The organism is Sphaerisporangium sp. TRM90804 (genome assembly GCF_029846175.1).
GTDB lineage: Bacteria > Actinomycetota > Actinomycetes > Streptosporangiales > Streptosporangiaceae > Sphaerisporangium.
Window position 1 is genome coordinate 227,726 of the sequence record NZ_JARWAC010000002.1, and the last position, 57,671, is coordinate 285,396.

General features: G+C 73.6%; 49 protein-coding genes and 1 other RNA gene (2 of these 50 running past the window's edge). 25 read left to right on the forward strand and 25 right to left on the reverse strand.

Annotation, left to right across the window (positions count from 1 at the left end):
• Positions 1-3,101: the 5' portion of a BTAD domain-containing putative transcriptional regulator gene (locus tag PYR91_RS02720; RefSeq protein WP_279777143.1), read on the reverse strand. The gene continues 175 nt to the left of window position 1, outside the view; 3,101 of the gene's 3,276 nt are visible here — the first part of the coding sequence; it begins with the start codon at positions 3,099-3,101; its stop codon lies beyond the left edge, outside the window.
• A 92-nt stretch (positions 3,102-3,193) separates the two neighbouring features.
• On the opposite strand from PYR91_RS02720, the gene PYR91_RS02725 reads away from it, so the two are divergent.
• The 5 genes from PYR91_RS02725 (at position 3,194) to PYR91_RS02745 (ending at position 9,846) form a co-directional block, all read left to right on the forward strand.
• Positions 3,194-3,772 carry a YbhB/YbcL family Raf kinase inhibitor-like protein gene (locus PYR91_RS02725; protein ID WP_279777144.1) on the forward strand — a complete coding sequence of 193 codons (579 nt, stop codon included), beginning with the start codon at positions 3,194-3,196 and terminating at the stop codon, positions 3,770-3,772.
• Positions 3,773-3,954: 182 nt separating this feature from the next.
• A complete protein-coding gene (locus PYR91_RS02730; RefSeq protein ID WP_279777145.1) occupies positions 3,955-5,994 on the forward strand; it encodes a hypothetical protein in 2,040 nt (679 codons plus the stop codon).
• A gap of 81 nt (positions 5,995-6,075) precedes the next feature.
• Positions 6,076-8,346, forward strand: a complete 2,271-nt coding sequence (locus tag PYR91_RS02735) for a bifunctional SulP family inorganic anion transporter/carbonic anhydrase (RefSeq protein ID WP_279777146.1) — start codon at positions 6,076-6,078, stop codon at positions 8,344-8,346.
• Between the two features lie 91 nt (positions 8,347-8,437).
• Positions 8,438-9,451: an NAD-dependent epimerase/dehydratase family protein gene (locus PYR91_RS02740; RefSeq protein ID WP_279777147.1), complete on the forward strand. Its 1,014-nt coding sequence runs from the start codon at positions 8,438-8,440 to the stop codon at positions 9,449-9,451.
• 86 nt (positions 9,452-9,537) lie between these two features.
• Complete coding sequence (locus PYR91_RS02745; protein ID WP_279777148.1) at positions 9,538-9,846, forward strand: cell division protein SepF; 309 nt, start codon at positions 9,538-9,540, stop codon at positions 9,844-9,846.
• A gap of 86 nt (positions 9,847-9,932) precedes the next feature.
• Here the strand turns inward: PYR91_RS02745 and PYR91_RS02750 are convergent, their stop codons facing one another.
• The gene (locus PYR91_RS02750; RefSeq protein ID WP_279777149.1) at positions 9,933-10,550 is read right to left on the reverse strand and encodes a hypothetical protein; all 618 of its coding nucleotides are present in this window, start codon (positions 10,548-10,550) and stop codon (positions 9,933-9,935) included.
• A 532-nt stretch (positions 10,551-11,082) separates the two neighbouring features.
• Here PYR91_RS02750 and PYR91_RS02755 point away from each other — a divergent pair.
• Complete coding sequence (locus PYR91_RS02755) at positions 11,083-12,888, forward strand: family 43 glycosylhydrolase (RefSeq protein ID WP_279777150.1); 1,806 nt, start codon at positions 11,083-11,085, stop codon at positions 12,886-12,888.
• Positions 12,889-12,973: 85 nt separating this feature from the next.
• Here the strand turns inward: PYR91_RS02755 and PYR91_RS02760 are convergent, their stop codons facing one another.
• Together PYR91_RS02760 and PYR91_RS02765 are read right to left on the reverse strand one after the other, a co-directional pair.
• Positions 12,974-14,350: a hypothetical protein gene (locus PYR91_RS02760; RefSeq protein ID WP_279777151.1), complete on the reverse strand. Its 1,377-nt coding sequence runs from the start codon at positions 14,348-14,350 to the stop codon at positions 12,974-12,976.
• Positions 14,351-14,695: 345 nt separating this feature from the next.
• Entirely contained in the window at positions 14,696-15,697 is a 1,002-nt protein-coding gene (locus tag PYR91_RS02765; RefSeq protein ID WP_279777152.1) for a sigma-70 family RNA polymerase sigma factor, read from the reverse strand.
• A 194-nt stretch (positions 15,698-15,891) separates the two neighbouring features.
• Here PYR91_RS02765 and PYR91_RS02770 point away from each other — a divergent pair, with 194 nt between their 5' ends.
• The gene (locus tag PYR91_RS02770; RefSeq protein ID WP_279777153.1) at positions 15,892-16,560 is read left to right on the forward strand and encodes a maleylpyruvate isomerase family mycothiol-dependent enzyme; all 669 of its coding nucleotides are present in this window, start codon (positions 15,892-15,894) and stop codon (positions 16,558-16,560) included.
• A 45-nt stretch (positions 16,561-16,605) separates the two neighbouring features.
• On the opposite strand, the gene PYR91_RS02775 is transcribed toward PYR91_RS02770, so the two are convergent.
• The 6 genes from PYR91_RS02775 to PYR91_RS02800 form a co-directional block, all read right to left on the reverse strand.
• Positions 16,606-16,911, reverse strand: a complete 306-nt coding sequence (locus tag PYR91_RS02775) for a hypothetical protein (protein WP_279777154.1) — start codon at positions 16,909-16,911, stop codon at positions 16,606-16,608.
• Positions 16,912-16,913: 2 nt separating this feature from the next.
• On the reverse strand, positions 16,914-17,225 hold the full coding sequence (locus PYR91_RS02780) for a hypothetical protein (protein ID WP_279777155.1): 312 nt from the start codon (positions 17,223-17,225) through the stop codon (positions 16,914-16,916).
• Positions 17,226-17,580: 355 nt separating this feature from the next.
• An RNA gene (gene rnpB / locus PYR91_RS02785) (RNase P RNA component class A) lies at positions 17,581-17,971 on the reverse strand.
• 100 nt (positions 17,972-18,071) lie between these two features.
• Positions 18,072-19,502: a bifunctional RNase H/acid phosphatase gene (locus PYR91_RS02790; protein WP_279777156.1), complete on the reverse strand. Its 1,431-nt coding sequence runs from the start codon at positions 19,500-19,502 to the stop codon at positions 18,072-18,074.
• Positions 19,499-20,239 carry a C4-type zinc ribbon domain-containing protein gene (locus PYR91_RS02795; RefSeq protein ID WP_279777157.1) on the reverse strand — a complete coding sequence of 247 codons (741 nt, stop codon included), beginning with the start codon at positions 20,237-20,239 and terminating at the stop codon, positions 19,499-19,501. Before PYR91_RS02795 ends, PYR91_RS02790 begins: the two co-directional genes overlap by 4 nt.
• Positions 20,240-21,034, reverse strand: coding sequence for a Nif3-like dinuclear metal center hexameric protein (locus PYR91_RS02800; protein WP_279777368.1), 795 nt, complete (start codon positions 21,032-21,034; stop codon positions 20,240-20,242).
• Positions 21,035-21,202: 168 nt separating this feature from the next.
• Between PYR91_RS02800 and PYR91_RS02805 the strand changes: the two genes are divergently transcribed.
• The 4 genes from PYR91_RS02805 to menC all read left to right on the forward strand — a co-directional run bounded on the left by PYR91_RS02805 (position 21,203) and on the right by menC (position 25,825).
• Positions 21,203-22,651 (forward strand): NAD(P)/FAD-dependent oxidoreductase, encoded by a 1,449-nt coding sequence (locus PYR91_RS02805; RefSeq protein ID WP_279777158.1) that lies wholly within the window; start codon positions 21,203-21,205, stop codon positions 22,649-22,651.
• A 170-nt stretch (positions 22,652-22,821) separates the two neighbouring features.
• Positions 22,822-23,886 carry a membrane dipeptidase gene (locus PYR91_RS02810; RefSeq protein ID WP_279777159.1) on the forward strand — a complete coding sequence of 355 codons (1,065 nt, stop codon included), beginning with the start codon at positions 22,822-22,824 and terminating at the stop codon, positions 23,884-23,886.
• Positions 23,883-24,722, forward strand: a complete 840-nt coding sequence (locus PYR91_RS02815; RefSeq protein WP_279777160.1) for a GNAT family N-acetyltransferase — start codon at positions 23,883-23,885, stop codon at positions 24,720-24,722. The genes PYR91_RS02810 and PYR91_RS02815 overlap by 4 nt, the downstream gene beginning before the upstream one ends.
• On the forward strand, positions 24,719-25,825 hold the full coding sequence (menC, locus tag PYR91_RS02820; protein WP_279777161.1) for an o-succinylbenzoate synthase: 1,107 nt from the start codon (positions 24,719-24,721) through the stop codon (positions 25,823-25,825). The genes PYR91_RS02815 and menC overlap by 4 nt, the downstream gene beginning before the upstream one ends.
• A 19-nt stretch (positions 25,826-25,844) precedes the next feature.
• Here the strand turns inward: menC and PYR91_RS02825 are convergent, their stop codons facing one another.
• Positions 25,845-26,909, reverse strand: coding sequence for a hypothetical protein (locus PYR91_RS02825; RefSeq protein WP_279777162.1), 1,065 nt, complete (start codon positions 26,907-26,909; stop codon positions 25,845-25,847).
• Positions 26,910-26,975: 66 nt separating this feature from the next.
• Positions 26,976-28,529, reverse strand: coding sequence for an AMP-binding protein (locus tag PYR91_RS02830; protein WP_279777163.1), 1,554 nt, complete (start codon positions 28,527-28,529; stop codon positions 26,976-26,978).
• Between the two features lie 283 nt (positions 28,530-28,812).
• Between PYR91_RS02830 and PYR91_RS02835 the strand changes: the two genes are divergently transcribed.
• Positions 28,813-30,195, forward strand: a complete 1,383-nt coding sequence (locus tag PYR91_RS02835) for a HAMP domain-containing sensor histidine kinase (protein ID WP_279777164.1) — start codon at positions 28,813-28,815, stop codon at positions 30,193-30,195.
• A 7-nt stretch (positions 30,196-30,202) separates the two neighbouring features.
• Here PYR91_RS02835 and PYR91_RS02840 read toward each other — a convergent pair whose 3' ends face one another.
• Entirely contained in the window at positions 30,203-31,822 is a 1,620-nt protein-coding gene (locus tag PYR91_RS02840; protein ID WP_279777165.1) for a thiamine pyrophosphate-binding protein, read from the reverse strand.
• Positions 31,823-32,035: 213 nt separating this feature from the next.
• Between PYR91_RS02840 and PYR91_RS02845 the strand changes: the two genes are divergently transcribed.
• The 5 genes from PYR91_RS02845 (at position 32,036) to PYR91_RS02865 (ending at position 37,714) form a co-directional block, all read left to right on the forward strand.
• Positions 32,036-33,868 (forward strand): SCO2524 family protein, encoded by a 1,833-nt coding sequence (locus tag PYR91_RS02845; RefSeq protein ID WP_279777166.1) that lies wholly within the window; start codon positions 32,036-32,038, stop codon positions 33,866-33,868.
• Positions 33,869-34,783, forward strand: coding sequence for an SCO2523 family variant P-loop protein (locus PYR91_RS02850; RefSeq protein WP_279777167.1), 915 nt, complete (start codon positions 33,869-33,871; stop codon positions 34,781-34,783). It begins immediately after the preceding gene.
• The gene (locus PYR91_RS02855) at positions 34,780-35,736 is read left to right on the forward strand and encodes an SCO2522 family protein (protein WP_279777168.1); all 957 of its coding nucleotides are present in this window, start codon (positions 34,780-34,782) and stop codon (positions 35,734-35,736) included. Before PYR91_RS02850 ends, PYR91_RS02855 begins: the two co-directional genes overlap by 4 nt.
• A gap of 92 nt (positions 35,737-35,828) precedes the next feature.
• On the forward strand, positions 35,829-36,749 hold the full coding sequence (locus PYR91_RS02860; RefSeq protein WP_279777169.1) for an SCO2521 family protein: 921 nt from the start codon (positions 35,829-35,831) through the stop codon (positions 36,747-36,749).
• Positions 36,746-37,714 (forward strand): hypothetical protein, encoded by a 969-nt coding sequence (locus PYR91_RS02865; protein WP_279777170.1) that lies wholly within the window; start codon positions 36,746-36,748, stop codon positions 37,712-37,714. Before PYR91_RS02860 ends, PYR91_RS02865 begins: the two co-directional genes overlap by 4 nt.
• Before the next feature lie 124 nt (positions 37,715-37,838).
• Here PYR91_RS02865 and PYR91_RS02870 read toward each other — a convergent pair whose 3' ends face one another.
• Entirely contained in the window at positions 37,839-39,032 is a 1,194-nt protein-coding gene (locus PYR91_RS02870) for an FAD-dependent oxidoreductase (RefSeq protein WP_279777171.1), read from the reverse strand.
• A gap of 659 nt (positions 39,033-39,691) precedes the next feature.
• Here PYR91_RS02870 and PYR91_RS02875 point away from each other — a divergent pair.
• Entirely contained in the window at positions 39,692-40,642 is a 951-nt protein-coding gene (locus tag PYR91_RS02875; RefSeq protein ID WP_279777172.1) for a Gfo/Idh/MocA family oxidoreductase, read from the forward strand.
• A gap of 107 nt (positions 40,643-40,749) precedes the next feature.
• Here the strand turns inward: PYR91_RS02875 and PYR91_RS02880 are convergent, their stop codons facing one another.
• Genes PYR91_RS02880 through PYR91_RS02895 form a run of 4 tightly spaced genes read right to left on the reverse strand, consistent with a single transcriptional unit; the run spans position 40,750 to position 44,399 of the window.
• A complete protein-coding gene (locus tag PYR91_RS02880) occupies positions 40,750-41,295 on the reverse strand; it encodes a hypothetical protein (protein WP_279777173.1) in 546 nt (181 codons plus the stop codon).
• Positions 41,292-42,071, reverse strand: a complete 780-nt coding sequence (locus tag PYR91_RS02885; protein ID WP_279777369.1) for a carbohydrate ABC transporter permease — start codon at positions 42,069-42,071, stop codon at positions 41,292-41,294. Before PYR91_RS02885 ends, PYR91_RS02880 begins: the two co-directional genes overlap by 4 nt.
• A 47-nt stretch (positions 42,072-42,118) precedes the next feature.
• On the reverse strand, positions 42,119-43,072 hold the full coding sequence (locus PYR91_RS02890) for a sugar ABC transporter permease (RefSeq protein WP_279777174.1): 954 nt from the start codon (positions 43,070-43,072) through the stop codon (positions 42,119-42,121).
• 58 nt (positions 43,073-43,130) lie between these two features.
• On the reverse strand, positions 43,131-44,399 hold the full coding sequence (locus PYR91_RS02895) for an extracellular solute-binding protein (protein ID WP_279777175.1): 1,269 nt from the start codon (positions 44,397-44,399) through the stop codon (positions 43,131-43,133).
• A 383-nt stretch (positions 44,400-44,782) separates the two neighbouring features.
• Between PYR91_RS02895 and ccmA the strand changes: the two genes are divergently transcribed.
• Positions 44,783-45,409: a heme ABC exporter ATP-binding protein CcmA gene (gene ccmA / locus PYR91_RS02900; protein ID WP_279777176.1), complete on the forward strand. Its 627-nt coding sequence runs from the start codon at positions 44,783-44,785 to the stop codon at positions 45,407-45,409.
• A 41-nt stretch (positions 45,410-45,450) separates the two neighbouring features.
• Positions 45,451-46,914, forward strand: coding sequence for a DUF6297 family protein (locus PYR91_RS02905; protein ID WP_279777177.1), 1,464 nt, complete (start codon positions 45,451-45,453; stop codon positions 46,912-46,914).
• A 24-nt stretch (positions 46,915-46,938) separates the two neighbouring features.
• Here PYR91_RS02905 and PYR91_RS02910 read toward each other — a convergent pair whose 3' ends face one another.
• The 4 genes from PYR91_RS02910 to PYR91_RS02925 form a co-directional block, all read right to left on the reverse strand.
• Positions 46,939-47,658, reverse strand: coding sequence for a VOC family protein (locus PYR91_RS02910; RefSeq protein WP_279777178.1), 720 nt, complete (start codon positions 47,656-47,658; stop codon positions 46,939-46,941).
• A 77-nt stretch (positions 47,659-47,735) separates the two neighbouring features.
• Complete coding sequence (locus tag PYR91_RS02915) at positions 47,736-48,290, reverse strand: PadR family transcriptional regulator (RefSeq protein WP_279777179.1); 555 nt, start codon at positions 48,288-48,290, stop codon at positions 47,736-47,738.
• Between the two features lie 64 nt (positions 48,291-48,354).
• Positions 48,355-48,786 (reverse strand): PPOX class F420-dependent oxidoreductase, encoded by a 432-nt coding sequence (locus tag PYR91_RS02920; protein WP_279777180.1) that lies wholly within the window; start codon positions 48,784-48,786, stop codon positions 48,355-48,357.
• A gap of 58 nt (positions 48,787-48,844) precedes the next feature.
• Entirely contained in the window at positions 48,845-49,744 is a 900-nt protein-coding gene (locus PYR91_RS02925; RefSeq protein WP_279777181.1) for an NAD(P)-binding domain-containing protein, read from the reverse strand.
• A gap of 81 nt (positions 49,745-49,825) precedes the next feature.
• On the opposite strand from PYR91_RS02925, the gene PYR91_RS02930 reads away from it, so the two are divergent.
• On the forward strand, positions 49,826-50,233 hold the full coding sequence (locus PYR91_RS02930) for a MerR family transcriptional regulator (RefSeq protein WP_279777370.1): 408 nt from the start codon (positions 49,826-49,828) through the stop codon (positions 50,231-50,233).
• 13 nt (positions 50,234-50,246) lie between these two features.
• Here the strand turns inward: PYR91_RS02930 and PYR91_RS02935 are convergent, their stop codons facing one another.
• The gene (locus PYR91_RS02935; RefSeq protein WP_279777371.1) at positions 50,247-50,876 is read right to left on the reverse strand and encodes a response regulator transcription factor; all 630 of its coding nucleotides are present in this window, start codon (positions 50,874-50,876) and stop codon (positions 50,247-50,249) included.
• On the reverse strand, positions 50,873-52,168 hold the full coding sequence (locus tag PYR91_RS02940; RefSeq protein ID WP_279777182.1) for a sensor histidine kinase: 1,296 nt from the start codon (positions 52,166-52,168) through the stop codon (positions 50,873-50,875). The genes PYR91_RS02935 and PYR91_RS02940 overlap by 4 nt, the downstream gene beginning before the upstream one ends.
• Before the next feature lie 112 nt (positions 52,169-52,280).
• Between PYR91_RS02940 and PYR91_RS02945 the strand changes: the two genes are divergently transcribed.
• The 4 genes from PYR91_RS02945 to PYR91_RS02960 all read left to right on the forward strand — a co-directional run bounded on the left by PYR91_RS02945 (position 52,281) and on the right by PYR91_RS02960 (position 57,287).
• Entirely contained in the window at positions 52,281-53,036 is a 756-nt protein-coding gene (locus PYR91_RS02945; RefSeq protein ID WP_279777183.1) for an ABC transporter ATP-binding protein, read from the forward strand.
• A 156-nt stretch (positions 53,037-53,192) separates the two neighbouring features.
• Positions 53,193-55,664 carry an ABC transporter permease gene (locus PYR91_RS02950; protein WP_279777184.1) on the forward strand — a complete coding sequence of 824 codons (2,472 nt, stop codon included), beginning with the start codon at positions 53,193-53,195 and terminating at the stop codon, positions 55,662-55,664.
• A gap of 260 nt (positions 55,665-55,924) precedes the next feature.
• Complete coding sequence (locus PYR91_RS02955) at positions 55,925-56,752, forward strand: NAD(P)H-binding protein (RefSeq protein ID WP_279777185.1); 828 nt, start codon at positions 55,925-55,927, stop codon at positions 56,750-56,752.
• Positions 56,753-56,963: 211 nt separating this feature from the next.
• The gene (locus PYR91_RS02960; RefSeq protein ID WP_279777372.1) at positions 56,964-57,287 is read left to right on the forward strand and encodes a type II toxin-antitoxin system PemK/MazF family toxin; all 324 of its coding nucleotides are present in this window, start codon (positions 56,964-56,966) and stop codon (positions 57,285-57,287) included.
• A gap of 68 nt (positions 57,288-57,355) precedes the next feature.
• On the opposite strand, the gene PYR91_RS02965 is transcribed toward PYR91_RS02960, so the two are convergent.
• Positions 57,356-57,671 carry the end of a saccharopine dehydrogenase NADP-binding domain-containing protein gene (locus tag PYR91_RS02965; protein WP_279777186.1) on the reverse strand. 740 nt of this gene lie beyond the right edge of the window, so 316 of the gene's 1,056 nt are visible here — the last part of the coding sequence; the start codon falls outside the window, past its right edge; it ends in the stop codon at positions 57,356-57,358.

Genomic DNA, 57,671 nt, shown 5'->3' on the forward strand with positions numbered 1-57,671 from the left:
GCCGCCGCCTCGGCGTCCCCCTCGCGCGCCACGAGACCGGCGAAGGCGATGAGCACTCCCCCGAACACCACGGCGTCGGGGCCGTCTCGGGTGAGCCGCACCGCCTCGGCGTGCGCGGCCCGGGCGGCCCCCAGGTCGCCCTCCTGCTCGGCGAGCAGCCCCACGGACGCGTACACCAGGCCGCGGAAGTAGCCGGGAAAGAGCAGGGGTTCGGCCGACACCAGCCTCAGGGCCTCCTCGTAGTCGCGCCCGGCGGCCCGCATCCTTCCGCGCTCGCGGGCCAGGTCGCCGCGCACGGTCAGCACGCCGGCCTCCCCCACCCGGTCGCCGGTGCCCCGGCAGATCTCCAGCGCCTCGGCGACGACGCCCTCCGCCCGCGCGTGCTCGCCCGAAGCGTTCAACGCCACAGCCAGCCGGGTGCGCAGGTGCGAGGTGTCCTCGACGGCGCCGATCCCGTCGATCATCGAGAGCGCCTCCTCGACGACCGCCACCGTCGCCGCGTTGTCCCCGTGCAGGAAGCTGACCTCTGCCAGCGTGCCCATCGCCGACCCGGTGCCCCAGCGGTCCCCCAGCGCGCGGAAGCGGTCGAGCGACTCGCGTACGTCGGCCTCGCCCTCCGGTACGCGCCCGGAGTTGAAGTGCGCGTGCGACCGGACGAGGTACGCGCACGCCGACACCCACGGGTCGGGGTCGTCCAGCAGCTCGGTCATGTCAGGCAGCGGGCCGGAGGGCGACAGGAACAGCAGCAGCACCGGCTCGGCGAGCGAGACGATGGGATGCCAGGGCCGCGGGACGTGCTCCCTGGCGATGCGGGTGCTGCGCTCCAGCGCCCCCCTGGCCTCCTCCCAGTCATTGGTGCCGCCCGCGGTGAGGATGCCGCGGACCGCCAAGGCCAGGGCCAGCCGCGCGGGATCGTCGCCGGCCGGGAGCGCCACGGCCTCCGCGGCCCGCTGGGCGCCCTCGGCGCGGCGGCCGGCCAGGAACCAGTACCAGCCGAGCGCGCCGACCAGGCGTTGCGCGAGGTCGGCGTCCCCCGTCTCGACCGACCACCGCAGGGCCGTGGTCGTGTTGTCGTGCTCGGCCGAAAGGGCGGCGATCCACTTCACCTGGTCGGCGCGGCGAAGCTCCGGCTCGGCGGCCTCGGCCGCCCCGGTGAAGTACCGGGCGTGCGCCCGGCGCACGCGGTGCTGCTCGCCGGACTCGGCGAGGCGTTCGGCGGCGTACGCGCGGATGGTCTCCAGCATCCGGTAGCGCTCGTTCTCCCAGATCACGAGCGACTTGTCGACCAGCTTGGCCAGGACGTCGAAGACGTCCTCCCTGCGCAGCCCGTCGCCGCGGCACACCGTCTCGACGGCGTCGAGCGTCGCGCCCCCGGCGAAGGCGGCCAGCCTGCGCGCGAGCGTGCGCTCGCGGTCGTCCAGCAGGCTCCAGCTCCACTCCACGACCGCGCGCAGCGTCTGGTGCCGCGGCAGCGCCGTGCGGCTCCCGCCGGTGAGCAGCCGGAAGCGGTCGTCCAGGCGCTCGGCGATCTGGCCCGCCGACAGCGTGCGCAGCCGGGCGGCGGCCAGCTCGATGGCCAGCGGCATGCCGTCGAGCTCCGCGCAGATGCGCGCCACCGCCTCGGCGTCGCCGTCCACGACGTAACCGGGACGCGCGGCGGCGGCGCGGTCGGCGAACAGGCTCCGCGCGTGGTCGGGGTCGAGCGGCTGCACGGGCCACAGCACCTCGCCGGTGATGCCGAGCGGCTCGCGACTCGTGGCCAGGACCCGCACCGAGGGACATTCGGCCAGGATGCGGTCGGCGAGCCGGGCGACGGCGTCCAGGAGGTGCTCGCAGTTGTCCAGGATGACGAGCTGCGAGCGGGCGGCCAGCCCGGCCACCAGGCGGTCGGTGAGGTCGGCGGGCTCCGGCGCCGGCGGGCCCGAGCGCACGGGGCCGCGGCCGGTGTCGCGCATGCCGAGCGCGGCGAGCACCGCCCGGGGCACGTCCTCGGGATCACGCACCGGGGCCAGCTCGACGATCCACACGCCGTCAGGTGTGCGGGCTTCCAGCGCCTCCCCCGACTCGACCGCCAGCCGGGTCTTGCCCGCGCCGCCCGGGCCGAGCAGGGTGACCAGCCGGTGGGCGTCCAGCAGCGACCGCGCGCGCTCGACGTCCCGCTCGCGGCCGACGAAGCTGGTCAGCCGGGCGCGCAGGTTGCCCCTGCGCGTCCCCCGGCCGGCCGGGGCGAGCCCGCCGCCCTCGGGCGGCCCGGCCTCGCGCGCGGGCACGGCCCGCCTGACAGCGGCCGCCGCCGGGACCTCGCCGCCGGGCGGCGCCTCGGCGGGGCGGCCGTCGTCAGGCGGCGCCGTGCGGCGCAGGAGGGAGAGGTGCAAGGCGGCCAGCTCGGGCGAGGGGTCGGTGCCGAGCTCGTCGGCGAAGGCGGCGCGGGCCGCCTGGTAGGCGGCGAGCGCCTCGACCCTGCGGCCCGACTCGAACAAGGCGCGCATGAACTGGCCGTGCAGGCGCTCGCGCAGCGGATGGGCGGCGATCAGCGGCGGCAGCTCGCGTGCGACCTCGGCGTGCCGGCCCAGCAGGAGGTCGGCGTCGATGCGGTTCTCGGCCGCGCCGAGCCGCAGCTCGTCGAGCCGGGCGATCTCCGGCTCCGCGACCTCCTCGCCCCGCAGCTCGGCCAGGGCCGGGCCGCGCCACAGCGCCAGCGCGGTCCGCAAGGTGGCCGCGGCCTCGCCGGCGTCCCCGCGCTCCAGGGCCGCACGGCCGTCGGCGGCGAGGCGGGCGAAACGGTGGGCGTCCACCTGATCGGGGGATATGGCCAGCCGGTAACCGGCGGCCTCGGCGGCGACCAGTTCCCGTCCCAGGGTGCCCCGCAGCCGGGAGACCAGCGCCTGCAGGGCGTTGCCCACCCCGCCCGGCGGGGCGCTGCCCCACACGCCGGCGACGAGGGTGTCCACCGGCACCGCCCGGCCCGGCGTGAGCAGCAGCAATGACAACAGCACGCGCAGCCGCCTGCCGCTGATGTCCAGACGGCGCCCGTCGTGCTCGGCCTCCAACGGGCCCAGCACGGCGAAGCTCACGCTGCTCTGCGACTTCCCCCCGGCCATGTCTTGATTGTGGCTGATCGGGACGGTGAGCGCAGGCGCTCATCGCGCGATGAGGTCGGCGCACCCTCCAGTTCCGCGTAGCATCAGCGGGCATGGGGCAGCGGAGGAAGTCCGTGCCCGTCGTGCGGACGGGACGCGAGGTGCGCACCGTCGTCGCCGCGGTGCTGGCCGTGGCGGCCTCGGCGGGCTGTGGCATCGTGGGCGTCGACTCTCCCACCGACAGGCCGCTGGACGCCTTGAGCGTCTCCAGCCCGCGATTCCGGGACGAGGCGACTCTGCCCGCCGACTACTCCTGCCAGGGGCAGGTCGGCAACCCGCCGTTGCGCTGGTCCGGCGTTCCGCAGCGGGAGACCAAGTCGATCGCCCTGGTGGTCGACGCCAACAACGCCCAAGGAGCGGCGGAGGTGCACTGGGTGCTGTTCAACATCGACCCGCGCACCACCGAGCTCGCCCAGAACAGCGTGCCCAGAGGCGCGATCCAGGGAATGACGTCCAGCGGCAAGGTCGGCTACTCGCCCCCATGCCAGCCCGATGACACGTATCGTTTCAGTGTCTACGCGCTGGATACGAAGCTCGACCTCAAAGAAGGCGCCGATCTCCGCTCCACGATGGAGAAGATCGCGGAGCGCACGATCGCCAGGGGCCGCCTGTCGGCGGCCCACATAGAGTGACATGCTGGGCACTACTCGTAGTCATGAATACCGAACTTCTCGTAGGGTGTGACAACGGTCATAGTGGTCGGACACAATCAGATGCAATCTCCGAGCGCAGGTGAGCAACGGGGGAAGGTCGCGTCGATGGCCGCGCGATCTCACCAGCGCCACTGGAAGGCCATGGCCATGAGGGTGGTGCAATGATCGCGGTCATTTTCGGCCTCGTCGCCGTCGTGCTGCTCGTGCTTGTGGTCGTGGCACTCGGCATGCGATCGATGAACCGTCGTGAGAGCAACCTCCCGCCCGAGCGGCTGCGCAAGATGGCCGAGCAGGCGGAGACCCCCGACCCCAAGCGTCCGGGACAACGCCCCGCCGAGGAGACGTTCTTCGAGAGCTTCCCCGAGGGCTTCGACGCCTTCCAGGAGCCCGAGCGGGCCACCGCGCGCCTGCGTCCCGGCAACGGCAAGCCCGGCAACCGTCCCGCCGGCCGGCCCGGCGGCCGTTCGGCGCCCCGGGGCAAGCAGCCCGCCTCCTCCCGCGGCCGCCGCGGCGTCGACGAGTGGGGCGACGCCGACGACTACGACGACGACTACTGGACCCGCGTGCGCGCCGACGACGGCGCCTTCGGCGGCACCATCGCGGCCCGCGTCGGCGCCAGCCGCCCCGACGTCGCCTCCCCGAGCGCCTACCCCGCCTCGCCCACGCCGCCCAAGCCCCCCGCCCCCAAGGCGAGGGACGAGGCCGCCTCCGAGGCCACCACCGTCCAGGCGCCCCTGCCCAACCGAGCCGCCGGCCTCGCCGAGCCGGCTCGCGAGGCCGCCCCGCCCGCCGCCGAGCGCACCGTGACGTTCCCGGCCCCGGTGCCGCAGACCCCGGCCGCCGCACCGCCGACCGACGTGCTCGGCGCCATGGGCGCCCCCCAGTCGCCGCCGCGTCCCCGCAGGCCCGCACGCCCCGACCCCGCCGACCCGCTGGGCGTCGGCGACGCCGCCGCGCGTCCCAAGCCCAGGCGGCGCGGCGACGCGGGCGGCGACCCCGGGCGCCCCGCGCCCGGCCGCGGGGGCGACCCCCGGCGCGCCGACACGCGGCGCACCTCCCCGCCCAGGGGCGTTCCCTCCGCCGGGCCGTCCGCCACCCGCGCCGACTCCGGCACCCCGCCGAACGGCACGCGGGGCGAGGCCGGGCGCACCGATCCCAGCCGCACCGCCACCGGCCCGTTCGCGGCCGGCCGGCCCGCGGAGCCGCCGTCCAGGGAGACCGCCGACCCGCTGGCGGGCACCCCGCTGTCGTCCTCCACCCGCATACGGCCGGGCGTCCCCCGGTCCGGCGACCCGCTGGCCGCCCCGCGCGGCCCGGCGTCCCGGGCGGACGACCCGCTGTCCACCGCCCCGAGGCCGGCCACGCCCTCCGCGCCCGACCTCCTGTCGAGCGGCCCTCTTCCCGGCGGCCGCGCCGCCCGCGGGCCGGTGTCGCAGAACCCGCTGTCCACCGGGCCGCTGAGCACCTCCGGCCCCGCCGAGACGAACCGCCCGAGCTCCTTCGACCCCGTCCGCCCGTCGTCCGGCTCCTTCGAGTCGCCGCGCGCGGCGGGCACCGGGCCGTCGCAGGGCTCCGGTTCCTACGGCCGCGGCGGCGACCCGCTGGCCCCGGCCTCAGGCGGCCCCGGCGAGCAGTCGTGGCCGGCACGGCCCGCCTACCCGGCGGCCGGCACGTACGACATCCTCGACGGGCCCGGCGCCTCGCCGTCCGGCTCCAACGAGACCTGGAAGTCCTCCGACTACCAGCTCCCGGCGTACGGCGCCCGCCCCGACGGCTACACCGCGCCCGCCGCCCCGGCGGCTCCGTCCGCGCCCTCGTACGAGGTGAGCGCGGGCTGGGCGACCATCGACGACGGCGACTCCGTGACCGGGCCCACCCCGTCCCCCGGGCTCCCGGCCGGCCCGCCGCGCGGCGCGTCCGGCTACGAGCCCCCGGCGCAGCGCGACCGCTCCGGCACGGGCCGGGGCGCCGCCGGTTCCGACCAGGGCTACGGCCCCGAGCCCGGGCGTCCCCCGGCCGCGGAGGGCGAGCCCGGCCAGTGGCCGCAGCCGCCGCAGAACGCCGGCGGAAGCTGGCCGTCCTACGCCGAGCTGTACGGCCAGACCGGCTCCACCGCGGCCGACCCGCGCGGGGAGACGTCCCGCTCACGCGGCGGGCACCGGCGTTCCGCCGAGCCCGATTATCCCGACTATTACCGCTAACCAGCACACCTTCCCCGCTCTTCCGTAAAACGCGGCGGTCAAAGCAGCAAGCGAACGGCCGTCGCGTCGTATGGTCGCCTCATGACGGGGGACACCGACGGTAGTCGTACGAGCACGCAGCGCCTCACTCAGGTCCTTCGGCGCGATCTGCCCGCGTCGCTGGTCGTCTTCCTCGTAGCCGTCCCGCTGTCGCTCGGCATCGCCGTCAGCTCGGGGGCCCCGCTCGTCGCGGGCCTGATCGCCGCCGTGGTCGGCGGGCTGGTGGCCGGGCCGCTGGGCGGGTCGGCCGTCCAGGTCAGCGGGCCCGCGGCGGGCCTGGCGCTGGTGGTCATGGAGCTGGTGCACACCTACGGCTGGCGCGCCACCTGCATGATCACCCTCATGGCGGGCGTTCTGCAGCTCGTGCTGGGCACGCTGCGGGTGGCCAGGGCGGCCCTGGCCGTCTCCCCGGCGGTGGTGCACGGCATGCTGGCCGGGGTGGGCGTGGTGATCGCGCTCGCCCAGCTGCACATCGTGCTCGGCGGCCAGCCGCAGCGGTCCGCGATCGAGAACCTCGCCGAGCTGCCCCAGCAGATCATCGACAACCACAGCCACGCGGTGGCCGTCGGGGTGCTGACCATCGCGGTGCTGGTGCTGTGGCCGCGCCTCCCCCGGGTGAACGCGGTCCCCGCCCCGCTGGCGGCGCTGGTGATCGCCGCGCTCACCGCCGCGTTCTTCGGGTGGGACGTCGCGCGCGCCGACCTGTCCAAGGGGTTCTCCGACTGGGCGACGCCGATCCTGCCGTCCGGCGACTGGCACGGCATCGCGGGCGCCGTCCTGCTGGTCGCGCTGCTGGCCGGCGTGGAGTCGCTGCTGTGCTCGGTGGCGGCCGACCGCATGCACCAGGGGCCGCGCGCCGACCTCGACCGCGAGTTGACCGGCCAGGGGCTGGCCAACATCGTCTCCGGGGCCCTGGGCGGCCTGCCCATCGCCGGGGTCATCGTCCGGACGACCGCCAACGTGCGGGCGGGCGCGCGCAGCCGGTGGTCCACCACCCTGCACGGCCTGTGGGTGCTGCTGTTCGCGGTCTGCCTGAGCTGGACGGTCATGCTGATCCCGATGGAGGCGCTGGCGGCCCTGCTGGTGTTCATCGGCGTCCGCATGGTCAACCTCGGCACCATGCGCGGCCTGCACAGCCAGGGCGAGCTGCAGATCTACGTGCTTACCATGGGCGGGGTCGTGCTGATCGGGCTGGCCGAGGGGGTGCTGATCGGCCTGGGTCTCGGGGTGCTGGTCGCGCTTCGCCGGCTGACCCGGGTGTCGGTGCAGGTGCGGCTGGAGCCGGACGACCGCTGGCACGTCGTGGTCACCGGCTCGCTCACCTTCGTGGGCGTGCCGCACCTGACCGAGAACCTGCGGGCCATCCCCGCCGGCACCCGCGTCGACCTCGACCTCAACGTCGACTTCATGGACAACGCCGCGTTCGAGGCGCTGCACGGCTGGCGCCTGGACCACGAGCGCACCGGCGGCACCATCGTCATCGACGAGATCCACGACGAGTGGTACACCTCGGCCAGCAAGGGCACCCGGGCCTCCTCGGCGAAGACGCCGCCCCGGGCGCCGGATCGCTGGTGGCTGCCCAGGGCGTACCGCCGCAGGGGGCTGCTCGCGGGCGTCTCCGACGGGCGTCCGGAGGCCGAGGGGGCCCGGCACGACAGCGCGGAGGCCGGGCGCGACCGCGGCGGCGTGCCCGACCTGCTGGCGGGCGCCGGCGACTTCCAGCGGCGCACGGCTCCCCTGGTACGGCCGATCCTCACCCGCATGGCCCGCACGCAGGATCCGTCCCACCTGTTCATCACCTGCGCCGACTCCCGCGTGGTGCCCAGCCTGATCACCGCCAGCGGCCCGGGCGACCTGTTCACGGTGCGCAACGTGGGCAACCTCGTGCCCAGGTACGAGCGCGCGGCCAGCGACTCCGTGGCGGCGGCGATCGAGTACGCCACCACCGCGCTGAGCGTGAGGTCCATCACGGTGTGCGGCCACTCGGGCTGCGGGGCGATGGCGGCCGTGCTGAGCGCCGGGGAGAAGACGACGGGGCTGCACAGCCTGGAGCGCTGGCTCAGGCACGGCGACCACACGCTGGCGCGCTACATCCTGTCCGAGGGCGACGGCGAGGACGGCGGCCCGCTCGACCGGCTCTGCCGCACCAACGTCGTCCAGCAGCTCGACAACCTGCGCACCTACCCCTCGGTGCTGCGCATGGAGAACGAGGGGCGGCTCCAGCTCGTGGGCCTGTACTTCGACATCGCCGCCACCCGCGTCCACGTGCTCGACCGCGGCTCCTTCACCCCCGTCCCGGCCCGCCCGGTCTGAGCCGCCCCCGTCCCGCGTAGTCCGCTGTGGGCTGATCCGCCGCCGGTGAAACGGCTGGGCGCGGCGAGGGCGCCCGTCCAGAGTGGTCGGCATGAGAACTCTCGTGATCGGTGGTTCGGTGTTCCTCGGCCACGCCATCGTCGAGGAGGCCCTGCGCAGGGGCCACGAGGTGACGACGTTCAACCGGGGGCGGTCCGCGGCGGACGTCCCCGGGGTGTCCCCCGTGCGCGGCGACCGGGAGGACCCCGCGGCGGTCGAGGCGCTGGCGTCGGGCGGTGAGTGGGACGCCGTGGTGGACGTATGCGGATACACCCCGAGCGTGGTGGCGCTGTCGGCGCGGGCGCTGTCGGGACGGGCCGCCACCTACGCGTTCGTCTCCACGCTGAACGCGCTGTCGGGCTGGCCGGCGGCGCGGGTCGACGAGACCGCGCCGCTGCAGGAGTGCTCCCCGGACGCCGGGCCGGGCGACGGCGACTACGGCGTGCTGAAGGCGGGGTGCGAGCGGGCGGTGGAGGCCTACTTCGACGGCGCCGCCCTGATGATCCAGCCGGGGCTCATCCTCGGCCCCCGCGAGAACGTCGGCCGGCTGCCCGCCTGGCTGCGGCGGGCGGCGCGTGGTGGCCGCATGCTCGCGCCGGGCGACCCCGGCCGGCCGATGCAGCTCATCGACGCCCGCGACATCGCGGCCTTCACGCTCGACCACGCCGAGAAGGGCACCTCCGACCGGTTCATCACCACCGGCCCGGCGGGCAACACCACCTACGGCGACTGGCTGGCCGAGTGCGTCGCGGTCACCGGCGCGGGCGCGGAGCCGGTGTGGGTGGACGACCGGTTCCTGCTCGACCGCGAGGTGGAACCGTGGAGCGAGCTGCCCCTGTGGACTCCCGCCGACCCGGAGTCCGCCGCGGTGTGGGACGTCCCGACCGGCAAGGCCGCCGCGGCGGGCCTGCGGTGCCGCCCGGTCGCCGAGACCGTCCGGGACACCTGGGCGTGGCTCAGGGACGAGGACGTCGAGGCCCTGGAGGCCCGCCTGCCCTCGTGGCGGCGGCACGGCATCGAGCCCGCCAAGGAGGCGCGGATCCTCGCCGCGTGGGACGCCCGCTGACCCGCGGCGTCCCGGCATGAGCCACACGAGCACACTTTGGGCGATACACGCGCTAAAGAGGAGGCGGGGGTGTTAGCGTCGGCGCCGTGGCACGATCTTCGGAGAGCGACGGCCCTGACGAGCACCGGCACGCGGCGGCCCCCACGGGCCCGGGGGTGGACATGTCCTTCGTGAAGACCCTGCGGCCGCAGGACTACAACGAGGTGCTCTACGTGGGGCATTTCTACCGCAAGGGCCTGCCGGTGGTCATGGATCTCACCGGCCTGTCCGACGCCGACGCCAAGCCGCTGGTCGACTTCGCGGCCGGGCTGGTCTTCGGCCGTCGCGGCGACATGGACCGGATCGCGCCCAAGGTCTTCCTGCTGCTGCCGCCGAGCGTGACCGCCGGAGTCTGATCGCCAGAACCGGAAAGCGGCGAGCGCCGGGCCCGGAAAGGAATCCGGGCACGACGCTCGCTTCGACGCTGAGAACTCGGCCGAGCTTACAGCGGCGGTGTGATGTCGACGAACGCGGTGCAGTTTGCCGGGTACACCGGATTGATGGTCAGGGTGCACGTCGACTGCGCGACCCTGCCGAACTCGTTCCGCACCGTGACGGTGAGCTGGTTCGACAGGAATGTCGGCACGGCGAGGTCGACGGAGGTCACCGAACCGGGATAACCGGCCAGCGTCGAAAGGTTGTTCCAGCGCGGGTTCGGCAGAATCGTGGTGGGGTCGCGGAGAAGCGTCGTGCCGTTGGCCTGCACCACCGCGACATACTGCACCGGGCCGGTCGTGAGGCCGGTCGGAGTGGCGAACGTCGTGGCGACGTCACCCCTGGGAATGATCACAGGCGGGGGGAAGGGCGGGCACTCGTTGCAGCACCAGTCCTTACCCCTCTTGCCCTTCTCCCAGCCCCTGTCCCAGTCCCCGCCCTTGTCCCTGGTGCCCTTGTCCCTGCTGCCCTTGTCGCAGCCGCCGGCTTCACCCTTGACGGTGCTCGGGGCGGCAGGAGCGTAACCGGTATGGGCGGCGCTTTCCCGCGCCACCGTACCCGCCTCGGCGGTGGCCGGGGAGGCCAGCGCGATGAACCCACCACAGATCGCGGTCGCGACCGCCAAAGTCCATGCGGGCTTACCTGCGAAATGACCCTTTTTCCGAGGAATCACTCGGTTCCCCCATATCGCTTGAAATCTGATGAATCGGACCTTTTTTCGTGCCACCGTGGTAGCACTACTGACAACGAATACCCTTTCGTCGTTGTCATGATCCCGAAGCGGAGTAGCGATAGAGAAAACAGACGACACACGCAAGAAAAGACCCGGCTTCCCGCCACCACCGAATACCGCTATAAGAGATTACGCCCTTAGCATCCCGGCATTCAGTGCATTGTTCTTGATCCCCAATCAGTCATGAAATGGGGACCACGGACCGCGCGACGGGCCCGCCCGCTGGGTGCCCGCCGGCGTGCGCTGACCGCACCCGGCCGGCGGTCCGGCCCGACGCCGAGGGGGGACGCCCACCGGGCCGCGACTCCGAGCCCGACCGGAGGGGATCGACAGATGTTGCCGTTTACAACGTTGGATACAACGTTGTAGAAACGCAGGGGATCATTCGTCCGAAGGTCGCATGCGAGCCGGCGCGGGAGATGTCATGGGTGTCAGAGTCGTAAGACGCGTGGTCGCGACGTTCGCGGGGCTGGCCTGTCTGCTGCTGGCGGCGCCGGCCGCGGCGGCCCCGGAGCCCTCGCGGCCGGGCGCTCCCCCGGGCTCGTCGCCGGGCTCCCCGGCTCCGGGCGGGGCGGGCACCTACGTCAACCCGGTCAGCCGGAGCTTCGCCGACACCTTCGCCGACCCGTCGGTCATCAAGGGCGCGGACGGCTGGTGGTACGCCTTCGGCACCACCGATCCGCTGCGCGAGGGTGAGCGGACCGCCCACCACCTGCCCATCGCCCGGTCGCGGAACCTGGTCGACTGGAGCCACGTCGGGGACGCCTTCACCGCCCAGACGCTCCCGGCCTGGGCAGACACCGCGGCCGGCGCGAGCCTGTGGGCCCCGGACATCCGGCGCGTGAACGGCGAGTACCGCCTGTACTACGTGGTCACCCAGACCACCCTCACGCCGGAGCCCGGCGACAACGCGATCGGGATGGCCACCGCGCCGACCCCGGCCGGCCCGTGGACCGACTCGGGGGCGCCCGTCGTCGGCCCGCGCAGGGGCGCCGGCGGCCCCGGCGACTTCCTGTGGACCTTCGACCCCGCCCACGCCGTCGACACCGACGGGACCGAGTACCTGGTCTACGGCTCCTACTACGGCGGGATGTTCCTCACCCGGCTCGACCCCACCGGCAGGCGGGCGGTCGGCGAGCCCACGATGATCGCGGTCGACAACCGCTTCGAGGGCGGCTACCTGGTGCGCCGCGGCGGCTACTGGTACCTGTTCGCCTCCTCGGCCGACTGCTGCGCCGGCCCGACGACCGGATACAGCGTCTACGCCGGGCGTTCCCGCACCATCACCGGCCCCTACCTGGACCGCGAAGGCGTGCCGCTCGACACCTCGCGGGCCGGCGGCACGATCGTCGTCGCGCCGAACGGCAACCGCTGGGTCGGCACCGGCCACAACGCCGTCGTCACCGACCCCGACGGGCAGGACTGGCTGGTCTACCACGCCATCGACCGCGCCGATCCGTACCTCGACGAACCGTTCGGGATCAACGAGCGGCCCATGCTCATCGACCGGCTCGACTGGATCGGCGGCTGGCCGTCCGTCCGCGGCGGCGCGTGGGCCTCCGACGACCGGCAGAGGGCGCCCGGCACGGCCGGGCCCGTGAAGATCGCCCCCACTCCCCGGCCCGGCCCGCTCGACCGCGCCCGGAGCGACGAGTTCGACGGCGCCGCACTGCGACCGGGGTGGTCCTGGGTGCGCTCACCGCAGGGCGAGCTCGCGAGCGGGGCGCTGCGCTGGCCGACGCAGGACGCCGAGCTCAACCGCGAGAACAACACCGCGTCGGTCCTGCTGCGCGACGCGCCCGAGGGCGACTGGACGGTCGAGACCAAGCTGCGCATCGACCTCGGCACCGACACCGTGCGCAACTACCAGCAGGCGGGCCTGATCGCCTACGCCGGGGACGACCTGTACACCAAGCTCGTGCACGTCGCGATCTGGAACACCCGGCAGACCGAGTTCGGCAAGGAGACGCCCTACGCCGGTCGCATCGCCTACGGCGGCACCATCGTCGGCCCGCCCGCCGACACCACCTGGCTGCGTCTGGTCCACCGCGTCGACAGGCGTGACGGCGAGCACGAGCTGCGCGCCGCCACCAGCCGCGACGGCCGCGCCTGGACCTTCGGCGGCGTCTGGACCCTGCCGGCCGAGGCCGACCTGCGCGTCGGCCTCGTCTCTCTGGGCGGCGCCGGCGCCACGGCCGAGTTCGACTACTTCCGCCTGCACCGCCGCTGACCCCGGAGGGCCGCTAAACGGCCCGAATGAGAAACACCCGCCCGGCCGCGCGAGGCGGCCGGGCGGGTGGGACTCGCCGGGCGGGTCAGCCGCTGAGGCGGCAGCCGTCCGGGGTGTTTCCGGTGTTGTTGCAGTGGTTGAGCTGCCAGCTGTCGGTCAGGTAGCTGAAGTTCTGGCCCGAGGGGCTGACCACCGAGAGCTGCACGGTGGCCGTGCCGGAGGGCGCGATCGCCGAGACGTTGTACTCCTGCCAGCTGGACGTCAGCGCGTACAGCGAGCTGTCGCTGGTGGAGATCAGGCTGTTGGAGCCGTTGTACCAGGACAGGCGGAGCTTGACGTTGCCGGAGGTGCCGGTCGTCAGGCGGGCGAAGAACTTGTACCGCTGCCCCGCGGTCACCGCCGGCTTGCGGGTGATCGACACGAACCCTTCGGCGTGGGACTGGACGTTCATGGTCAGCGACCGGCGCCCGTCGTAGTAGCGGGCCGAGACCTGGCCGTCGGAGCCGGGCGGGGTGACCTGCATCCAGCCGCCGCCGGAGACGCTGAACCCGGTGGGGGACGAGTAGGGCGCCGTGGCCTCGATCGTGCGTTCCTGGGCGGTCAGCAGGTCGTTGCTGTAGCCCACGTCACAGCAGGTCGGCGTGGTCAACTGCGCCAGGGTGGCGAGGTTGACCTTGCGCGTGTCGGGATAGCTGGAGGTGTAGAACAGCGCCGAGGTCTCGCTGGGGTCGTAGTAGGTGTTGAACTCCTGGTCGATCTGCCAGTCGTTGTACTGGCTGATCATGATGTCGTTCAGCGAGAAGGTGTTGGGCACCTCGCTGACCTTGGCGTGGTCCACGTCGTGCAGGTGGATCAGCTCGTGCATCATCGTGGCGCTGTCCCAGTCGTCCGTGGTCGCCACGCAGACGGAGCCGCAGTGCGCGGTGGCCGTCCCGTTGAAGTCCTCGAACACCAGGTACTTGCGGTTGTCGTGGTCGTACCCCGCCGCCCACAGGTCGTCGGCGATCGCGTACGGCCCCGTCTCGCCGGTGGTGTCGGCGAGCTCGATCTTCTCGGGGATCACCAGCGCGTGGGCGTAACCGGAGTAGGTGCTGGTGTCGTACCCGGTACGGCAGCTGGTCTTGATGTGCTGGTCGTAGTTGGTGGACTCGTCGAGCAGCCAGTCCATCCGGTCGACGATCTTGGCGATCCGCTCGACGTAGGCCTCGTAGTTGTTCCCGTTGCCCTCGTGCCAGGCGTAGATCACCTGGACGGCCGGGGTGCTGCTGACCGTGTTCTTGGGGTCCGCGGGCGTGGTGGTACAGCCCCGCTTGGGGACGCTTGCGTCCACCGGCTGGGCGTACGGCGCGACGGGTTCGGTGCCGATGGGATCGAAGACGGCTCCCGCCGGAGTCGCCATCGTCAAAGCGACGAGGGCCCCCGCGACCATCACCGACATGAACCGGTTGAGCTGCACAGACAAAAGTGCTCCTCCCGTAGGTAATTCGTGCAGCAGCCTAACCGCGATCTACCACGATTTCCGGTCAATAACCGAAACGTCCCACTATGTAATACCGATACGCCGGAATTAAAATCGTTAACACTAGAACGTAACTAGATAAGTGCTTTCTTGCGCTTAGAGGCGTGTCTACCTCTTCGCGTGCTTTGCGAAAAGATAGACACCCACCGCATGCCTCCGGCGATCCCCGTCGGCAGCTTTCCCACCCGGCCGCCCGAGCAGCGCGAAGGCCCGCCAGGGTCGCCTGGCGGGCCTTCGCCTCCGGTGGGAGGGGCCGGCCTCAGCGGCCGGCCCCGAGACGCCCCGGCGTCACGGACCCGTCGGCGCGGCGGGCTCCGGCGACCGGGGAGGGACGGCCGGCGAGCCGAACAACGGGATCAGCCGGTCGGCGTCGAGGAACGTGGTGGCGCCGACCACCAGCCCCTCGGCCACGTCGAGCAGGACCAGCCCGAAGGGCGCGTAGCCGCCGTCTCCATCGGGCCGCATCTGCCAGAACGCCGGCGAGCCGTTGGCCTGGGCCGGGACGAGGCGCGCGCCCTCACAGGCCGCTCCCGGGGCCAGCAGCGCCAGCCGGATCTGGTCGCGGCCGTGCAGCCACCAGGTGTAGGGAGGCATCGACATCGTGGCGTCCTCGTGGAGCAGGGCCACGAGCGCGGTGACGTCGTGGCGCTCGAACGCGTCGCAGTAGCGGCTGAGCAGCTCACGCTGGACGGGGTCGGACGGCCGCAACGGCTCGCCGGGCGTGACGCCGACCGCCTTGAGCGTCGAGCGCGCGCGCTGCAGCGCGCTGGTCACCGACGCGACGGTGGTTCCCAGCAGGTGCGCGACCTCCTCGGCCTTCCAGCACAGCACGTCGCGCAGGATCAGCACGGCCCTCTGCCGCGGCGGCAGGTGCTGCAGCGCGGCGACGAACGCCAGGCGGATCGTCTCGCGCCGCAGCGCCACCTCTTCGGGATCGCCGTCCAGCGACAGTACGAGAGCGTCCGGAATCGGATGGACCAGGACCCGCTCGGCCGACGGCTCGCCGATGTCCGCCCCGGGGGACGACGCCGGGCCGAGATCCACGGCGACGGCCCGGCGTTGCGCGCTGCGCAGCATGTCGAGGCAGATGTTGGTGGCGATGCTGTAGAGCCACGTGCGCAGCGACGCCCGCCGCCCGTCGTAGCGGTCGAGCGACCGCCAGGCGCGCACCAGCGTCTCCTGCACGGCGTCCTCGGCCTCGAAGCCGGAGCCGAGCATGCGGTAGCAGTAGCCGGTCAGCTCGGTGCGGAACGGCTCCAGCCGGGAGCCCTCCCCCGTCAACGTCTCCACACCGCCCGACCATACGCACCGTCTCCGACATCGAGGCGCGCGAGCGACTCACGCACCGTCCCGCCACCCCGACGCGGCCGACTCACGCACCGTCTCCGACATCCCGACGCGCGACCGATGATTTTCCGCCGTCCCGCTCGTACACCTACCGAGAGCGCGCGGCGGGTCCGAGCGCCGGACAAGGAAGGCAGACGATGAACGACGATCACCTTCGGGCCGCGGTGGCGGCCGAGCGCGGCGACCAGGCACGGCTGCTCGCCGAACTCGACCCGGAGCAGTGGGACGCCCCCACGTTGTGCGACGGCTGGCGGGTGCGCGAGGTCGTCGCCCACACCACGATGCCCTTCCGCACCTCACTCGCCCGAACACTGCTGGAGCTGGCGAAGGCCCGCGGCGACATCAACCGCATGTCCGATCAGTGCGCGCGCCGCGACGCGGCCAGGTTGACGTCCGAGCAGTTGCTCGCGTCGCTACGGGACAACATCACCCACCCCTGGAAGCCCCCGGGCAGCGGCGTCCACGGCGCGCTCTCCCACGACGTCATCCACGGCCTGGACATCACCGTGGCCCTGGGCCTCGACCGCCGAGTCCCGCCCGACCGAATCGCGATGGTCCTGACCGGCATGCGCCCCCAGAACATCGCGTTCTTCAAGACCGACCTCACCGGCGTCGCCCTGCAGGCGACCGACCTCGACTGGACCCACGGCACCGGAGCCCCCCTCCACGGCCGAGCCCAAGACCTCCTCCTACTCATCTGCGGCCGCCACCTCCCCCCAGGCCACCTCAAGGGTGAACCCGCCCCCCGCTTCACCCGCCACCCGTCCCCGACCCCCTCCCCCACACAACGCCCCCCGCTCCCCTGACCGGCGAGAAGCACACGCCGACCCGACCGACGCCACGGCCGGTGCTCAACCCTGTTCGGGGGGATCGGCCACTTCGACAATCGTGATCAGGTCGAACTGGGGCGGATCATCGGCGGGCCAGAATCGGATCAAGACCGCCAGGTTCTGTCGTGGTCTGATCGTCACGACCGGGAGAGACGGCTGATCATCGGCAAGATCTTTGGTCGAATGCCATCGAGTGCTCCATGTCCCATCAACGACCGAGCGTAGAAGCTGGCAGATGAGTTCGCGATCACCTTCCTTCGGCCGGTGCGAGTTCCACCACTCCGCGAGCACTTGCTGACTCTCTGGTGCGAGCCGCAGCTCCCCCATGGTCACTCCGTGAGTCGGTTGAGCACCTCTTCGACGTTGAGCGTGCCTTCCGGCCCGCGCGGACCTCTTGGGGCGTTCTTCAGCGCTTCCGCGTAAGCCGGAATACTGCGTAGATGAACAGTCGAAAGCAGATTCTTCGCGAAGTCGACAAGGTGGTCAATCTCACCAGTCCGGTCATACGCCAGCACCGCCCGGTAGGAGCTGCGGATGAGTTCCCTCTGCTCAGAGGGGCGGAGCCCATCAATCGTCTCCATGGCACGCACGACCGCAGGGTCATCGTGGGAAACAGAACCGGGTGGGAAGAATTCGGCCATCATGACTCTCCGCTCCGTTGCCTGACTTCCTTTTGGGCCTTGTGCGCAATATGTGGCCGACGATGTTCTCATGAGTTGAAAACTGGCCAGAAGTGGACACTACCCGAATGGGGACACAGCTATCGAACACGCATTCGACACGACAGTACGCCGTCATGCGAGCCGGTACCAGCGGTCCTCGGGCCACCATGACGCACGTACGCTGGTCGCGGCTCCCGTACCAACCGAACCGGTCGGGCTGCCAACCAGGGCGGGCGGCCGGACGTCGTCGCAGACCCTCGCGCGGCGTGACCGCGCCCGGATGTGCCCTGCTCATGAGGGGCACAGAATGCGGTACTGCCAGAAGCGTGGAAGGCGGGCGAGTCGGCCTGTAGGCCGGGTTCTGTCCTTCGCTTTCGCGAAGGGGCGACCATCCATCTAGGGCCGTCGTTGCCGGCGGCCTCAAGCGGTCTACCCGCGCGGCTCGGGCGGGTCACCCTCGAACGTCGCGCGCGGGGTTCTCCGGGGAGAACCCCTTCTTGACCTTGCTCCAGGTGGGGTTTACCGAGCCGCCCACGTCGCCGTGGGCGCTGGTGGTCTCTTACACCACCGTTTCACCCTTACCTCCCGCGAGGGGAGGCGGTCTGTTTTCTGTGGCACTGTCCCGCGGGTCGCCCCGGGTCGGCGTTACCGACCACCTTGCCCTGTGGAGCCCGGACCTTCCTCGGCGAGGCACGAAGCCCCGACGCGGTCGCCCGGCCGACTCGTCCGCCGTGTCTTACAGATTAACGGATCTCCGGAAGTGCCTGTTCCAGCGGCTCCCCCGCCGCGAGGTGGCGGGGGCCGCACTCGTCGGCGCGGGTCAGATCAGCGAAGGTAGGAGGTGTTGTTGAAGGAGGTGACGAGTTCGGGGCCGTCGGGGAAGTAGCTGACGGCTGAGAGGGACGCGATGTCCAGGTGCATCCGGTAGAGCGCGGCCGGGGGGGCCAGTAGGGCGAAGCGCAGGAGCATCTTGATCGGGGTCACGTGCGAGACGATCAGGACGGTCTCGCCGGCGTGGTCGAGCAGCAGCCGCTCCTTCACTTCGAGGACCCGCTCGGCGGCCTGCTCGAAGCTCTCGCCGCCCGGGGGCGCCACGGCGGGGTCGTCCAGCCAGGCTTTCAGGTCGGCGGGCCAGCGGCGCTGGATCTCGGTGAAGGTGAAGCCCTCCCAGTCGCCGAAGTCGAGCTCGCGCAACCCGTCGTCGACGGTGACCGTCAGGCCGGTGCGCGCGGCGACGGCCTCGGCCGTCCGCCTGGCGCGGCGCAGCGGCGAGCTGACGATCGTGTCGATGACGTACGGATCGCCCGCCAGGTGCGCGGCGGCGGCCTCGGCCTGCCGGAGGCCCTCGGAGGTCAGCTCGGGGTCGCCCAGGCCGGAGAAGCGGCGCTCGACGGAGAGCGGCGTCTGGCCGTGCCGCAGGAGCAGCAGCGACGTCGCCGTACGGGCCTGGCCGGCCCAGCCGCCGGCGTCGGTCTTCTTCCGCTCCGAACGCGCGCCCGCTTCGGTGGCCCCGCCGGAGCCGCCGGGCGCCGAGGCCGAGGCGGACCGGCCGCCGGTGGACGCGGCCTCCCCCGACGACGCCGTAACCGGCGCGGGGGCCGTCGGCGGCTGGGGCGTGGCCGGCCGCTCGGAGGCAGCTGGTGGGGTGGGGGTCAGGTCGAAGAGGGGCTCGTGGACGGCTTCCTGGCGGGGGGAAGAGGCCGCTGTCGCGGACCAGCCGGGCGGGCGCCAGGAGGATTCGGGGGCGGGCGCGCCCGAGGCCGGTGTGGTGGCGCCTGAGGCGGGTGCGGTGGGGTCGGGGGGTGGGGGGGTGAAGGTCTCGGGGACGGTGCCGCCCTGCCAGCGGGTGCCTTTGGCCGCGGCGTCCATGGCCTCGTTGGCCAGGCGGTCGGCGTCGCGGTTGCGTTCGCGGGGGATCCACTTCCAGGTGACGCGCAGCCGCCGCGCCAGGCCGCCGGCCTCGGTGGCCAGCGGGCGCAGGCCCTCGTTCTTGATCTTCCAGCGGCCGGCCATCTGCTCGATGACCAGCTTGGAGTCCATGCGCACCTCGACCGAGGCTCCGTCGCCGGCGACGGCCAGCACCGACCGCAGGCCCGCGATCAGGCCCTGGTACTCGGCGACGTTGTTGGTCGCCACCCCGATGGAGTCGGCCGCCTCGGCCAGGATCTGCCCGCCGGGATCCTTGACCACCGCGCCGTACCCGGCCGGGCCCGGGTTGCCCCGGGAACCGCCGTCCGCCTCGACGACGAGCTTCACAGGCCCGACTCGGGGGTGCGGACGAGAATCCTGCGGCACTCGTCGCAGCGGATCACCTCATCGGGCGCGGCGGCGCGGATGCGGTTGACGTCGGCGATCGACAGCGACACCTTGCACCCCTGGCAGCGACCGCCCTGGAGCATCGCGGCCCCGATGCCGTACTGCGCGCGCAGCTTCTCGTACAGCGCCAGCAGGTCGGCGGGGATCTCGGCGGCCAGGCTCACGCGCTTGGCCTGGGTGTCGCCGCTCTCCTTGTCGAGGTCGCCGAAGGCGGCGTCGCGCTTCTCCTCGATGGTGGCGAGCCCGGCGGTGATCTCGGTGCGCTCGGCGCTCAGGCGGGTCACCGTGGCGTCGGCGGCCTCGCGGCGCTCCATGATCTCCAGCACGACGTCCTCGAGATCGCCCTGGCGGCGGTGGAGGGAGACGAGCTCCGACTGGAGGTTGGCGAGATCCTTGGGCGAGGACACCTGGCCGGAGTCGAGGCGCCGGCGGTCGCGGTCGGCGCGGACGCGCACGGCCTCGACGTCGGACTCCGCCTTGGTCTGCTCCCTGGCGAGGTCGCTCGCCTCGGTCTGCGCGGCGATCACCTCGGTGGCCAGGCGCGCCAGCTTGGTGGAGCGCTCCTCGATCTCGGCGAGCTCGGGCAGCGTGCGCCGGCGATGGGCCAGCCTGTCGAGGACGGAGTCGAGCTGGGCCAGGTCGAGCAGGCGCTTCTGTGCTTCAGGGGCTGCTTTCACTTAATCCTCGCACTGTGCTGTTGTCGTCCAGGCGTCGGTGACCGTCTCGGAAACGCGCGTCTCAACGATAATCCCCTTGGCGGCCAACGAGGACGAGAGAAGCAGGGCCGCCTCGCGAAGCCATGGCCATTCGGTGGCCCAGTGGGCGGCGTCGACGAGCGCCGGGCCGCCCGCGAAGGCGCCGGACTCGACGGTCTCGCTGGCGGGGTGGTGCCTGAGGTCGGCGGTGAGGAAGACGTCGGCGGCCCGCGCCCTGCCGAGCAGCGAGTCGCCCGCGCCGCCGCTGACCGCGACCGTGCGCACCACACGCGACGGGTCGCCCGCGACGCGCAGGCCGCCGGCGGTGCGCGGCAGCCCGCGCGCGGCCCGGGCGGCGAACTCACGCAGCGTGACGGGCATCTCAAGCTCGCCCACGCGGCCGAGGCCCCGGGCGGGGTCGTCGGGCGAGGGCTGGAGCGGGCGCAGCTCGCCGGTCAGCCCGACGGCCCTGGCCAGGGCGTCCGAGACGCCGGGGCGGGCGACGTCGGCGTTGGTGTGGGCGGTGTAGAGCGCGACGTCGTTCTTGATGAGCCGGTGGATCAGCGCGCCCTTGGCGGTGTCGGCGGCGACGGTGGTCGTCCCCCGCAGGTAGAGCGGGTGGTGGGTGACCAGGAGGTCGGCCCCCCAGGCCACGGCCTCCTCGGCGACGGCGGCCACGGGGTCGACGGCGAACAAGATCTTGCGTACGGGGAGGGCGGGATCGCCGCAGACCAGCCCGACGGCGTCCCAGGACTCCGCCCAGGCGGGGTCGTACATCGACTCGAGCTCGGCGAGGACCGCGGACAGCGCTGACGGGGACACCCGCGAAGAATACCGGGACGACCGGCGAGGGCGGGCGAGGGCGGGCGGGGCCGCGGACAGGCCTGACATCGGCGGCCGGCGCCGTCTACTGTGAGGTGTTCCGACACTCCCGGAGGTCTGCGCATGGCGCCGTCGGTAGCCGTCATCGGGGCGGGGTTCGGTGGGCTCTGCATGGCCATCCGGCTCCAACGGGCGGGGGTCTCCTACACCGTGTTCGAGAAGGCGGGGGGCGTCGGGGGCACCTGGCGGGACAACACCTATCCCGGGGCGGCCTGCGACATCCCCTCGCACCTGTACTCCTACTCGTTCGAGCAGCGGGACGACTGGACGCGGCGCTACCCCCGCCAGCCCGAGATCCTCGCCTACCTGGAGAGGTGCGCCGACAAGTACGGGGTGCGCGCCCGTCTGCGGCTGAACACCGAGGTGACGTCGGCGGCGTTCGACGAGGCGGTGAACCGCTGGCGGGTCCGCACGGCGGGCGGCGAGGAGCACCTGTTCGACGTGGTGGTGACCGGGGTGGGGCAGCTCAGCCGGCCCTACCTGCCCGACATCCCGGGCATGGCCGGCTTCGCGGGCGCCGGCTTCCACTCGGCCCGGTGGGACCACGGCCGCGACCTCACCGGGCGCCGCGTCGCGGTGATCGGCAACGGGCCGTCCTCCGCCCAGCTCGTGCCCCGGGTCGCGCGCGTCGCCGGGCACCTCGACCTCTACCAGCGCACGCCCAACTGGGTGCTGCCCAAGCCCGACGGCGAGCTCGGCCGGCGTCCGGCCCGTCTCTACGCGCCGCTGGTGCGGGCGGTCCGGCGCGAGCGCACCTACCGCTGGCTGGAGGGGGTGCTGTTCCCGGTGTTCGTGGACGGCTGGAGCCGCCGCATGGTCACCGAGCGGGCCCGCGAGCTTCTGCTGCGGCAGGTGCCCGACCCCGGGCTGCGCGCCAGGCTGACCCCCGGCTACCCGATCGGGTGCCGCCGCATCGTCATCGCCAACGACTTCTATCCCGCGCTGACCCGGCCGAACGTCGAGCTGGTGACCGAGCCGATCGCCCGCGTGCGGCCCGAGGGCGTCGAGACGGCCGACGGCGCCGTCCGGGAGGCCGACACGATCATCTACGCGACCGGCTTCCGCGCCACCGAGTTCCTCGCGCCCATCGAGATCACCGGCCGCGACGGCCACCGCCTGGACGAGGCGTGGAAGGGCCGCGCGGAGGCCTACCTGGGCGTCGCCGTGCCGCGCTTCCCGAACCTGTTCCTGCTGTACGGGCCGAACACCAACCTCGGGCACAACTCGATCGTCGTCATGATCGAGGCCCAGGTCCGGTACGTCATGAAGTGCCTGGCCCTGCTGGCCTCCCGCGGCCCGATGGAGGTGCGGCCGTCGGCGATGGACGCCTGGCGCCGGGCGCTCGACCAGGCGATGGCCGGCACGGTGTGGGAGACCGGCTGCCGCAGCTGGTACCAGGACGAGTCAGGGCGGGTGACCGCCAACTGGCCGCGCTCCGCCTCGGCCTACCGGCGCGTCACGCGGGCCCCCCGCCCCGGCGCGTACACCTTCGGCCCGCCCACCGGGGCCTGACCCGGACGGCGGTGGCGGGGCGGGCCGGATTTCGATCGCGACGCGCGGCGTATACGGTCGGTGAAACGGACACGGCGGGTGAATGAGCTGCTCCCTCCGGCCGGTCGTCCCCCGTGGCCCCTGGCGCCGGGAGGGGCCCCGGCGACGTCCACGGCGAGAGGAGTGCACACGTGTTCGCTGAGCTGCATCGTGACGCGGTGGTGGCCGACACCCACAACGATCTGCTGATGGCGGTGTCCGGCCGGCCGCCGGAGGTGTGGGCGTCGTTCTTCCGCGAGCGGTGGCTGCCGCAGCTCCGCGAGGGCGGGGTCGACGTCCAGGTGCTCCCGGTGTGGGTCGACGGCCCGGCCCGCCCCGAGGCGGCGCTCCGCGAGACCCTTCGCATGATCGAGTGCGCCCACGTGCTCGCCGAGGGCAACGCCGACGAGGTGACCATCTGCTACGACGGCGTGCAGGTGGACGAGGCGCTCGCCCTGGGCAGGATCGCGCTGGTCATCGCCCTGGAGAGCATGCCCGGCCTGGACGCCAGCGTCGAGCTGCTGCCCACCCTGCACCGGCTGGGGGTCCGCGTCGCCTCCATCGCCCACTGGGGACGCACCCCCCTGGCCGACGGCAGCGGCGAGGACGCCACCGGAAGCCGCCTGACCAGCCGAGGCGTGGCCGTCCTGCGGGAGATGGAGCGGCTGGGCATGATCTTCGACATCTCCCACCTGGGCGCCTCGGGCGTGGCCCACGTGCTGGAGATCGCGACCCGCCCGGTGATCGCCACGCACTCCGCCGCCCGCGCGCTGCGCGACCACCACCGCAACCTCACCGACGGGCAGCTGCGCGCCGTGGCGGCCGGCGGCGGCGTCGTGTGCGTGAACTTCCTGGCGGCGTTCCTGGCGGAGAAGCCCGAGGGGTACACCGTCGAGCGGCTGGGCGACCACATCCTGCACGTCGCCGAGGTCGCCGGCATCGACCACGTCGGCCTGGGCCCCGACTTCATCAGGGAGGTGTCCCTGGACACCACGCCGCCGTGCTGTGAGGGGTTCAGCACCACCGGCATCGACTCGCGCGAGGCCATCCCCGGCCTCGACGGCCCGCGCGGCATGCCGCTGGTCACGGCCGAGCTGCTGCGGCGCGGCCTCGGCCACGACGAGATCGTCAAGATCCTCGGCGGCAACGTCATGCGGCTGTTCCGCGCCGAGCTGGGCCGTCCGGCGGAGGCGGCGACGGCCGCCGGCGCGCGGTGACCGAGCCGGCCGGGGGTGACGCGCAGGAGGCCGCGCGGCAGTACGAGGCCGCCGCGCGCCGGTGCGGGGTCCAGGTGCGCGAGCTGCGGGAGCTGGCCGAGTTCGAGCTGGTGTTCGCGCTGTTCGACGACATCTGGAAGGCCGAGCCGGGCAACGCGCCGATCAGCGTGGAGCTGATGCGGGCGTTCTCGCACAGCGGCAACTACGTCACCGGAGCCTTCGACGGCACGACCATGGTCGGGGCCAGCGTCGCCTTCCTGGCCGACCCGCCGGGGCGGGCGCTGCACTCGCACGTCACCGGCACCACCGTGGGCCGGGGCGTCGGGTTCGCCCTCAAGCTGCACCAGCGCGCCTGGGCGCTGGCCCGAGGGCTCGACCGCGTGTCGTGGACGTTCGACCCGCTGGTGCGGCGCAACGCCTACTTCAACATCACCAAGCTCGGCGGCCGCCCGGAGGCGTACCTGCCGGCCTTCTACGGGGCGATGGAGGACCTCATCAACGCGGGCGACGAGTCCGACCGGCTGCTCCTGGCGTGGCGGCTGGGCGAGCCGCACGTGGCGGCGGCGTGCTCGGGCGCGGCGCGCCCCCCGCGGGTGCCGCCCGGCGCCGTCGTCGCGCTCGCCGACGAGCGCGACCTGCCGGTCGCCGGGGGCACGCGCGGCCGGGTGCTGCTCGTCGCCACCCCGCACGACGTCGAGGCGCTGCGGCGCGCCGCCCCCGCCGCCGCCAAGGCCTGGCGGTACGCGGTCCGCGACGTCCTGGGCGGCCTGATCGGCGACGGCGCGCGCGTGACCGGCTTCACCACCGACGGCCGTTACATCCTGGAGCGAGAGTGAAGATCACCGGAGTGGAGCTGCGCAGGATCGCGATGCCGCTGGTGGCGCCGTTCCGCACCTCCTTCGGCACCGAGACCGCCCGCGACGTGCTGCTGGTCAGGGTGGTGACGCCCGACGCCGAGGGGTGGGGCGAGTGCGTGGCCATGTCCGAGCCGCTCTACTCCCCCGAGTACGTGGACGGGGCGGCCGAGGTGATGCGCCGCTTCCTGATCCCGGCGCTCACCGCGCCGCCCGCCGTCGACGCCCAGGCCGTCGCCCGGGTGCTGGCGCCGTTCAAGGGGCACCGGATGGCCAAGGCCGCGCTGGAGGCCGCCGTGCTGGACGCCGAGCTGCGCGCCGCCGGCAGGTCGTTCGGGTGGTTCCTCGGCGCCGCGCGCGACCGCGTGCCGTGCGGGGTCTCGGTCGGCATCATGGACTCGATCCCGAGGCTGCTGGACGCCGTGGCCGGTTACGTGGACGAGGGGTACGTCCGGGTGAAGCTCAAGATCGAGCCGGGCTGGGACATCGCGCCGGTGCGCGCGGTGCGCGAGCGCTTCGGCGACGACCTGCTGCTCCAGGTGGACGCCAACGCCGCCTACACCCTCGCCCAGGCCCCGCACCTGGCCCGGCTGGACGACTTCGGCCTGCTGCTGATCGAGCAGCCGCTCGCCGAGGACGACCTCGTGCAGCACGCGGCCCTGGCCAGGCTGCTGAGCACCCCGGTGTGCCTGGACGAGTCGATCGAGTCGGCCCGGCACGCCGCCGCCGCGATCTCGCTCGGCGCGTGCTCCATCGTGAACGTCAAGCCCGGCCGCGTCGGCGGGTACCTGGAGGCGCGCCGCATCCACGACCTGTGCGCGGCGCACGGCGTCGCGGTGTGGTGCGGCGGCATGCTGGAGACCGGCGTCGGCCGGGCGGCGAACGTGGCGCTGGCGGCGCTGCCGGGCTTCACGCTGCCGGGCGACACCTCCGGCTCCGGCCGCTACTTCGCCACCGACGTCACCGAGCCGTTCGTGCTGGAGGACGGCCACCTGCCCGTCCCGACCGGCCCCGGGCTGGGCGTCGCCCCGATCCCCGCGATCCTGGAGGAGGTCACCACCTCGACGGAGTGGATCCCCGCCTGAAAGACCGGCCTTTCAGGGACTAAGCGTCCTGGACGGCGTCCCGGGGCGGGCGGGGCCGGCCGGAGACGACGCGCCACAGGCCGGCGAGCTGGGTGGCCGCCGCCGTCGCCAGGACGACGATCAGGACGGGGGCGAGCCAGGCGGGGCGGACGCGGATCGCGATTCCGGCGTCCGGCATCGTCTCGCCCAGCGGGGTGGCCACGCCGGCGACCCCCAGCACCAGCAGGTACAGCACGGTGAACGCGCCCATCCAGGTCGTGACCCGCGGCATCCGGGACGCCGCGCCCCGGCGCACCCGCAGGCCGAAGGCCGCCCAGACGAGGGAGCACACCGCCAGGAAGACGCCGACGGCGAGCAGGAACTCCCAGGCGAAGTCGATCACCTGGCGCGCCTCGTGGATCCCGTGGTCGCGGTGGTACCAGTCGACGGTCGTGATGGCCGACTCGGCCACCAGGATGCCCGCGGCGGTGACGGCCACGTACAGGAAGGCGTAGACCGGCTGCAGGAGCAGCAGCAGGGCCGCGCCGCGAGCCGGCGGCCGGTCGCGGACGGCGGGCGCCGACGGCCGGGCCGCGCGGGCGGGGAGCGCGAACACCGCCGCGACGTGGGTGAGCAGCGCGCAGATGAGCACGGCGGCGAGCGCGGGGCGACCCCACGCGGGCTCCACCAGCGAGGGGGTGAACTCCAGGCCGTGGGTGGCGAGCCCTCGCCGCAGTTCGAGGGAGGCCGCGACCGGGTTCATCCCGAACATGACGCCGAGGCCGATCACGTAGACGAGGCTCAGCGCCCCAAAGGCCGCGAGCACCGCGGGCGACCGGGGCGCGCGCGAGATCACCCGGAAGACGGCCGAGGCGACGGCGAAGAACGCGGTGACCACCAGGACGCCGCGCACGCCGTCGCCGGTGAACTGCGCGACATAGTCCTGCTCCTCGGGCCCCAGCCCCGGCGCGGCGGCCTCCAGGGCCGCCCGCATGCGCACGAGGCCCGCGACGCACACCGTGACGGCGAGCACCCCGAACACCGGCACCAGCCGCAGCGTCAGCGGCGCGAGCGCCGGGCGCCGCCGCCTCACGGGCTCGGTCATGTCCCCATCCTCACGGGTGCGCGCCGTCGCCGCCACGGCTTCGCCGACGGCGGCGCCACCCGGGGCTCAGGCCGTCGGGGAGTCCGCGTGGCGGCCGAGGTACTCCTCCCGCAGCCTGTGGCGGGAGATCTTGCCCGTCGGGGTGCGGGGAAGCTCGTCGTGGTACTCGATCACCCGCGGGTGCTTGAAACGGGCCAGGCGGGTGGCGCAGTGCGCCAGGAGCGCGGCGGTGAGGCCGGGGCCGCCGGGGGCGCCGGGGACGGGTTGCACCAGGGCGACGACGCGGTGGCCCCACTCCTCGTCCGGGACGCCGATGACGGCGGCGTCGGCCACGGCCGGGTGCTCCAGGAGCGCGGCCTCGACCTCGGCCGGGTAGACGTTGACCCCGCCGGAGACGATCAGGTCGGTGCGGCGGTCGCACAGGTACAGGTAGCCGTCCTCGTCGAGGTAGCCGATGTCGCCGGGGGCGTACCAGTCGCCGCGCCTGCTCGCGGCGGTCTTCTCGGGGTCCTTGCGGTACTGGAAGGCGCTCGTGGACGACCTGAGGTACACCGTGCCGGGCTCGCCGGGCGGCAGGTCGGCGCCGTCGTCGTCCAGGACGCGGGCCTGGACGCCGGGCACCGCGCGGCCGACGGTGCCGGGACGGGCCAGCCACTCGCGCGGCTTGACGGCGAAGGCGATCGTGGCCTCGGTGGAGCCGTAGTACTCGTAGAGCACCGGCCCCCACCACTCCATCATCGCCTTCTTCACGGCGACCGGGCACGCGGCGGCGGTGTGGATCACCTGGCGGAGCGACGAGACGTCGTAGCGCTTCCTGACGTCGCCGGGCAGCCGGAGCATCCGGTGGAACATCGTGGGGACCATCATCGTGTTGGTCACCCGGTGCCGCTCGACCAGCTCCAGGACGTTCACCGGGTCGAACCCCGGGGCGATGACGACGGTGTGCCCGAGGTGCAGCGCCATCATCGTGTGCGCGCACGGCGCCGAGTGGTACATCGGCGAGGTGACCAGATGGACGCCGTCGCCGGGCCGCAGGTCGCACACCTCCCCCACGAACCACGTGGTGAGCGGCACGTTCTCCTCCGGCGGCAGGCCGGACAGCCGCCGCTGCACGCCCTTGGGGAAGCCGGTGGTGCCGGAGGTGTACCACATCACCGAGCCGTTCGTCCGACCGGCGGGGGCCTGCGACGGCCGGCCGGCGGCCAGGGCGGCGTGGCCGTCGAGCAGGGCCCGCTCCGGGAGCCCGGCCGCCGCCGCGGCCTCCCGCACGGTGGCCGCGGACACGCCGCCGCCCTCCCGGTACACGACGGCCTCGGCGTCGCAGTCGCCGAGGATGTAGGCGATCTCGCCCGCGGTGAGGTGCCAGTTCACGGGCACGTAGTACAGCCCGGTCTGGCCGGTGGCCATGAGCATGACGACGGCGTCGACGCCGTTGGGCAGCACGCCCGCGACCACGCCGCCCTGCGCCGGGCCGAGCGCGCGCAGGCCGTGGGACACCTGGTTCACCCGGGCGAGCAGCTCCCCGTAGCCGGTGACCGATCCGTCGGTGTCCACCACGGCCGCGCGGCCGGGGTCGGCCTCGGCGATGCGGTAGAAGCCGGGCAGGCCGCTGATGTCCATGGGACGCTCCTCACGGTGCGGCACGCCGGCGGACGCGGGCCGCGCCCCGGCGTGCACATCATCATTCGAGCACGCGGGGCCCGCGGTCACGACCGCCGCGTAGGCGTGCCATCGGGCACACGCCTTCCTACCGGCTTCGTGGCGGAACCCATCACCCGGCGATGCACCGGCACGGTCCCCGCGCATGTCCTTGATGGATACTTTCCCACCTCTTGCCGGTTCACGGCGCTGACCGCGAAGGATGCGCATTTAGTGTGATCACGAGGCCTGACGGGGGGACGCGGTGAGGCTGTGGCGCGACTGGTCCGTGCGGACTCGGCTGGCGGCCGTCGCCGCCGCCGGCACGGCCCTGGCGTGCGTCGTCCTGAGCGGGCTGGTGTTCCAGGTTCTGCACGAGTCGGAGATGCGCAAGGTCCGGCAGCGGATCACCGAGGCCGACCTGCGCGTCGCGCACCTGATCGAGCTCGGCCGGTACACGCCCACGCTGCCCGACCTGAACGTCAGCGCGGTGCAGGTGGTGGACGACCGGGGGCGCGTGGTGTCGTCCAACGCCCGCATGCGCGGCCTGCCGCCCCTCACCGACTTCGTCCCGTCCATCGAACGCGGGCTCGGGGACCTGCGCACCTGCGAGGCGCCCGGCTTCCCCGACGGGTGCGCCGTCGTGGTGGCCCTGCGGTACTTCCGGTCCGGCGGCGACCTGATGATCTACGGGGCCGAGCCCGCCCTCACCTGGTTCGTCGGCTATTGGCCGCTCGCGTTCCTGCTCGGGGGCTCCCTGCTGCTGACGGGGGCCGCGTTCGGCGGCGCGTACCGCATCGTCCGCAGGTCGCTCGCGCCGGTCGAGGCCGTGCGCGCGAAGCTGACCGAGATCACCGCCTCGGACCTGAGCCGCCGCGTCCCGATGTCGGGCGCCCCCGACGAGATCCGCCGCCTCGCCCAGACCGTGAACCAGACGCTGGAGCGCCTCCAGGTGGCGGTCGAACGGCAGCGGCGTTTCGCCTCCGACGCCTCACACGACCTGCGCAGCCCCATCACCGCCATGCGGGCCCAGGTGGAGGAGGCGCTGCTGCACCCGGAGGAGGCCGACTGGACCAAGACCGCCGAGGCCCTGACGGCCGGGCTCGACCGGCTCCAGGCCATCGTCGACGACCTGCTGATGATCGCCCGGCTGGACTCCGGGGAGAAGGCCACCCGCGACTTCATCAACCTGGCCGAGCTCGTCCGCACCGAGCTGTCCGACCGCTGCCGCAAGCGGCGGATCGTGCTGGACCTCCAGCAGGGGGTGGTCGTCAGCGGCAACCGGCTCCAGCTCATCCGGCTGCTCACCAACCTGCTGGACAACGCCGAGCGGCACGCCGCCTCCACGGTGACGGTGTCGGTGCGCCAGGGCGGCGACCGGGCGACGCTGCAGGTCGTCGACGACGGGGAGGGCATCGCTCCCGAGCAGCGTGAGGCGGTGTTCCAGCGGTTCACCCGCCTGGCGGCGGGCCGGGCCAGGGACCAGCAGGGCACCGGCCTCGGGCTGGCCATCGCCAGGGAGATCGCCCAGAAGCACGCGGGCACCCTCACCCTGGAGGACTCGCCGAAGGGCGCCCGCTTCGTGCTGAGCATGCCGCTTCTGGCGGTGCGTCCCCCGGAGCCGGCGCGCCAACGCGAGCCCGGCTGACCGCGCCTCAGCCCTCCTCGGCGAAGGCGATCACGGTGGGGACGGCGGCGTCGAGGGCGTCGGTGACGGCCTTGCCCAGCTCGTCGGGGGTGGTCACCGCGCGGCCGCGGGCGCCGTACGCCTCGGCGAGCGCCACGAAGTCGGGCATGTGCAGGTCGACGCCGACCGGCCGCATGCCGTGCGCGAGCATCGCCGCGCGGATCTCGCCGTAACCTCCGTTGAGGGGCACCACGATCGGCAGCGCGAGGCGCAGCTCGACGGCGGTGGCCAGCTCCTGGACGCTGAACTGCAGGGCGCCGTCGCCGGCCAGCACCGCCACCGGCCGGTGCGGCAGGCCGGCCTTGACGCCGATCGCCGCGGGCAGCGCGAAGCCCAGGGTGCCGTACCCGGTGGGGAACAGGAACCGGCCGGGCGCGTCGACCGGCAGGCCGCCCACCGCGCCGCGGTAGGCCAGCATCGAGTTGTCGCCCACGACGACGGCGTCACGGGGCAGCGACCTGCGCAGCGCGTCCAGGTGGCCGGCCCACCTGCGGGTGAGCTCCACCAGCTCGTCGTGCCGGGTGTCGCGCATCTCGCGTTCCTCGGCCCCCGGCGGGAACGCGCCCGGCGGCTCGGCGGGCGGCGCGGGCGGCAGGCGGTCGAGCAGGGCGCGCAGGGCCAGGGCGGCGTCGGCGACGACGGGGACGCCCGCGGGGTGGCCGCCGCCCATCTGGGCGGGGTCGATGTCGACGCGGACCAGGGTGCCGCCCAGCGTGAAGTCCTCCACCCACAGGTCGGAGGGGGCCAGCTCGGTGCCGACGGCCAGGACGGCGTCGCACCCGGCCAGCCAGCGGCGGACCGAGGCCAGGTGCAGCGTGGCCCCGAGCGACAGCGGGTGGCTCTCGGGCACGGTGCCCTTGCCGTTCACCGTGGTGACGACCGGCGCCGCCAGGCGCTCGGCGAGCCGCAGGGCCAGCGGGCCGGCGGGCGGGCCGCCGCCGCGCGGCCAGGTGCCGCCGCCGAGCACGACGGCCGGCCGCCGCGCCGCCGAGAGGACGCGGGCGGCCTGCTCGATCGCGGCAGGCTCGGGACGGCGGAGCGCGGGCGCGGAGGGCGGCACGGCCCGCGAGAGGTCGGCGGGCGCCTGCAGCAGGTCGACCGGGACCTCCAGGTAGACGGGGCGGGGCCGCTCCTCGGCGAACATGCGGAACGCGCGGGCGACGGTGTCGGCGATGTCGCCGGTGGAGGCCGCCCGGTGCCCCCAGGCGCACAGCGCTTCGAGGGCGCCGAGCTGGTCTTTGCTCTCGTGCAGGTAGCCGCGCCCGTCGGAGGGGTGGCCGGTCGGCAGCCCGGTGGTGACCAGCAGGACCGCCGAGGAGTCGGAGTAGGCCTGGGCCATCGCGGTGGCCGCGTTGACCGCGCCCGGCCCGGTGGTCGTGACGAGCACGCCGGGGCGGCCGGTGGCGCGCGCGTAGCCGTCGGCGGCGTAGCCCGCCCCCTGCTCGTGCCGGGAGGTGACGCACCGCACGCCGGCGAGCTGCAGCTCCTGGTAGAGGGCGAGATTGTGCGTGCCGGGGATGCCGAAGACGGTGTCCACCCCGTGGAGCCGGAGCGCCGCGGTGAGCAGTCGCGCTCCGGTAACTTGCACGCCCCAATCGTACGGGCTGGGCCCACCCGCTTCGTGATCGCCGTCCGGCCCGGGGCCCCGGCGTGTCGGCCGGAGCGACGGCGCGAGCGGCCGAGGCGGCGACCGCCTGAGTGGAAAAGGGAAATTCCTCTTTAGACGAGGGGGAACCCGCCCGTCTCCCTTACCGTTGGTCGTGGTGGGACCGCGTCGCCGCGAGGGCATTGGGAGGCCGGCATGAAACTGCAGCCGCGACAGCAGCTCCTGGAGGTCTGGGAAGCCGCGGCACGGGCCTCCTTCCGCGACGGCACCTGGGTGTGGGGCGGGCGCGACGGCTCCAACTCGATCTCCGACGCCGAGCAGTTACTCTGCTTCGTCCATCCGGCCGCCGAGCTGTCCGGCTTCAAGCTGGACGTCCCGGACGCCACCGCCGACGACGTCCTGGAGGCGTTGAGCGAGCTGGGCGACAGCGTCGAGATCCCCAAGCTCCTGCTGCGCGTCATCGGCGAGTACCTGCGCACCTACGCGGACCCCGACGGCCGGCCGGTGTTCTCCGGCGGCGGCTACTTCAAGTCCACCGAGGAGGGCGTCGAGGCCACGCCCGAGCAGCGCCAGCTCGACATGGTCGACTCCTTCTCCATCTCGGTGACGCTCATGCTGGGCGTGCTGGGCTTCCTGAAGGTGTTCCGGCAGAGCGTGCGGCGTGAGGACATCCGCCGCGAGATCCGCGAGCTGGAACAGCTCTCCAGCAAGCGCCTGTCGGCCGCCATGGTGGGGCTGCTGCGCAGCTTCACCGTCAACGTCTTCGAGCCGGGCTCGCTGGCCGGGCAGACCCTGCTGCGCACGGTGAACCAGACCGGCGCCCCCGAGCGGCGCATCCAGGAGGATCTGCAGAAGCGCCTGCTGGAGGTACGCGCCGGCGTGCGCGAGCTGACGATCGGTTCCGGCGTCGTCGACCTCGACAACCCCAACCTGCTGTTCGAGTGCGGCTGGTCCTGGGGCCTGGTCAAGGACGCCCCGCAGGTCGAGACCATCCTGGACGTCGGCACGCAGCCCAAGGGCGTCGCCGTGCAGACCCCGTTCATGTACTTCACCGTGAACGCGCTGGTCGGCATCGTCGACCTGTTCTCCGAGCGCACCCGCGTGCTCGGCCTGCTGGACGACGCGCAGTTCCAGCTCGCGCAGGCGCTGCAACGCCGGTGGGACCTCACCCAGGGCTACTGGCGTGTCATCGCCACCTACGGCCGGGGCCTGTGGCCGTTGCAGGACATCCCGTGGCGCACGTCCGACGGCCGCGAGTCCGACTACTACAGCCTGGCGGTCACGGCGATGGTCGTGCAGAGCCTGCTGAGCAACCGGGCGGCCGACGTCGACGTCGGCCGGGTGACCGGCGTGCTGGAGGAACTGGCCATCCGGGCGCGCATCACGCGCAGGGCCATCGCCGGCGACCCGCCGGTGGCACTGCACTCCCCCGGCATCACGGTGACGCTGGCGGGCACCGAGGACATCGGCCCGCAGCTCACCTGGCAGGTCGCCGACTTCTCCATCATCCTGCTGAAGCGCATCAACTGGCTGTCGTCCATCACCCAGAGCACGCGCACGCGCGAGCGCCTGCTCGACCTCGCCGACCAGGTGTGGCAGCACGTCCTGTCGCGCCGCTGCGGGCACGGCCTGGCGCGCGGGCTGTGGGACCACCCGGGCAACGTCTACTCCGACATCGACGACCACCACGAGCTGCCCTCCTGGTACTTCAGCGAGCGCGTGGTGGAGTTTCTGGTATCGGCCGCCAAGTCCAGCGCCGAGTCGCCGCTGCGCAGCCCGCAGCTCATGGACATCGCGCGCGACATGCTCAGCGAGGCCGAGCACCTCCTCGACCAGGAGCTGGTGACGCGCCCGCTGCTGGCCGGCCCGGCGATCCGCTCCAGCCTGCGGGGCGTGCAGGCGGGCCTCTCCCGCGCCCGCCTGATCCTCGGCGAGCGGCCCGCGACCGCCGTCGCGCTCATCAGCGACGCCCTGGTGGAGCTCGAACGCCTGGCCACCGCCAGGGAGAACGCCGCGGAGGTGACCTGAGTGCTGATCTTCGCCATCTCCGACAAGGGCGGGACGGGGCGCTCGGTCACCAGCGGCAACATCGTGTACCGCCGCTCCTTGCAGGGCAACGACGTCTGCTACGTCGACTTCGACTTCGGCTCGCCCACCGTCGGCGCGATCTTCTCGATCAGCGAGGCGGAGCGCGGCACCCGGCGCGGCGGCACGCACCGCTACCTGCAGGGCGAGGTCGCCGAGCCGCACCGCATCGACATCTGGGCCGAGTCCGACCGCGAGGGGCTGCGCGTCAAGCCGCCGGGCGCGGGCCAGCTGGTGCTGTACCCCGGCGACGAGGGCGGCGGGGAGTTCCCGACGCTCACCGAGGAGCTGCTGCGGCAGTGCGTCCGGCTCTTCAGCAGGCTCGACGAGGAGTTCGACCTGGTCATGGTCGACCTCAGCGCGGGCCGCTCGTTCGCCGCGCACCTGGCCCTGGCGGCGACCGCGCGGCTGCCCGGCGTGCACAGCCGATGGCTGGTGTTCCACCGCTGGACGCGCCAGCACATCATCGCCGCCGCCGGGCTGGTCAACGGCGAGCGCGGGCTGCTCGACGTCGGCGCCGAGCACGGCCACGACCCCGCCGAGCTGGCCGACCGCGTCCGGTTCGTGCGCACCGCCGTCCTGGAGCAGGACTCCGCCGAGCTGGCGGGCCTTCGCCCCACGCAGCTCGCCTGGCTCAACGACTGCGACCGCGAGCTGCGCGAGCTGTCGGCCCGCCACAAGGTGGGGCGCACCCGCATGCTGGGCAAGGTGCCGCTCGACCCCGTCCTGCAGTGGCGCGAACAACTCATCTCCGACGAGGACGTGCTCGCCAGCCAGATCGCCAACGCCGGCACGGTCGCCGCGTTCGACGACCTGGCCAAGAAGGTCGTCGACGACAACGCGTGGGAGGGCCTGTGACGCCGGTCAACGCCACGTTCGGCGAGGTCGCGGCCGAGCGGCGCATCGCCTCCTCGCCGCTGTCCCACGTCTCGATCGAGCTCGGCCACCTGTACATGGAGGACTTCGAGGCGGGCCCCGACCGGCTCAGGCAGCAGTTCCGCCGGGCCGAGCCGTGGGCGTCCACCGCCCGGCGGAGCTGGCAGGAGCGTGTCCCCGGCGGCCGGGCGCGGGTCAGCACCTGCTTCCTCATCGACGACTACTTCAGCCGCTTCAGCACGCCCGCCGAGCTGATCCCGGTCATCGTCGAGACGGCCGCCGACAGCGGCCTCACCATCGACTACCTGGCCCGCGAGTCCGCCTGCGCCCGCGCCGGAGGCGTCGAGCCGGCGAAGCTGGTGGAGGACCGCCTGGTCGCCGACCCCCCTGTGGGCACCAACGGGTCGCGCCCGCCGGCGCGCGAGACCGGCTGGCTGTGCAACGGCACCCGCTCGCCGGTGGCCGGGGTGGTGCAGGCGATGGGGGTGGCGCAGAAGTGGCGGCCCCCGGCCCAGAACGCCAAACGCGGGCACTCCGTCTTCGTCGACGTGGAGCTGTGGAACGACGACGACGGCGAGCGCACGTGGTCGTGCCCGTTCCTGGCGGCGGTGTGGCAGCTCCTGCGGCTGGGCATGCTCCGTGACGACGGCAGGCCGCCGGTCGTCCCCCAGCCCCGCGGCACCACCTTCCCCGACGACTGGGCCGACCTGCCGCCGATCATCCGGCTCGTCCCGTCGGCCGCGCCGTTCGCCGCCTACACCACGCTCTCGGTGCTGTCGTCGCGCTTCATGCCCGTCGAGCTGGCCGTGCGCACCATCCTCAGCCAGGTCGCCGTGGACGCCGAGGTCCTCGGGCAGGTCGTCTCCCGGAGCGAGGACGAAGGCGTCCCGCTGGAGGACGAGCTGGTCGACCGGCTCTCCTACGTGTTCACCTAGTTCGCAGTTCACACCGCACGGCTCCAGCGACCGCCGCACACCGTCTCCACGGGCCGCCCCCGAGGGCGCCGGGCAGGAGGGGCACATTGCTGATGGTGGGGGAAGTCCAGACCGGGCTCCTGCAGAACTCCGGGGAGATCCCCGACTCGCTGAGCACCGAGCTCCTCGCGCTGGTGCGCGGGGAGCGGGTGCGGGTGTTCCGCCGGCCGATCGCCTACGCCGTGTCCCCCGACCGGCTGACCGGCGTCGACTGCCACCTCGCCTCGGCGTCCGGGGCGCGGGTCCGGGGGGTGGGCACGGTGCTGTCGCGGGCGTCGGTCACCGGGGGCCGGCTCGTCCAGGGCTCCTCCCAGGTGCGCGTCACGCGAGGCACGTCGAACCGGCGGCTCGCCTGGTCGCACTACATGGCACGCCCCGGCGTCGTGGAGGTGGTCGGCAAGGCGCGCGCCGCCGACCTCGCCGGAGGTTTCACCCTGGACGCCCCGCCGGCCGAGTCCCTCGACCTGGGGGCGGTGAGCGCGCGGTTCGTGGACGTGGTGCAGTCCTCCGCCCGGCTCGACCGCCGGGCGCCGTTCCGCATGGCGCGCACCCGGTTCCGCTGGACGGCCGAGCCCGGGGAGCCGGACGTCCGCCTGCAGCTGCGGGGCGACAACGTGCGCACGCTGCGCCTGACGCTGCCCGACCCGTTCGCGCCGGGCGTCGCCGAGCTGTGCGAGGACCTCGCGCTGCACGACTGGCTGCTCACCGCGCTGATCGAGATCGTCAGGCGCGCACGGCCGGGGAGCGTGGCACGGCCGGAGGCCGCGGCCCGGCTCGCCCCGGCCATCGACCACATCCTGCACCTGTGGATGCCCGCGGCCCGGGTGCAGGACTCCCTGCTGCACGTCTGGGAGAGCCTGGAGCACCGGCCGGGGTTCACCCGGCAGTGGCAGTCACTGGTCAACAGGGTTCGCGACCACGTCACGGTGGCTCTGCTCACCGTGGCCGGCGGAGACGGGCGGAGCGGAGATTGAGCGACACCGAAGGCAAGCGGTCCCCCCTGCACGAGCCGGTTCCCAAGACGCTGCGCAAGCTGCTGGTCACGCTGGCGATCGGCTCGCTCACGTACGCGCTGTCGGACAACATGGCGGAGGACCAGGCGTGGACCATCATGCTCACCGCGTTCATCAGCGGCGTGGTGTTCGTGGTGCAGTACCTGGTGGACGTGGACAACCAGCTCCAGGAGTCGCGTGTGGAGGCGCGGCGGCAGCACGAGAACCTGCACCGCCTGGTCGGTGACGGGCTGTCGCGCATCAACGAGGCGACGGAGCTGTTCCGGCTGGTGGAGATCTCGGCGCTGCAGATGGACGTGGTGACGCAGTTCCTGCGCAACGCCACCAAGGTGGGCGCCGACATGCCCGAGCTGGTGCAGCACTTCGCCCAGTCGGAGATCGCGCGCATGTCGTCGTTCCTGAAGGAGCTGGGCGAGGGGAGCGTCATCTACGAGGGCGAGGACCGCGACTGGCTGCTCGGCCTGGCCGGCAACGCCAGGACGAGCATCGACGCCCTCAGCCTCAACATCGTCGACCAGGGGCCGTCGGAGGCCGAGGGCGGCTTCTGGTTCACCGACCTCGGCGAGCGCTACCTGCGCATCCAGCAGGAGCTGGTCGAGCGGCACTGCCGGGTGCGGCGGATCTTCTTCCTCGACAGCCCCGAGCGGCTGCAGTCGGAGATGTTCCGCCGAATCTGGCGGCGGCAGGCCGAGATCGGCATCGAGGTGCGGGTCCTCACCCCGGCCGACGTGAAGACCTCGCTCGGCCTCAGCGACATCATCGTGTTCGACGACGTCATCACCTACGAGGTGACGCCGTCGCCGTCGATGGGCGAGCTGGCGGCGCACACCGTGGTCAGCACCCGCCTGGTGCTCGAACCGCTTCGCGTGGCGGAACGTTCCCAGCGCTTCAAGGAGCTGTGGGCCCTGGCGGCCACCCCGGAGTAAGGCGCCGCCGGGCGCGCGCGCCCTCGGAGATCCCAGCGGCTGCCACGACGGGGTGCGGCCGACGGGGCCCCGCCGGTGCCGTCCCGTCGCGCGCCGAGGGCCCGGCGGGTGCGGACCGCCCGCGTCAGGCTCGCAGTGACGGCGCGGCGGCGGCCGCGAGGTCGCGCTGGAGGGCGCGTTCGGGGGCGCAGACCGCGAGGCGCTCGGCCGTCTCGGCGTCCGGCGTCGTGCCGCTCATCACGACCGACACCAGCTCGGCGGTCGCCGGGGCGAGCGTGACGCCCAGGCCGCTGTGGCCGGTGGCGACGACGACACGGCGGTGCTCGTCGGCGTAGCCGATCAGCGGGCGCTTGTCGCCGCTGCCCGGCCGCAGGCCCGCCCAGTGCTTCTCGACCACCCACCCGGTGGTCGAGGGCATCAGCGCGGCGGCGCCGCGCAGCACCTCGTCGCGGCCCTTGGCGCTCGGCCGCAGGTCGTCGACGCCCGGCTCGTAGGTGACGCCCAGGGCGACGCGGCCGTCGGAGCGCGGCACCAGGTAGGGCGTCAGCAGACCGCCGTCCAGCTCGGCGTACACGTGGTGGCGCAGGGGGTAGGTGCGGGCGCCGGGCGGGCGGGCGTCCAGCGCCTCGCCCTTGACGGGGTACAGGAAGTGGCGGAACCGGGGCAGCAGCACGCCGCTGAGGTGGCCGGCGGCCACGACGACCGTCTCTGCGGAGATCACCGTGCCGTCGTCGAGCTCCACCTCGGCGCCGCCGGGGCCCGAGCCGACCCGCATGACCCGCGCGCCGAGCCGGACGCCGACCCCGACCGCGGGCAGGGCGCCGGCGAGTGCGGCCATGAGGTCGTGCGGATCGAGCGCCAGCTCGTCGGGCAGCAGGAAGCCGCCCCGGACGGCGTCGCTCAGCAGCGGCTCCAGCTCCTTGGCGTCCTCGCGGCTCAGCCGCACGACCGCGAAGGGCGAGGCCTCCCATTCGGGAAGCACCTTGTCGGTCAGGTGGGTCATCTCGTCGTCGTCGAGCGCCACCTGGATGTCGCCGCCGGTGAGCACCGGGACCGGCACCCTCGACTGGTCGGTGAGCCGGGCCAGCCAGGCGGGGTACAGGCGGCGGGTGAGGTCGATGACCGTGCTGAGCGGGCCGAGACAGGAGGACTCGGACTGGGTGAGGATGCCGCCCATGGCGGCGTCGGTGGCGCCGGAGCCGAGACGCCCGCTCGCGTCGAGAATGGTGACCCGGCGGCCTTCGGCGGCCAGCCTGTGGGCGACGGCGCACCCGATGACGCCGCCACCGATGACTGCGACCTCGCAGGTTTCTCTCACGAGAGCTCCACTACGCTACGCCGGGAGCCCACTCGGAGAGCGGCCCGGCCGTTCCGTCTGACAGGCGGCCGGCGCACCGGCGTTCCGGGAGGCTCGCAGCCCTGCGGAGAGGGTATCGCAACAATCTTGGAGAGTCGCTCCACCAACCGTCCAGGGCTAGGCGTCCGGCGCAGGGGCCTGTCGCTAGTTTTCAGGGGTCATCTCCCCTGGTTCTACCCCACCACACACGGTGCCCTACCCCACGAGGGCGTGTCTCCACAGTACATCACCCCTACCCTGACGCCCCTCTGACGCCGGACAGGCATGGATCCGCGTACGACTCGCACGGTCGCTCGACGAGATCGGCTCAGTGCGGAGGTGAGCCGACTTCGCGTGGGTCGTCACCGCCGGCGGGCCGGCTCCAGCTCTCGCGCCCGGCCTCGACGTCTACCGCTTCGGTGAACCCGGGAATGGCACCGATGACGGCGTCGAAGCGAGACGAAGTCACGGTTCTCTCACCCGGCTTCACGACCTCTACCATGGCCATCACGAGTAGGTGTTCGCCACGCGCTGTGCCCGGCCGGTTCCCGGCAGCCACTTCGCTCTCGCGCGAGCCGAGCCTCGACCGGGCCCACCCCGGGATGACGGCCACCGGATGACCCATGGAAGGCGAGGGCTTGATGAGTGGGGGGCTGCGGGTCGGGCTGGTGGGGGTGGGGATCATCTCGGAGACGCATCTCGCGGTGCTCGGGGAGCGGGGGGACGTCGCGCTCGAGTTCGCCGTGGATCCGCGGCTGGAAGGGCCGCTGGTGTTCCGGGGGGAGGAGGTGCCCTCGTACGGCGAGCCGGCGGGGGCGCTGGCGGCGCACGAGGTGGATCTGGTGGTGATCGCCACGCCCACGGACACGCACGCCGAGCTGGCCGTCCAGGCGCTCACGCTGTCGGCGGCGCGGGTGCTGGTCGAGAAGCCCCTCGTGCACGACCTCGCCTCGCTCGACCGGCTGCGGGCGCTGGACGAGGCGGCCGGCGTCCCGGGGCGGGTGTTCACCGCGTACCACTTCGCCTTCTCGCCGGAGGTGCTCTGGGCGGCGGGGCTGATGGCCGAGCACCCCGAGTGGGGCCCCGTCACCAACATCACCTCGGCCTTCTACGACCCGTACGTCGCGCGGGGCGAGCAGGCCTTCGCCTCCTACCTGTCGAGCTGGATGGACTCCGGCGTCAACCAGCTCAGCATGCTCGCCCGGTTCGTCGACCTCACCGCGCTCACCTCGGTCCGCGAGATGGACGGCGGCGCCGCCGCGTGGTGCACCTGCGAGTTCCTCTCCAGGGGTGAGCGCGGGCTCGCCCGGCTGCGCACGAGCTGGCTCGCCGGCTCCAGCAGCAAGGAGACCGTCCTGACCTTCGCCCGCTCCGGCGTCGAGATCTGGATCGACCACACCGCCATGACCGGCTTCGCCGCGCGTGAGGGCGCCTTGCTGGCCGCGCACGGCGACGACGGCCGCACCCCGAGGAAGGTGGCCCACTACCGGCCCCTCTACGAGAGCCTGCTGTCCGGCCGGCCCGACCCGGTGATGAGCTTCGCCACCGCCGCCAGGATCACCGAGCTGCACCACACGGCACCCGCCCGGTGAGCCCGCACGCGGGACGGGCAGGGCCGTCCGCCGCCTGAGGGCGGACCGGCCGGCGCGGCGAGCGGGCCGGACGCGGAGTGCGGGCCGGACGCCACCGGGCCGGCGGGTCAGGCGCGGGCGGGAGAGGTGCGGGCGTCCACGGCGGCGGCCGCCAGCACGAGCTGGCCGAGGGCCAGCGGGGTGACCAGGGGGAAGGTGGCGCAGACGACCGCGGCGACGGCGACCGCCATGGCCAGCAACCCGGTGCCGTACAGGTCGGCGCGGACGGCGTCGCGGGCCGCGCGCGGCCAGGCGTGTCCCGGCCGCCAGGCCGCGGCGCACCGCAGCGCGAGCGCGGCGGCGGCCAGCGCCACGATGGGGACGAGCACGGCGAGCAGCTGATGGCCGGGCAGCCCGGCGCGCACCGCCGTCCAGTCGAGCAGCAGCACCGCGCCGAGGCCGACCGGCGCGGCGAAGCCGAGCGGCCCGCCGCGGGCGACGGCGGCGAGCTGACGGGCGTAGGCGCGGGCGCCGACCGGCGTGCGCTCCGACTCGCGCAGCACGGCGCAGCCGGCGGCCACCGCGGCGAACGCGGTGACCAGCGGCAGCGAGGCGAGGAACACCATCAGCCCCAGCAGCAGGGACTCCGACAGCAGCGTGAGGCGGCGGCTCATCCCTTCAGCCCCGAGGTGGCCAGGCCCTGCACCAGGAAGCGCTGGAAGGCCGCGAAGAACAGCAGGATGGGCACGAGCGAGAGCACCGACAGGGCGAACATCGGGCCGAAGGAGGCGGCGCTCTCCTGCAGGTCGACGTAGCCGCGCAGCGCGAGCGGAAGGGTGAGCCGGTCGGGCGAGGACAGGTAGATGAGCTGGGTGAAGAAGTCGTTCCAGGTCCAGATGAACGTGAAGATCGCCGTCGTGATCATCGCCGGTTTGACCAGGGGCAGCGTGATGTGGGCGAAGATCCTGATCGGGCCGCAGCCGTCGATCCGGGCCGCCTCGTCCAGCTCGGCCGGGAGCTGCCGGATGAACTGCACCATCAGGAAGACGAAGAACGCGTCCGTGGCCAGGAACTTCGGCAGCACCAGCGGCCAGAACGAGTCGACCATGCCGAGCTGCTGGAAGATCGTGTACTGCGGGATCAGCACCACGTGCTGCGGAAGCATGATCGTGGCCAGCATGAACGCGAACAGCGGGGTGCGCAGCCGGAACCTCAGCCTGGCGAAGGCGTAGGCGGCAAGCGAGCAGGTGACCACGTTGCCGATCACCGCGCCGCCCGCCACGATCGTGGAGTTGAGGAAGTACCGCCACACCGGGGGGTCGGTGGCGCCGTCCAGCACCGACGCGTAGTTGCCCAGGGTCAGGGAGTCGGCCCACAGGCCGACGCTGGAGGCGATGCTCGCGTTCGGCTTGAACGAGCTGGCCACCAGCCAGAGAATCGGGTACAGCATCACGCCGAGTACGGCCAGGACGACCACGTGCCAGATCGCCCGCCGGATCACCGGTCCCCACCTCCGTAGTGCACCCAGGAGCGGGCCGACCGGAAGATCAGCGTGGTCACCAGCGCGATGCCCAGCAGCAGCACCCAGGCCATCGCCGAGGCGTAGCCCATGTCGAAGTCGACGAAGCCCTTCTGCCACAGGTAGAGCGTGTAGAAGAGCGTGGAGTCGCCGGGGCCGCCGGTGCCGTTGCTGACGATGAACGCGGCGTTGAACACCTGGAAGGCCCTGATGGTGTCCAGCACCAGGTTGAAGAAGATCACCGGTGAGAGCATCGGCACCGTCACCGACCAGAACCGCCGCCACCACCCCGCGCCGTCGACCGACGCCGCGTCGTACAGCTCGGCGGGGATCTGCTTCAGGCCCGCCAGGAAGATCACCATCGGGGCGCCGAACTGCCAGATGCCCAGCAGGACGAGCATCAGCAGCGCCAGGTCGGGGTCGGTGACCCAGCCTCCGGTCCGGACGCCGAAGAACGACAGGAACCGGTCGGCCGCCCCGTCGGCGGAGAACATCGCCCGCCACACCAGCGCCACCGCGACGCTGGCGCCGAGCAGGGACGGCGCGTAGAACGCCGAGCGGTACAGGCCCTGCAGGCGGCTGGCGCGGTCGAGCAGCAGGGCCACCGCCAGCGCCGCCAGGAGCTGCACCGGGACCGACAGGAGCACGTACTTCACCGTCGCCCAGACCGCGTTCAGGAAGTGGACGTCGGTCGTGAACATCCGCGCGTAGTTCTCGAAGCCGACCCACGACGGCGCGGTGAACAGGTCGTAGTCGGTGAAGGACAGGTACAGCGAGGCCAGCATGGGCCCGACGGTCAGCAGGACCACGCCCGCGACCCACGGCGACAGGAACAGGTAGGCCACGCCCGGCCGCTCCCCGTAGGAGGTGCGGGAGGGGACGGCGGGCGGCGCGGGCCGCTCCCGCTCCAGCGTGGACGGGCGCGCGCTCACCGCCGCCGCCCGCGGCGGGGGCCGGGGCGCCGCGCCGGGCGCGTCTTCTCGGCCGGCCTCATCCAGCGACGACCTGCCGGGCCTCGGCGTAGTACCGCTTGGCCGCGTCGGCCGGGGCCGCCTTGTCGTACATGACGTCCTGGTAGTACTTGTCGAACAGGGTGAACAGCGTGCCCGCGCCCTTGGGCGGCGCCGGCGGCCCGACCTTGATCTTGTCGGCGATGAGCTCCTCGTAGTCGTACACCTGCTTCCAGGCGCCGGTGAGCGACGGCGCGATGGCCGCGCGGTTCTTCATGTTGGCGGGCAGGCCGCGCGACATGCCGAGGATCTTGGCCGCGTCGGGGTCGTTGACGATGAAGTCGGTCAGCTTGAGCGCGGCCGCCCGCTGCTTGGTCCGGGCCGACACGCTGATCAGCATGGGCGGCTCGCCGTAGATGCCCGACTCGGCGCCCACCTGCGGCGGCGGCGCGAGCGCGTAGTCGTTGTCGTAGACCTCCCAGGCGTTGGGCGCGACCGTCGAGTCGGGCATGAACTCCGAGGCCGACACCTTGCGCAGCACCGGCGAGCCCGCCGGGTTCACCGCGGTGATCTCCCCGGGGGTGGCGGCGCCCGCCTTGCGGAACTTCGTGGCCATCTCCCACCAGGTGACGACGTCCTGCTCGGTGTACCCGAGCGCGCCGTCGGCGGTGTAGAGGCCCTTGCCCTGCTGGGACAGCCAGACCTTGAACCACGACTCGACGCCGCCGAAGTCGCTGGCGCCGAAGACCTTCCCGCCGGTCTCGTCGCTGACCTTCTTGGCGGCCTCGAAGTAGTCGTCCCACGTCCAGCCCAGCTCGGGCTTCTCGGCCCCGGCCTTCTCCCACAGCACCGGGTTGTAGACCATCACCATGGCGGTCTGGCCGAGCGGCAGGCCGTAGAGCTTGTCCTCCAGGGTGCCCAGGCCCATGACCTCCTGCTTGAGGTCGGCGGTCTTGATCTCCTTGCCGACGTGCGGCCGCATGTCGAGCACGGCGTCGCGCTCGGCGTACTCCCGCAGGTGCCGGTCGCTCATCTGCATGACGTCGGGCGCGTTCCCGCCCGCCGTCTCGGTGGCGAGCTTCTGGAAGAAGGCGTCGTAGATCGCGGTGCTCGTGGTGACCTTGATGTTCGGGTTCTTCCTCATGAAGAGCTGGACGGCCTCATTGGTGATCTTCGCCCGCTGCTCGCTCCCCCACCAGGCGAAACGGATCGTCACCTTGCCGTCACTCGGCGCGCCCCCGCCGCAGGCGGCCACGGCCCCCAGCAGGCCCGCCGCGAGCGCTCCCGCCAGGATCTTGCGTAAAGGCATGTCGGCTCCTTCGGAAAACGCTTTCCCGTAGTGTGGCGAAGAGCCTTGCCGACTTGGTCGTCAGCGCTGACAAGGCACCCCAGAAGCATCAGCGCACTACCGGCCCCGAGCGGTACCCCCGGCGTCCACCGGGTGTTACCGGGGATTAAAACGTTCTTCCCCACGATGCACAAGACCCACTCGTGAGATGTCCCGAGCCCCCCGAGACCGCCGTCCCGGCGCCGCCGGACCGCCGCCGCGGGAACGCCCGGCAGGCCCCCGCCGGGCCCCGCCGCCCGTCCGGGGCTGCCGCGATCGGCCCGGCGGATCCCCCCGCCGAAGGCGGCGGGGGTGAAACTTTCATCGGCCGGAGCCGGCGGCCGGGTGCGACGTAGGCTCGGGACATGTCAGACGTGATCATCGCCGCCCGCGGCGTCGAAGTGGAGCTGGGCGACGCTCCCGTGCTACGCGACGTCGGCCTCACGGCCGCCGCCGGGGAGATCATCGCCGTGGTCGGGGAGAACGGCGCGGGGAAGTCGACGCTGCTGCGCTGCCTGGCCGGCCTGCAGCCGCCGCTGCGCGGGAGCGTCGACGTCCTGGGCGCGCCGCCGGTCGACGCCGCCGCGTTCTGGAAGCGGGTCGTCCTGGTCGGCGACGAGCCCGCCTGGTACCCCGGTCTGAGCGTCGAGGAGCATCTGGAGCTGGCGCGCGCCGTCCACCGGGGCGGCCGGCTGACGGTGGGCGAGGCGCTGGAGACCTTCGAGCTGGCCGGGCGCGCCGACCTGTCCCCGCTGACCCTGTCCAACGGTCAGCGGCAGCGGCTGTCGCTGGCGATGGCCCTGCTCAGGCCGAGCCGGCTACTGCTGCTGGACGAGCCGGAACGCGGGCTGGACGCCGCGTTCCGGGCACGCCTGGCCACGATCCTGACCGGCTACGCCGCCGGCGGCGGCACGGTCGTCATGGCCACCCACGACCTGCGGCTCGCGACGGCCACCGGGGCCCGCCTGATCACGCTGGAGACCGCGTCGTGAACCCCGCGCGCGCCTACCTGCGTTCCCGTCGCGGACGGCGGATGACCTGGTCCGATCGTTACGCCGCGCTGTTCGGCCTCGCCCTGGTGGCGGCGGTGCTGGGCAACCCCGTCGTCGCGACCGTCCAAGGGCTGGCGGCGGGCGTCGACGCCGGGCGCATGGGCGCGGGGCTCGGGCTGCTCCTGGCCGCCTACGCGGGCTACCTCGCCCTCGCCCGGTTCCTGGGCCCCCTCGTGCTGCCCGCCGCCGACGCCGCCTGGCTGGTGCTGTCCCCGCTGCCGCGCCGCTCTGTGCTGGGCAGGGCGGCGTCCGTCCTGCTGGCGGTCGCGGCGGCGGCGGGGGCGGTGCTCGGCCTGGCCGTGCCGGCCGTGCTCGGCGTCCCCGACGACCTGGCCGTCCGCCTGACGGCGGCGCTGGTGCTGGGCCTGGGCGCGGCGGTGGGCGGCATGGCGACGGCGGTCCTCGCGCAGGCGTCCCAGACATGGGACTCCTGGCTGCTGACGATGATCGCGGGCGCCGTGCTGCTGGCCGCCGCGGCGGCCCTGCTGGGCGGCGGCCCCGGCCGGCAGGTGCTGCTCGCCGTGGCCGGCGCGCCGGTCGCGGCGGTCGTGGCGGCGGCCGGCCTGGCGGCCGCCGTGACCGCCGGGCTGCTGCGGCGAGCGTGGATCGCGCTCGACCGCATCCCCGCCGCGAAGATCCTCAGCGCCTCGGCCAGGGGCGGGCGGGTGCTCTCGGCGGCGGTCACCATGGACACCGGCGCGCTGACCTGGGTCGCGGAGGACAACCACTGGCGCGGACGGGTGCTGCGCTCCCGCCCCTGGCCCGGGTCGGCCCCCCGGAGCGCATGGGCCGCCGGCCTGGCGCCGGCCTGGCCGGAGTGGCGGCGGGCCGGCAGACGCCCGGGACGGCTGGCGCTGTTGCTCGGCTCCACGGCGCTTCCCGCCGTCGCCGCGCAGGCCGCCGGAGGCATGTCCGCGCTGCCGGTCGGCGTCCTGCTCTGCGGGGCGCTGACGGCGGCCGTGGCGTTCACCACCGGCGCCCGCCGTGACGGCGACAATCCCTCGCTCGCCCGGCTGCTGGCCGTCGGCCCGCGTGCCCTGATGGCGGCGCGCGCGGTGCTTCCCGCGTTGGCGGCGGCCCTGTGGTCGTCCCTGGCCCTGGCCGGGCTGGCGGCGGCCGGCGCCCTGCCCGGCGGCCCGTGGTGGCTGCTGGGGCCGGCGACCGCTCCCGCGATGGCCGCGGGAGCGCTGCGGATGGCCCGCAGGCGTCCGGCCGACCACTCGATGCCGGTCATCGAGACGGCGGGCGCCGCGCTGCCGATGGGGCCGATCATCTGGGCGCTGACCGGCGCCGATCTCGCGCTGCTCGGCTGCCTCCCGGCGCTGGTGGCGCTCACCGGCCCGTCCGCGTCCCTGACGGCGTCCGTGATCACGCAGGTGCTCGCCGGGGCCGGGGTGCTCACCGCCTACCTGCTCCGCCAGGGCCGCGGGGCGGGCGAGGGCTGAACCGCCGCCGGGCCGGGGGCCGGTTCAGCCGGCCGACAGGATGCGCTCCAGGTCGTCCGCGCCGGCCAGCGACCCGGCCAGCCGTTCGCGTTCGGCGGCGTCCAGGGTCAGCTCGCGCACGCGGGCGAGCAGCTCGCCCGCCCGCTCGCGGTCGGCGAGGGTGAGCGCGAGCTCGGCGCGGTAGAGCAGCGCCTCCACGAGGTCCGCGTTCGGCGGGTCCTGGGCGCGCGCCAGCGCGCCGTCCAGGACCTTGGCGGCCTGACGGTGGTCGCCGTGGGAGTCGCCGATGACGACGGCGTTCCGCAGCGCCTCGGCGAGCCTGCCGGGCGCCGGCTCCTCCGGCTCGGCCGCCTTCGCCGACGGGAAGATGCGGATCCAGTTCCCGCCCGGGTCGACGACCGTGAACCCGGCGAGGTCGCCGGCGTTCTTGCGCTTCCTCGGCCTGGTCATCCGGGGGATCCCGGAGATCAGAAGCTTGCCGTACGCCGACCGCATGCCGTCGGCGAAGGCCTGGAACAGGGCCCCGGTGTCCGGGACGGTGACGACGCACGAGCCGTAGGAGTCATTGGGCTCGAAGCCCGGCATGCCGAAGAAGTGCAGGTGGAGATCTTCGCGACGCAGCGCGAGGTACGGGTTCGGACGAACCTGACGGAACGTCCTGGTGAACCCCAGCACGAGGTAGAACTCCTCGACCTCGTCGATCGATCGGCAGGGCAGTATCGGCACGGTCGTCTCGTCGGCCATGAGGCTCCTCCGGTCGGCAGTAGTCAAATTGTACTACTGCAAGCCCGACCGGCGGGGCTCCCTCCGGCACGCCTCCGTCAGGGGACGCGCGGATCCCTCTCCAGGCGTTCGATCAGGCCGCGGGTCCACTCGGCGCCGCCGGCGGTGAAGTGCGCCCACAGGCGCATGATCTCGGCGACCGGCTCCCAGCTCCCGGACTCCGCGCCGCCGGGCGTCAGGTGGGGGGCGACCTCGGCCCGCCACCCGTCGAGCGCCGCGACCCGCTCCTTGAGCAGCGCGATCGCCTCTTCCCTGGGCAGGCAGTCGAGGAACCCCACCCCGGCCGTCAGCTCGTCGATCTTCTGGTCGTGCCTGACCAGGGCCGCGCGCAGCAGGCTCAGGAACTCCGCGTCCCCTTCGGCGGTGAGCTCGTACTCCGTGCGAGGCGGCCCGCCCGCGGCGCTCGGCGCGCTCTCGTGGGCGCGCAGCAGCCCCTGCTTGGCCATGTGCCTGAGCGCGTGGTAGATCGACCCGGGCTTGGCCGTGGACCACTCGTGCGCGCCCCAGCTCTCCAGATCACCGCGCACCTGGTACCCGTGCGCGCGCCCGCGCCGCCGCACGGCCCCGAGCACCAGCAGCCGGATGGCCGACATCCCCGCTCCCCCTCCGGACGACGGTAACCGCACTTTACCGGCCGGGAGGGGGCGAGCCGCGGCGTCAGCGCAGGCTCTCGCCGTACACGTGGTCGACCGTCATCGCCATCAGCACCCTGCGGTCGGACACCATCACCGACCGGTACTCCTCCCAGTCGGGGTGTTCGCCGGAGGCCCTGCGGTAGTAGTCCACCAGCGCCTCCACCTCGGGACCGTTCGGGTCGGAGCCGGGCCCGGTGAGCGTCGCCGTGCCCTCGGCGGTGGCCCACGCCCGGCCGTCGGGGCTGGTGACCTCCAGCGTGGCCCGGGGGTCGCGGCGCAGGTTCGCCGTCTTGGCCCGTCCTTGCGTCATCGAGACGTAGATGACGCCGGCCCGCGGGTCGTAGAAGGGCAGCACTGGTGAGAGCTGGGGGCGGCCGTCCGACTTGATCGTCGCCAGGACGCCGAGCCTGCTCTCGGCGAGCAGCGCGCGGGGGTTGAACGGTGTGTCGCTCATGTCCACGCCAATCGCGACCGCGTGCCGTCTATTCCCCGGACGCCGGGCCCGCGGCCCGTCACGGCCGCGCCTGCGAGGGCGTGCGGAACTGCTCGATCAGCGCCGCGTAGCCGCTGCCGCCGTGCCCGTCGGCCACGGCCCGGCCGGCCAGCGCCTTGACGAACCTCGGCAGTTCGGCGCTGACGCCCAGGGCCTCGCTCTCCTGGACGACGTGCTCCATGGCGGTCAGGTGCGTGTCGATGGTGGAGTCGAGGGGCGGGTACGCGCCGTCGTCGATCTGCCGCGCGTAGTCGGGCACCCAGCCGGCCACGGTCTCGATCCCGGTCTTCACGATCGGCGCGAACGCCGACGCGTCCACGCCGGATGCGGTGAGCAGGGCGGCGCCCTGCAGGAAGCCGTTCAGGACGCCCCACATCGCGCTCAGCACGGCCACCTCGTACAGCCCCGCCAGGCCGTGGTCGTCGCCGATGTGCGCCGTTCCCGCGGCGAGGACGCCCAGGGCCCGCTCATGCGCGTCGAAGGCCGGGCGCGGCCCGCTGTAGAGGATGACGGCGTCCGCCGTGCCGATGCCCTGGGGGACGGCCATGATCGCGCCGTCGAGGTAGGCGCCGCCCCGCCGCGTCACCCACTCGCCGGTCTCACGGGCCACCCCCGGCGTGCCCGAGGTGAGGTTCACCAGCACCCGGCCGTCGAGGATGTCGCCCAGCGGATCGAGCAGCTCGCGCACGGCCGTGTGGTCGGAGACGCAGACCACCACGAGCGGGGCGGCCGCGACGGCGTCTCGGGCCGACCCGGCGAGCCTCGCCCCCCGTGCGACCAGCTCCTCCGCCTTCCCCGGCGTGCGGTTCCACACGGTCGTGCGATGCCCGCCGCGCAGGAACGCCCCCGCCAGCGCCCGGCCCATCAGGCCCAGGCCGATGACCGTCACGGGAGTGCCGCCGGTACCGGGATCCTCCATCAGATGCCCCCTTGTGTGATCAGCAGGTGATGGAAGAATCATCGACGTTCACACCGATATGAAGGTCAAGGGGGAGTGAGCGTGCTGATCGGGGAGCTGAGCCGCCGCACCGGGGTCCACACGCACCAACTGCGTTACTACGAGACCCAGGGCCTGCTGGAGCCCGCCCGCGGCGCCAACGGCTACCGCGAGTACACCGACGACGCCGTCCTCACGGTCACCCAGATCAGGAGGCTGCTCGAAGCCGGCCTGTCGACGCAGGAGATCGCGTTCCTGCTTCCCTGCGCCACCGGCGCGACCCCCGACCTTGAGCCCTGCCCGGAGCTCCTGGACACCCTGCGGGCACGCCTGCGCGGCCTGGACGAGCACGTGGACACCCTGAACCGCTCCCGCCAGACCCTGCACGAGTTCATCGACGCCACCGAACGCCGCGTCTCTCCCTACCACCCGGCGTCCGGCTCCCCCGCCCGGCAGCCGGCCCCGGCGTGACCGCGAGGCGGGCTCACGCCCGCAGGTAGGCCAGCACCGCGAGGACCCGGCGGTGGTCGTCGGCGGCCACGGGCAGGCCCAGCTTGGTGAAGATGCCGTTGACGTGCTTGGCCACCGCGGCCGGCGAGACGTCGAGCCGCCGGGCCACGGCCGCGTTCGACCGGCCCTCCGCCATCAGCGCGAGGACCTCCCGCTCGCGCGCGGTCAGCCGTTCGAGCGGGACGAGCGCCCGGCGGCGGCTCAGCAGGTGACGCACCACGTCGGGGTCGATGACCGTGCCGCCCCCGGCGACCCGTTCGAGCGCGTCGACGAACTCCGTCACGTCGCCGACGCGGTTCTTCAGCAGGTAGCCCACCCCGGCGCCGCTGTGGACCAGCTCGGTGGCGTAGGTCTGCTCGACGTACTGGGACAGCACCAGCACCGGCAGCCGGGCGTGGCGGCGGCGCAGCTCCAGCGCGGCGCGCAGGCCCTCGTCGCGGAAGTCGGGCGGCATCCGGACGTCGGTCACCACGACGTCGGGCACCTGGCCGTCGACCGCGGCGAGCAGGCCGGCCCCGTCGGCGACGGCCCGCACCTCGTGGCCGAACCGGGTCAGGATCTCGCGCAGCCCCTCGCGCAGCAGGGCGGAGTCCTCGGCGATCACGATGCGCACGGCAGCTCCACCCTCAGCACGGTCGGCCCGCCCTGCGGGCTGGACAGCATGATCCTGCCGTCCAGCACCGACACCCGGTCGGCCAGGCCGAGCAGCCCGGTGCCGCCCGCCGCGTCCGCGCCGCCGACCCCGTCGTCGGCCACCTCGACCACCAGGCGGCCGTCACCGTGTTCGACCGTCACCCGGGCCCCGGTGGCGCGGCTGTGCCGCGCGACGTTGGTGAGCGCCTCGGCGACGACGAACCAGGCCGCGGCCTCCACCGGCTCGGGCACCCGCCCGGGCGCCCGCACGTCCACGTCGACCGGCACGGCGCACCGTTCGGCCAGCTCGTCCAGCGCGGGCGCCAGGCCCCGGTCGGTGAGGACGTGCGGATGTATGCCGCGCACCAGGTCGCGCAGCTCGGTCAGCGCCTGGTTGGCCTCGCCGTACGCCCGCTCTACCAGATCGCGGGCCGCCGGCGGCGCGCCGGACAGCTCCAGCCGGGTCAGGCCCAGCGTCATGATGAGGCCGGTCAGCCGCTGCTGGGCCCCGTCGTGCAGGTCGCGCTCGATGCGCCGCCGCTGGGCGTCCGAGGCGCCGAGGATGCGCGCCCGGGAGCGGCTCAGCTCCACCATCTCGGCCCGTAGCGACTCGTCGGGGCGGCGGGCGAGCATCGACCTGGTCATCGCCGCCCGCCCGGCCGCGTACGCGGTCGCGAGGTAGAGCACCACCGGCAGGACGACCAGCCCGGCGGCGCTGACCAGCGCCGCCCCCGGGCCGTCGGCCACGTCGAGCCAGAGCACCTCCAGCGGCAGGTACTCCGGCGGGGTGAGCAGGAGGACGAACGGAAGCCCGGCCATGTACACCGCGCACAGCACCAGGGCCGCCACGGCGAAGTCCACCCAGGCCAGCCCGAACGAGAACAGCAGCCCGTAGCCGAGCTCCCGCCACGTGCCCGTCTCGCGAAGCCGGGTGCCGAACCAGGCCCACGCGCCGCGGCGGCCGGGACGGCGGTGCGTCGAGAGCGCGGGCGCCCGGTCGACGAGCCGCAGGCGGCGGCGCTCCACCCCGCTGAGCGGGATGCCCGCCAGCAGCACCAGGACCCCGGCCGCCGGCACGCACATCAGCGCCAGGACGCCGGCCAGCCACAGTGCCGCGACCACGACGCCGGACAGCAGGTAGGCGAGCGATCGCCACGGCCACCAGGAGCCGAGGAACCGCAGGGGGTGCCCGGCGAGCGCGAGCCACGCGGTGCCCGCGGCGGCCGGGCCCCGCGGGATCTGCTGGGGGAGGACCTCGGCCATGGCCACAGCCTACGAGCACGGGCCGCCGATCCGGACGGGGTAACGCCAGCACTACCCCGCCGGGTAAGCCGGCGCCAGTGACGCCGGGCCGCCTCCTCGCGAGGCTGGGCGCGTGACCACTGACGACCAGGCCGTGCGGCTGCGTGACGTCCGGAAGATCCACGGCGCCAAGGGCGCGACGGTCAGAGCGCTGGACCGCGTGTCGTACGACTTCGCGGCCGGCTCCTTCACCGCCGTGATGGGCCCGTCCGGGTCGGGCAAGAGCACGCTGCTGACGTGCGCCGCGGGCCTGGACCGCCCGACCTCCGGTGACGTCCTCGTCGGCGGGACCCCGCTGAACGACCTGGGCGAGACGGAGCTGACCCTGCTGCGGCGGCGGAGAATCGGGTTCGTCTTCCAGCAGTTCAACCTGATGCCCTCGCTGACCGCCGAGCTCAACGTGGCGCTGCCCCTGATGCTGGCCGGGCGCCGTCCCACACGGGCCGAGACGCGCGACGCCCTGGCGGCGGTCGGCCTGGGCGAGCGGGCCGGGCACCGCCCCGGCCAGCTGTCCGGCGGGCAGCAGCAGCGGGTCGCGATCGCGCGTGCGCTCATCACCGGACCGGAGGTTCTGTTCGCCGACGAGCCGACCGGCGCACTGGACTCGGCCACCGGGCGCGAGGTGCTGGCGCTGCTGCGGTCGGTGGTCGACGACCGCCGCCAGACGGTGATCATGGTCACCCACGACGCCGTGGCCGCGTCGTACGCCGACCGGGTGGTCTTCCTCTCCGACGGCCGGATCGCCGGCGAACTGCCTGACCCGACGCCACGGGCCGTCGCCGAACGGATGACCCGACTGGAGGTCACGGCGATCGGAACGGCCGAATGACGACCATCGCACGGCACACCCAGAACGCCCGCCGAGCGAGCCCCACCGGCTCATTCGCCGCCATCGGAGCGCCCGAATGACGACGTTCGCACGGCACACCCAGAACGCCCGCCGAGCGAGCCCCACCGGCTCGCTCGCCGCCATCGGAGCGCCCGAATGACGAGGATCGCATGGCACACCCTGAAGGCCCGCTGGGCGAGCTTCGCCGGATCGTTCGCGGCGCTCTCGCTGGGGGTGGCCCTCTTCGCCGCCGCCGGACTGACGCTCGCCGCGGTGATCGGCGGGCCGGTCGAGCCGCCCCGGTGGTACGTGACCCCGTCGGTGGTGGTCGCCGGCCCGGACGGCGGCGGCGTGACCACCCGCGACCCGGACGGCCCCGCGGCCAACCCCGGCCTGCCCCCGGGCGAGCGGGGCTTCGTGCCCGAGGGCGCGGCCGGCGCGCTGTCGGCGGTGGAGGGCGTGGCCGCCGTGGTCGTCGACCGAGCCGGCTACGCGGGCTTCGGCGGCGCCACCGAGGCGCATCCGTGGACGGCCGCCGCGCTGCACCCGTACCGGATGACGGCCGGCGGGCCGCCTACGGGCGACGGCGAGGTGGTGCTCACCGCGCCCGCCGGGCAGCGGCCCGGCGACGCCGTCGTCGTGGCCACCGCGGACGGGCCGCGGCGGTTCGTCGTCAGCGGGGTCGTCGAGACCGGCGCGCCTCCCGCGCTGTACGTGACCGAGGCCACGGCCGCACGGCTGGCCGGGGGCCGGGTGGCGGCCGTGGCGCTGCTCGCCGCGCCCGGCGCCGCCCCGGAGGCGATCGCCGGGCGGGCGGCGGCCGTCCTGCGCGGGGAGTACCCGCACCTGCGGGTGCTGACCGGCGACGACCGGCGCTCGGCCGAACCCGACCCGGACGCCGGGCTGCTGGTCGCCACCGTCTCCCTGGTCGGCAGCACCGCCGGGCTCGCCGGGTTCGTCGCCGCCTTCGTGGTCGCGGGGACGTTCGCGTTCACCGTGGCGCAGCGAAGGCGCGAGTTCGCCCTGCTGCGCACCGCCGGCGCCACGCCCCGCCAGGTGCGCCGGCTCGTGCTCGGCGAGGCCGCGCTGGTCGGCGTGCTGGCGGGGGCCGCCGGCTGCGCGCTCAGCGCGGTTCTCGCCCCGGCGTTCGCCCGCTGGCTGGGCGGCAACGGTCTCGCGCCGGCCGGTTTCACCACCGGGTTCGCCTGGTGGCCGCCGGTCGCGGCGGCCGGGCTCGGCCTGGTCGTCGCGCTGGCGGGCGCCGGGGTCGCCGCGCGGCGGGCCGGCGCGGTACGGCCGATCGAGGCGCTGCGTGAGGCGGCGGCCGAGCACCGCGGCATGACGGCCACCCGATGGGTCTTCGGCCTGGCCCTCCCGGCCGGGGTCATCCCGATCGCGCCGTTCCTGGCCACGCCGGAGGGCGGCGCGTACCTGCTGGTGGTGGTCATGCTACTGATCCTCGGCTGCGCGCTCCTGCTCCCGGTGCTGATGCGCCCGTTCGCCTGGGCGCTGACGCCGGGCCGGGGGCCGATCGCCGTCCTGGCCCGGGCCGGGGTCCGCGCCGAGAGCCGGCGGTACGCCTCGGCGATCGCGCCGGTGCTCGTCACGGTCGGGCTGGCCGGCGCCTCGCTCGCGGGCACCGAGACCATCTCGGCGGCGCAGGCCGCCGGCCTCCGCGCCCAGCTCACCGCACCGCTCCTGGTGGTGCCCGCCGGCGAGGCCCGGCTGCCCGACACGGTGGCCCGGGCGGTCGAGGGCGTGCCCGGGGTGACCGCCGCGGCGCGGACGAAGGCGACCACGGTCTTCGACGCCGAAGGGGGCACGATCAAGCAGCGCGCCGCCTGGTACGTGGACGGGCCGGCGGCGGCCCGGGTGCTGCGGCTTCCGCCGCGGTCGGGCTCGTTCGGCGACCTGACCGGCGAGACCGTCGCGGTCAGCTCGTCGATGGCCGCCGGTCACGGGTGGAAGGTCGGCGACCGGGCCGGACTGTGGCTGAACGACGGGGCGCAGTCCTCGCCGCGCGTGGTGGCGGTGCTCGACGACCGGCTCGGCATGCCCGACGTCCTGCTCCCCTGGTCCCTCGCGGCGGCGCACTCCGCCGTCCCGCTGCCCGACTCGGTGTACCTCGCCCTGGCGCCGGGCGCCGACCGCGCCGCCGTCGAGGCCGCGGTCGTGCCCCTGGGCGGCGCCGTGGAAGGGACCGGCACCCACCTGGCCGCGCTGGACGAACGGTTCGACCGGCTGAGCCGGCTCTCCCTGCTGGCGATCCTCGGCATGGCGCTGGTGTACACCGCGATCGCCATCGCCAACACGCAGCTCATGGCGACCACCGGCCGGCTGCGCGAGCTGCTGACCCTACGGCTGGCCGGGGCGACCCGCCGGCAGATCCTGGCCCTCGTCGGCCGGGAAGCGCTCACCGTCAGCGCCGTCGGCGCGCTCTTCGGCGCCCTCGTCACCGGAGCCACCCTGACCGTCGTGCACGCCGCCCTGAGCGGCCTCGCCGACTCCGTCCCGACCCGGGTGCCCTGGCCGGTGCTCCTCGCCGTCACCGCCTCGTGCACGATGATCGCCTTCACCGCGAGCGTCATCCCCGCCTCCGTCGCCCTGCGCCGAACAGCGCGAGGCTAGACCGGCCCGACATCCGTCCCCCCACGCCGGACGGTCAGGTGACGGGCTGCGGAGGGCCGCGGCCGTGGCCCCGCGCCGGACGGTGACGGGCTGGGACGGTCATGGGAGGTCAGGTGACGGACTGGGCGGCCCGCGGCCGAGGGCCCGCGCCGGATGGTGACGGGCAGCGACAGGTCCGGGGAGTCCTAGGTCGATGGACCGATGCGGCGGGCGGGCGATGGGACGTAGCGTCGGCGTCTCATCCACAGAAGGGCTGTTCGATGACGTTTCTGGTGACCGGGGCGACGGGCGCCGTCGGCCGGCACGTGGTCGGCCACCTGCTCCGCGCGGGCCGGAGGGTGCGTGCGCTGACCCGGGACCCGGCCAAGGCCCGCCTGCCGGAGTCGGTGGAGGTCGTGCGCGGCGACCTCGCCGACCCCGGAACGCTGTACCCGGCCTTCGAGGGGGTCGAGGGCGTGCACCTGCTGACCGCCGGCGGCGACGACTACGCCACGCTGCGGACCGGGCCGGAGCTGGCCGAGCTGGCGCGGAAGGCGGGGGTGCGCCGCGTCGCGCTGCTGTGGAACGGCCGGGTGGGCCCGGTGGAGGAGGCCTTCGCGGCGAGCGCCGTCGAGTGGACCAGGCTGCAGCCGGTCGACTTCATGAGCAACACGCTCTCCTGGGCGCCAGCCATCAGGGCCCAGGGCGAGGTCCACGTGCCGTTCGCCGACGTCCCCGGCGGGATCGTCGACGAGGCCGACGTCGCCGCCGTCGCCGCGACGGTGCTCATGGGCGACGGCCACGCGGGCGAGACCTACGTGCTGACCGGCCCAGAAACGCTCACCCAGCGCGAACGGCTGGCAGCGATCGCCAAGGCCACCGGCCGCCCCCTCCGCCTGGTAGAACTCACCCGGGAGCAGGCCCGCGAGCGATGGCGGGAGGCGGGCCACGGCGAAGAACTCATCGACCTGCTCACCTCCTGGCAGAGCAACCCACCCCCCGAGTCCACCGCCATCTCCCCCGCCGTCCGCGACCTCACCGGCCGCACCCCCCGCCCCTTCGCCGCCTGGGCCACCGAACACGCCCCCCACTTCACCCCGAAGACATAGAAACGCGGCTGCGCTTCCTCGCCCCTCGACGAAGGCATCTCACCCGGCGGCCACCAGCACGAGCCCGGACCATCCGGATCCTCAGAGCGCGTACCGCGATCAGCGCGAGACGCCCCCTCCCGGGGGAGACGGCCCGCGACCGTCCATGTCAGCCTCGCAGCCCAAACCACGCGCATTACGCTTAGCATCTGAGTGACTACGCCAGAAGACTCTGCGCGGTGACATGCACCGCATGCGCTCACCACGCGAAGCGGTCGGTCATGAACAACGCGGCGAGCGCTTCGCCGTACTTCTGCAATCCGACGCGCTCGCCGCACTGTCTACGTTGATCGTCGCGCCGACGTCCACGAGTGCCCGTCCAATGAGCTTCCGTCCCGAGATCGAGTTCAACGGCAAGACGCCGCGCGTCCTCGTCGATCAGCTCAAGGCGGTCGACTCATCCGGACTCGGCGACTTCGCAGGACGGTTGGACCGAGTGGAACTCGTTGAGATCGACGAAGCACTTCACCTCATGTTGGGTCTGCTCACGACCTAGCGATTCGCGGCACGGGCGGCGCGCGTCCAGCACCGACAGACCATGATGCGCGTCGTGGACGGCGGAGGTCAGCCGGTGGGGAGCATCAGGTCGTCAAGGGGGAGGGAACGCAGGAAGTTCTCGGGGTCGAGGAGTTCACCGGCGGTGGCGGTGCCGGTGGCTCGGACTCGGCCGGTGAGGATGCGCTCGGTGGCCTCGACCACGATCGGGGCGGTGACGGCGTAGATGTCGCGGCCGAGGGCCGCCGCGCGGCGGTGTTCGTAGCCTCGGCGGACGACGACCTCGACCAGGAAGACCTGGGCCGATCGGCCGTCGGGGCCGGCGGCCTGCGGGCCCTTGGTCTCCGGGTCGCCGAGGTCCTTCAGAGGGGTGAGGTTCAGGTAG

Bases quoted from the DNA above. Each gene is read 5' to 3' on its own strand.
- PYR91_RS02775 (WP_279777154.1), bottom strand. From the start codon at position 16,911: ATGGGGGAGCTGCGGCTCGCACCAGAGAGTCAGCAAGTGCTCGCGGAG.
- PYR91_RS02860 (WP_279777169.1), top strand. From the start codon at position 35,829: ATGGTGGGGGAAGTCCAGACCGGGCTCCTGCAGAACTCCGGGGAGATC.
- PYR91_RS02875 (WP_279777172.1), top strand. From the start codon at position 39,692: ATGAGTGGGGGGCTGCGGGTCGGGCTGGTGGGGGTGGGGATCATCTCG.
- PYR91_RS02830 (WP_279777163.1), bottom strand. From the start codon at position 28,529: ATGGACATCAGCGGCCTGCCCGGCTTCTACCGCATCGCCGAGGCCGAC.
- PYR91_RS02955 (WP_279777185.1), top strand. From the start codon at position 55,925: ATGACGTTTCTGGTGACCGGGGCGACGGGCGCCGTCGGCCGGCACGTG.
- PYR91_RS02950 (WP_279777184.1), top strand. From the start codon at position 53,193: ATGACGAGGATCGCATGGCACACCCTGAAGGCCCGCTGGGCGAGCTTC.
- PYR91_RS02725 (WP_279777144.1), top strand. From the start codon at position 3,194: ATGGGGCAGCGGAGGAAGTCCGTGCCCGTCGTGCGGACGGGACGCGAG.
- PYR91_RS02905 (WP_279777177.1), top strand. From the start codon at position 45,451: ATGACCTGGTCCGATCGTTACGCCGCGCTGTTCGGCCTCGCCCTGGTG.
- PYR91_RS02825 (WP_279777162.1), bottom strand. From the start codon at position 26,909: ATGACCGAGCCCGTGAGGCGGCGGCGCCCGGCGCTCGCGCCGCTGACG.
- PYR91_RS02910 (WP_279777178.1), bottom strand. From the start codon at position 47,658: ATGGCCGACGAGACGACCGTGCCGATACTGCCCTGCCGATCGATCGAC.
- PYR91_RS02740 (WP_279777147.1), top strand. From the start codon at position 8,438: ATGAGAACTCTCGTGATCGGTGGTTCGGTGTTCCTCGGCCACGCCATC.
- PYR91_RS02735 (WP_279777146.1), top strand. From the start codon at position 6,076: ATGACGGGGGACACCGACGGTAGTCGTACGAGCACGCAGCGCCTCACT.
- PYR91_RS02920 (WP_279777180.1), bottom strand. From the start codon at position 48,786: ATGAGCGACACACCGTTCAACCCCCGCGCGCTGCTCGCCGAGAGCAGG.
- PYR91_RS02805 (WP_279777158.1), top strand. From the start codon at position 21,203: ATGGCGCCGTCGGTAGCCGTCATCGGGGCGGGGTTCGGTGGGCTCTGC.
- PYR91_RS02940 (WP_279777182.1), bottom strand. From the start codon at position 52,168: ATGGCCGAGGTCCTCCCCCAGCAGATCCCGCGGGGCCCGGCCGCCGCG.
- PYR91_RS02915 (WP_279777179.1), bottom strand. From the start codon at position 48,290: ATGTCGGCCATCCGGCTGCTGGTGCTCGGGGCCGTGCGGCGGCGCGGG.
- PYR91_RS02755 (WP_279777150.1), top strand. From the start codon at position 11,083: ATGGGTGTCAGAGTCGTAAGACGCGTGGTCGCGACGTTCGCGGGGCTG.
- PYR91_RS02885 (WP_279777369.1), bottom strand. From the start codon at position 42,071: ATGCTGTACCCGATTCTCTGGCTGGTGGCCAGCTCGTTCAAGCCGAAC.
- PYR91_RS02895 (WP_279777175.1), bottom strand. From the start codon at position 44,399: ATGCCTTTACGCAAGATCCTGGCGGGAGCGCTCGCGGCGGGCCTGCTG.
- PYR91_RS02845 (WP_279777166.1), top strand. From the start codon at position 32,036: ATGAAACTGCAGCCGCGACAGCAGCTCCTGGAGGTCTGGGAAGCCGCG.
- PYR91_RS02780 (WP_279777155.1), bottom strand. From the start codon at position 17,225: ATGGCCGAATTCTTCCCACCCGGTTCTGTTTCCCACGATGACCCTGCG.
- PYR91_RS02770 (WP_279777153.1), top strand. From the start codon at position 15,892: ATGAACGACGATCACCTTCGGGCCGCGGTGGCGGCCGAGCGCGGCGAC.
- PYR91_RS02800 (WP_279777368.1), bottom strand. From the start codon at position 21,034: ATGTACGACCCCGCCTGGGCGGAGTCCTGGGACGCCGTCGGGCTGGTC.
- PYR91_RS02925 (WP_279777181.1), bottom strand. From the start codon at position 49,744: ATGGAGGATCCCGGTACCGGCGGCACTCCCGTGACGGTCATCGGCCTG.
- PYR91_RS02880 (WP_279777173.1), bottom strand. From the start codon at position 41,295: ATGAGCCGCCGCCTCACGCTGCTGTCGGAGTCCCTGCTGCTGGGGCTG.
- PYR91_RS02730 (WP_279777145.1), top strand. From the start codon at position 3,955: ATGATCGCGGTCATTTTCGGCCTCGTCGCCGTCGTGCTGCTCGTGCTT.
- ccmA (WP_279777176.1), top strand. From the start codon at position 44,783: ATGTCAGACGTGATCATCGCCGCCCGCGGCGTCGAAGTGGAGCTGGGC.